Raw genomic sequence first — 57,472 nt, 5'->3', positions numbered from 1 at the left:
TCGAGGTCGTCGGAGGGTTCGGCGACCTCACCGCGCCGGATCTGCCGCGCGAGCTTGGTGCCGTCCTCGACGATGAGCGCATACGCGCTGACGTGGTCGGGGCGCTCGGCGAGCACGGCCTCGACGCTGCGTCGCCAGTCGGCGAGACTCTCGCCCGGGGTGCCGTAGATGAGGTCGAGGCTCACGTCGAGCCCGGCCTCGCGGGCCCAGCCGACGACGAGGGGCACGCGCTCGGGGTCGTGCGTCCGATCGAGCGTCGCGAGCACGTGCGGCACCGCCGACTGCATGCCGAACGAGACGCGCGTGAACCCGCCGGCGGCCAGCCGGGCGAGGTCGTCGCGGTCGACCGAGTCGGGGTTCGCCTCGGTCGTGACCTCGGCGCCCGCGACGAGTCCGAACTCGTCGCGGATCGCGCCGAGCATCGACACGAGGTCGCCGGTCGGCAGCAGGGTCGGCGTGCCGCCGCCGAAGAAGACGGTGGATGCCTCGCGCGAGCGCACACCCGACCCTTCGAGCACGCGGCGCGACATCCGGATCTCGTCGATCGCCTGACCGGCGTAGTCGGAACGTCGCGCGCCGCGCAGTTCATCGGCCGTATAGGTGTTGAAGTCGCAGTAGCCGCAGCGCACCCGGCAGAACGGCACGTGCACGTAGACGCCGAACGCGCGGTCGTCGGCGCCGATCGCGGCCGACGCGGGCAGCAGTCCGTCAGCGGGCGCCGGATCGCCGAGTGGAAGCGGGCCGGCCACGTCAGCTCGGGAACGCGGGATGCAGCGCGCGCAGCTGTCGCTTCACGAGCTCGCGCCGGCGGCGCCGCCGCATGGGCGCGGCGATCCGCCGGAGGCCGCCGGCCGGCTGGAGGATCGAGCGAACGGTCAGCCACACGCTGTCGTCGTCGCGTCGCTCGAGGATGAACGACTCCTCGCCGCTCTCGCGCGCCGGGCCGGCCGTGCCGTAGGCGAAGCCCACCCGGTCGGGCTCGTCGATGACGTACACCACGAGCACGGGCGTCGGCTTGCCCGCGAACCGTCGGGTCGGCTTGAGCGTCGCGGTCATGCCCGCGGCGATGAACGCCGTGCCGTCGGCGGTGAAACGCTGCTCGATCCGGGGTGCCGGCTGTTCGCTGAGCGGCGCGCCCTCGGCGTCGTAGGCGATGCCCGTGTACTGCGCCCCCGTGCCCTCGGCGACGTCGACGACCTCGAAGCCCGAGCCCCGCTGCACGCCCCAGGTCATGAGCGCCTCGGCGGCGCGCTCGAACCGCTCGGCGCCCGAGCCGAGCTTCACGGTGTCTTCGGCGGGCCGGAAGCCCGCCGGCGGATACCGGAGGAAGTCGGGATCGAGGGTCGCCCCGATCGCCCCGTACGTCACGGACTGGTCGGTGAAGGTGCTGCGGCGAGACATCCGGGACAGCCTACTTCTTGCCGTCCTTCTTACCCTCGGTCTCTCCTGAGAGCGCGGCGATGAAGGCCTCCTGGGGGACCTCGACGCGGCCGACCATCTTCATGCGCTTCTTGCCCTCCTTCTGCTTCTCGAGGAGCTTGCGCTTGCGCGTGATGTCGCCGCCGTAGCACTTGGCCAGGACGTCTTTGCGCATCGCGCGGATCGACTCGCGCGCGATGATGCGAGCGCCGATCGCGGCCTGGATGGGCACCTCGAACTGCTGGCGCGGGATGAGCTCTCGGAGCCGGCCGGTCATGAGCACGCCGTAGGCGTACGCCTTGTCGCGGTGCACGATCGCGCTGAACGCGTCGACCTGCTCGCCCTGGAGCAGGATGTCGACCTTGACGAGGTCGGCGGCCTGGTCGCCCACGGGCTCGTAGTCGAGGCTCGCGTAGCCGGCCGTCTTCGACTTCAACTGGTCGAAGAAGTCGAACACGATCTCGCCGAGCGGGATGGTGTAGCGGATCTCGACGCGGTCCTCACCCAGGTAGTCCATGCCGAGCAGCGACCCGCGACGCGACTGGCAGAGCTCCATGATGGTGCCCACGTAGTCCTTCGGGGCGAGGATCGCGGCCTTCACCATCGGCTCGCGCACCTCGGCGATCTTGCCGCCGGTCGGGAACTCGCTCGGGTTGGTGACCGTGACCGTCTTCTTGTCTTCGGTCGTCACCTCGTAGACCACGCTCGGCGCGGTCGCGATGATGTCGAGGCCGAACTCGCGGCGAAGGCGCTCGGTGACGATCTCGAGGTGCAGGAGGCCGAGGAACCCGGCCCGGAAGCCGAAGCCCAGCGCGACCGAGGTCTCGGGCTCGTAGACGAGCGCCGCGTCGGAGAGCTTCAGCTTGTCGAGCGCCTCGCGCAGCTCGGGATAGTCGCTGCCGTCGATCGGATACAGGCCGGAGAAGACCATGGGCAGCGGCTCGGTGTAGCCCGCGAGCGCCTCGCTCGCCGGTTTGACCGCGGTGGTCACGGTGTCGCCGACCTTCGACTGGCGCACGTCCTTCACGCCGGTGATGAGGTAGCCGACCTCGCCGACGCCGAGTCCCTTCGTGGGCGTGGGCTCGGGCGAGCTGACGCCGATCTCGAGGATCTCGTGCGTCGCCCGGGTCGACATCATCTGGATGCGCTCACGCGGGTTCAACTTGCCGTCGACCATGCGCACGTACGTGACGACGCCGCGGTAGCTGTCGTACACCGAGTCGAAGATCATCGCGCGGGCCGGGGCATCCGCGTCCCCCACCGGAGCGGGGATGCGCTCGACGACGCGATCGAGAAGCGCCTCGACGCCCTCGCCGGTCTTGCCCGAGACCTTCAGCACGTCGTCGGGCGAGCCGCCGATGAGCTCGGCGAGCTCGCGCGCGTACTTCTCGGGCTCGGCCGCGGGCAGGTCGATCTTGTTCAGCACGGGGATGATCTCGAGGTCGTTCTCGAGGGCCAGGTAGAGGTTCGCGAGCGTCTGCGCCTCGATGCCCTGCGCGGCGTCGACCAGCAGGATCGCGCCCTCGCACGCGGCGAGCGAACGCGACACCTCGTAGCTGAAGTCGACGTGGCCCGGCGTGTCGATCATGTTGAGCGCGTACGCACGACCGGCGCCCGACGAGTCGGCCACGGCCCAGGGCATGCGCACGGCCTGGCTCTTGATCGTGATGCCGCGCTCGCGCTCGATGTCCATGCGGTCGAGGTACTGCGCGCGCATGTCGCGGTCGCTGACGATGCCCGTGATCTGCAGCATGCGGTCGGCGAGCGTCGACTTGCCGTGGTCGATGTGCGCGATGATGCAGAAGTTGCGGATCATCGCGGGATCGGTGGCGGCGGGCACCAGCGGGGCTACGGCTCTCGGAGACATCCCGACGATTCTCCCATGTTCCGGCCGGTCGCCCGCGCGCGCCGGGTGACGGATGCCGCATCCGCACCCGATCGCTACGCTGGTCGCACGCGACGGCGCTGCGGACCGCACGCGGACCGAGCCCGTCGACCGAGCGAACCTCGATGGGAGGCGACGGATGACTCGGGCCAGGGTGGTGCTGGTGCACGGCATCCGCACCTCGGCGACGATGTGGCGCAACCAGTTGCGGCCCCTCGCCGAGCACGACCTCGACGTGCACGCCGTCGACCTGCCCGCGCACGGCACGCGGCGCGGCGAACCGTTCTCGGTGCACGCCGCGATCGACACGATCGACGAGGCCGTGTCGGGCGGCGACGCAGCAGGCTCGCGCGGCGACGGCGCGCCCGCACCGCGCCTGCTCGTGGGCCTCAGCCTCGGCGGCTACCTCTCGATCGAGTACGCCGCGCGCCATCCCGGTCGGATCGACGGACTCGTCGCCGCCTCGTGCGGCACGCGCCCGCGCGGCGTCGCGCTCGCCGGGTACCAGCGGCTCGCCGCGGCGATCGGGAGGCTGCCCGACCAGGGGCGTGCGGTCAACGACGGCATGGCCCGCCTCTTCCTCGGGCGCGAGGCGGCCGACGACGTCGTCGCGGGCGGCGTCGCGCTCGACGTGATGGCGCCGGCGCTCGCGGCCGTCGGCACCCTCGACCCCGAGGCCGCGCTCGCGCGCGTCGACTGCCCGGTGTGGCTCGTCAACGGCCGGTACGACCACTTCCGGTTCGAGGAGCGACGGATGCTCCGCGCCGCGCGCGATGCGAGACTCGTCGTGATCCCCGGCGCCACGCACCTGGTCAGCCTCGTGCGCCCACGCGAGTTCACCGCCGTCGTGCTGGGTGCGGTCGCCGAACTCGAGCACCGGCGTGCGAAGGCCACCCGGCGATCCGCCGCTGCGACCTGACGCGCACCGTCATTGGTGCGCGGGGCGCGAAGCTGGTATCGTTGCCTGTTGGCTTGCGTGTGGGTCCCACCCCGCACGAAACGCCGGATGCGAGCCCCTCTACCTCGCGACGGCACTTCCGCACCCACACGAGAACGAAAGACACACCACGTGGCAAACATCAAGTCGCAGATCAAGCGCAACCGCACCAACCTGAAGGCGCAGGAGCGCAACAAGGCCGTCAAGAGCGAGCTGAAGACCGTCGTGCGCGCTGCGCGCGAGGCGATCTCGGCCGGCGACAAGGAGCAGGCGACCGCCGCCGTCCAGGTCGCGAACCGCAAGCTCGACAAGGCCGCCTCCAAGGGCGTCATCCACAAGAACCAGGCCGCGAACCGCAAGTCGGCCATCGCGAAGCAGGCCGCCGCGCTGTAACCGGCGCCTCGGCCGAACGGGCCCCGCACCTCACGGTGCGGGGCCCGTTCTCGTTGGGGAGTTGCAGCTCAGTCGCGGCCGCGGTCGGCGATGAGGCCGACGAGGCGTTCGAGCGCGAAGACGGGGTCGCGCTCGGCGCCTTTGACGGCCGCGTCGGTCGCCGCGAGCGCCTCGATGACGCGGGCGAGGCCGGCGTCCTCCCACCCGACGAGGTCGCGCCGCGCGCGGTCGACCTGCCACGGCGCCAAGCCCAGGCTCGACGCGAGCTGCCCCGAGGCCCCGCGGACGCCGTGCACCTTGGCCATGGTGCGGATCTTGACCGCGAACGCGCCGACGATGGGCACCGGATCGGCGCCGGAGTCGATCGCCTGGCGCAGGGCGACGAGCGCCTCGCCGTGACGGCCCGCGATCGCCGCATCGGCCACGGTGAACGCGGTCGTCTCGACGCGACCGCCGTAGTACTTGGCGACGGTCCGCTCATCGATGTCGCCCGGTGCGTCGGCGAGCAGCTGGCGGCAGGCCGCGGAGAGTTCGCCGAGGTCGTCGCTGAACGCCGCGACGAGGGCGCGCAGGGCCGCGGGTGCGATGCGCCGGCCCGCGGCGCGGAACTCGGCGGCGGCGAAGTCCTGCTTCTCCGCGTCCTTCTTCAGCTCGGCGCAGACGACCTCGATCGCGTCGCCCGCGCCAGCGCGGACGGCATCGAGCAGCTTCTTGCCGCGCATGCCCCCGCGGTGGCGGAGGATCACCGTCGTCGACTCGGCGGTCGCCTCGACGTACTCGAGCGCGTCGAGCAGGAAGTCGTCACTCGCCTTCTCGACCGCGCTCACGCGGATGAGCCTCGGTTCGCCGAACAGCGAGGGGCTCGCGAGCGTCATGAGCTCGCCACGGCGATAGCCGTCGGCCTCGAGGTCGCTCACCTCGAGCGAGGGGTCTTCGGAGCGGAGGAGGTCGCGCAGCATCGAGATCGCCCGCTCGGCGAGCACGTCTTCGGAACCCGATACGAGCACGATCGGCGCCGGACGAACCTGATTCCAGCCGAGTTGCGGGATCGCGACCCTGCTCTTGGCCGAGGCCGTGCGCTGCGCCACCATGTCTCCCATCACCGTCGTCGGTCAAGTCTACGGTCGGCCCCCGACGGCGCCCGCGCGGTGCCGCCTCCCGCGGTGCCGGTGCCGCCGGTGCCGGGGGCCCGCGGTGCCGGGGCCCGCGCGCGGCGTTCCGACCACAGCTCGAACTCCCCGTCGACGACCGTGATGAGCGACGTGCCGGCAAGGTCGGTGCGCACGACGGCGGTGCCGGCCGACGCCAGCAGGTCGAGGAGGTGCCCGGTGGGATGCCCGTACCCGTTGTCGGCGCCCACGCCGACGATGCCGACCGTCGCGGCCGCCGCCGAGTACACCTGGGCCGACTGGTCGGCCGACCCGTGGTGGGCGACCTTGACCAGGTCGTAGCGCGCCAGCGCCGTGCGCGCCAGCATCCGCTGCTGCGCACCTTCGCCGAGGTCGCCGAGGAACAGGCCACGCCACCCAGGCATCTCGAGGTCGAGCACGAGGCTCGCATCGTTGCCGGGCGGCTCGCCCGGTGGCGGCCAGAGCAGCTCCCACGAGGCGTCCCCGAGACGCCCGCGCCGTCCCGCCGTCGCCTCGACGAACTCGGCGCCCGCGGCGGCCATGGGCTCGATGACGCGGTCCGAGCGCTCACCGTCGAGCGGGCCGTGCAGTACCGTTCCGACGCGTCCGGCGACCGCGTCGCTGCCGCCGACGTGATCGGCATCCCAGTGCGTGAGCACGAGCAGGTCGATCCGGTCGACGCCCGTGAGCTGCAGGCAGCGCTCGAGCGCCTGGGCGTCGGGACCGGTGTCGATGAGCGCCGTGCTCCCGGCCGAGCGGATGAGCACCGCATCGCCCTGGCCGACGTCGCACGCGGCGATGGTCCAGTTCCCCGGCGCCCCGGACCGGATCACCGCCGGGCCTCCGACGAGTATGCCGACGGGAATGGCGAGAGCGAGGACGAGGCATCCGGCCACCGCGCGCACGAGCCGGACGGGGCGGCGGCGGGCCAGCACGAGCCACAGCGCGCCGGCGGTGACGGCGGCGAGCAGTGCTGCGCCGGGCGCGTCGGCGAGCCACGGCAGCTGCGCGCCCGGCAGCGCGGCGATGCCGTGCGCCACGATCGCGATCCAGGTGGCGGGCAACCAGGCGACCTGCAGCGCCGCGAAGCCGACCGACGGGAGCACGGGCAGCAGGAGGCATCCGAGGAGTCCGACCATCGTGCCGACGGGCGCCGCCGGCCCCGCGAGCAGGTTGGCGACGACGCCGTAGGACGCGATCGACGGCGCGAGCAGCACGAGCACCGGCTGGCACGCGAGCTGGGCGGCGATCGGCACCGCCAGCACCACCGCGAGCGGGCCCGGCACGAACCGGGCGAGTCGCTCGCCGATCGGCCCGGCGAGCAGCAGCAGCCCGGCCGTCGCGCACACCGAGAGCGCGAACCCGTAGTCGCGCGCGTACCAGGGGTCGACGGCCAGCAACGCGATGACCGCGACCGACAGCGCGGCCACGCCGCCGCCGGGCCGCCCCGACGCCGTCGCCACGAGGACGACGATCGCCATCGCCCCGGCGCGCACGACGCTCGCCTCGGGAGTGACGAGCACGATGAAGCCCGCGAGCGCTGCGATGGCGACGACCACGCGGACCGCGCGCGGCGCACCGCACGCGGCGGCGAGGGCGAACGCGAGGGCGGTCACGATCGCGCAGTTCGCGCCCGAAACGGCGGTGAGATGGCTGAGCGACGACGCCTTCATGGATGCATCGAGCTCGGCGCCCACGGCGGCGGTGTCGCCGATCGCGAGCCCCGGTACGAGGGCTCCCCCGTCGCCGCCGAGGCGGTCGGCGGCCTCGGCGAAGCCGGCGCGAAGCGCCGCCGACCACGCGAGCAGGGGCCCGGGTGCCCGCACGTCGAGGTCGCCGACCGGGCGGAGCACGAACCCCTCGGCCTCAGCCGCCGGTGCACGCATCACGCGGGCCCGGAACCCGGCGATGGCCCCGAAGCCGAGTCCACGGGCCTCAGCGCCGCTGACGCGCACCGACACGGGCGACGCGGCCCGTCCGTCGACCGCGACGAGCCTCGCGTCGAAGCGGACCATTCCGTCGTCGGCGAGCCACGGCATGGTCGGCGAGGCCATGACCGCGCGGGGCGTTCCCGTGAGCTCGACGGCGACATCGACCGTCGCATGGTCGGCCGCGGCGGCTGCGAGCGGGGAAGCATCGCGCACGAGCGCGGTCGCGTGCGCCGAGTGCACGACGACGGCCGCGGCCGCGCTCGCGACGAGCACCGCCGCGGCCACCGCGCGCACGCCCGGCGCACGCCCCGTGCGATGCACGATGACGACGCCGATGAACGCGCCGAGTGCGAGCGCCCAGGCGAGCGCCATCGGCACCCAGGAGGCGATGGCGACGTCAGGCGCGGCGACCGCGAGCCACGCCGAGGCCCAGGCGACCGCGGCCGGCGCGAGCAGGCGGAGGTCGCGCCCACGCGCGGTCGAGCTCACAGCGCGACGAGGTCGACGAGTCCGGCGAACGTCGCATCGCCGATGCCGGCCACCTCGCGCAACTGGTCGACGCTGGTGAAGCCGCCGTTCGACTCCCGCCAGTCGAGGATGCGCTGCGCGAGGGCGGGACCGATGCGCGGCAGCGTGTCGAGCTCCGCCAGGCCCGCCGTGTTCAGGTGCACGAGCCCGTCACCGGGTGCCGCGGAACCTGCGCCGGCACCGCCGCCGACGCCGGCACCCGGTCCGCCGCCCGCCCCGGGCGGCGGGACCTCGCCGACCGCGGGTACCACGAGCTGCTCGCCGTCGGCGACCGGGCGGGCGAGGTTCACGCCCGCCGGGTCCGCGTCGTCGCGGAATCCGCCGGACGCGGCCACCGCGTCGACGACGCGCGAGCCGGCCGCGAGCTCGACCAGTCCGGGTTCGGCGACCGCGCCGAGCACGTGCACCAGCACGGTCGGCTCATCGCCCGCGGCATCCGTCGACCCGTCGGATGCGACCGCGGCGCCTTCGCCCGCTGCGGCGGCCGGCGCGTCGACCACGCCCTGCGCTCCCCCGCCGGCCGCGCTCGCCGACACGAGCGCGGCCACCGCGACCGCGGCGACGAAGCAGACGACGGCGGCGCCCACCGCGATGCGGGCGCGACGCGGCGCACGCCTCGCCGCGGGATCGAGCGCGTCGAGCGGGTCGCCCGCAGCGAGCGGGTCGCCCGCAGCGAGCGGGCCGGGACGCGGGTCGGGCATGCCTCGGACGCTACGGTCTCGCGAAACCCCCGGAGCCGGCCCCGGCCGGAGATGGGGACGGATCAGCCCATCGATCGCCTGTCACGGACCGGACCGGACCGAGCCTGACCGGACACCGGCCGAGGCCACGGACCGGCCCGCGACCTGGTCCGCGCTCAGCCGCGCGTGGCGATGTTCACGAGCTTCGGCGCGCGCACGATCACGTTCACGATCTCGCGCTCGCCGACCGCCCGCGCGACGGCGGCCGATGCTCGGGCGAGCTGCTCGAGTTCTTCGACCGTCACCTTCGCCGAAACCTCGAGGCGGTCGCGCACCTTGCCGTCGACCTGCACGATCGCCGTGACCTGCTCCTCGACGAGGAGCGCACGGTCGGGCTTGCGCCACGGCACGAGCGCGACGGACGGCTCGTAGCCGAGCCGCTCCCACATGTCTTCAGCGGTGAACGGCGCGAACAGGTCGAGGATCATCGCCGTGACCTCTGCGGCCTCGCGCACGGCGGCGTCGCCGGCACCCGGGCCCTGGTCGATCGCCTTGCGGGTCGCGTTCACGAGCTCCATGAGCCGCGCCACGATCACGTTGAACTTGAACGACTCCGCGAGGTGCGGGGCATCCGCCAGCAACCGGTGGGTGATCCGGCGCAGCGCCGGGTCGCCCGTCTTCCACTCGACGTCGGGGCTCGACGCGACTTCGCCGGAGATCCGCCACGCGCGGGCGAGGAACTTCGCGGAACCGACCGGCGAGACATCCGCCCAGTCGATGTCGTCTTCGGGCGGGCCGGCGAACGCGAGCGTCACGCGCAACGCGTCGGTGCCGTGCGCGTCGAGCTCCGACGCGAACTCGACCAGGTTGCCCTTCGACTTCGACATCTTCGAGCCGTCCATGAGGACCATGCCCTGGTTCAGCAGCGACGTGAACGGCTCGGTGAAGCTCAGGTACCCGAGGTCGAACAGCACCTTCGTGAAGAACCGCGAGTAGAGCAGGTGCAGGATCGCGTGCTCGACGCCGCCGACGTACTGGTCGACGGGGGCCCACTTCTCGGCCTCCTTCGGGTCGAAGGCGCGCGTCTCGTCGTTCGCGTTGAGGTACCGCAGGTAGTACCAGGAGCTGTCGACGAACGTGTCCATCGTGTCGGTGTCGCGCGTCGCGGGCGCGCCGCACGACGGGCAGGTCACGTTCACCCAGTCGTCGGCCGCGCCCAGCGGGCTCTTGCCCTTGGGCGAGAGGTCGAGGCCCGCGGCGTCGGGCAACCGCACCGGCAGGTCGGACTCGGGCACCGGCACCTCGCCGCAGTGCTCGCAGTGGATGATCGGGATGGGAGTGCCCCAGTAGCGCTGCCGGGAGATCAGCCAGTCGCGCAGGCGGTAGTTCTTCGCCGGGCGCCCGAGGCCGCGCTCCTCGAGCATCTCGATCGAGCGACGGATCGCGTTGGACTTCGACAGGCCGTCGAGCGGGCCCGAGTTGATCAGGCGGCCCTCGCCCGTGAGGGCGATGCCGGTGCTGACGGGGTCGAGCGCCGGGAGGTCCTCGGGCAGCATCGGCACGCCGTGCTCGTCGAGCGGGATCACCGGGATGACGCCCGTGACGGGCTGGTTCGTGTCGACGACGACGCGCACGGGCAGGTCGAACGCGCGCGCGAAGTCGAGGTCGCGCTGGTCGTGCGCGGGCACGGCCATGATCGCGCCGTGGCCGTAGTCGGCCAGCACGTAGTCGGCGGCCCAGATGGGCAGGCGCTCGCCGTTGATCGGGTTGATCGCGTAGCGCTCGAGGAAGACGCCCGTCTTGGGTCGGTCGGTCGAGAGCCGGTCGATGTCGCTCTCGGCGCGCACCGAGTCGAGGTAGTCGCCGAACCGGGTCTTCACCTCGTCGGATGCCCCGGCGACGAGTTCGGCCGCGAGCTCGGAGTCGGGCGCCACGACCATGAAGGTCGCGCCGTACAACGTGTCGGGCCGGGTCGTGAACACGGGGATCGGCGCATCGCGACCTTCGATCGCGAACTCGACGTCGGCGCCGGTGGATCGGCCGATCCAGTTGCGCTGCATCGAGACGACCTTCGACGGCCAGGCCCCCTCGAGCTGGTTGAGGTCGTCGAGCAGCCGGTCGGCGTAGTCGGTGACGCGGAAGTACCACTGGGTCAGGGCCTTCTTGGTCACGACGGCCCCGCAGCGCTCGCAATGGCCGTCGACGACCTGCTCGTTCGCGAGCACCGTCTGGTCGACCGGGCACCAGTTGACGAGCCCGGCCTTGCGGTACGCGATGCCCTGCTCGTACATCTTCAGGAACAGCCACTGGTTCCATCGGTAATACTCGGGGTCGCTCGTGTGCAGCTCGCGCGACCAGTCGAACGACGGCGCGTAGCGGCGGAACGAGCGCTTCTGCTGGTCGATGTTGGCATAGGTCCACGCGCTCGGGTCGGCGCCGCGCTTGATCGCGGCGTTCTCGGCGGGCAGGCCGAACGAGTCCCAGCCGATGGGGTGCAGCACGTCGAAGCCCTGGTGGCGCCAGTAGCGCGCGGCGATGTCGCCGAACCCGAACGCCTCGGCGTGACCCATGTGCAGGTCGCCCGACGGGTACGGGAACATCGACAGCACGTACTTGCGAGGGCGGGTGTCGCCCGGGCGACCGGCGCGGAACAGGTCGAGCTCCTCCCACTTCGGGAGCCATTTGTCTTGAATGGCGGCGAAGTCGTACGCGCCGGCGTCGGCGTGCTGGGCGGATTCCTGCTCGGTGGCCACGTGTCTCGCAATCGTGTTCGGTGCTCGGCCGGATGCCGGCCCTGCTGACGGGCGCGCGGGAGGGGGGCGCGCGCACCCGAGGACCCAGCCTATTCGATCGGCGGCGCGTCGCGCCCGGTGAGCGCGTCGAGCAGCGCGCGCGCCTTCACGCGCGTCTCCTCGATCTCGGCCTCGGGATCGGAGAGCGCCGTGATGCCTCCGCCCGTGCCGATCGAGGCGCCGTCGGGGGTGAGCACGATGGATCGGATCACCATCGCGAGGTCGGCGCTGCCGTCGACCGCGAGCGTGCCGAACGCGCCCGAGTACACGCCGCGCGGGCCGTGTTCCAGACCGTGCAGCAGGCGCATCGCGCTCTCCTTCGGCGCGCCGGTCATCGAACCGGCCGGGAACGCCGCCGCGACCGCGTCGACGGCGGTCAGCGGATGCCGCAGCCGCGCCCGAACGGTCGACACGAGCTGGTGCACGTGCGGGTACTCCTCGGTCTCGAGGAGCACGGGCACGTGCACGGTGCCCAGTTCGGCGATGCGCGCGAGGTCGTTGCGCATCAGGTCGACGATCATCAGGTTCTCGGCGCGCTCCTTCTCGCTGTCGGCGAGCTCGGCGCGGAGCATCCGGTCGCTGTCGGCGTCGGTGCCGCGCGGGCGCGTGCCCTTCATCGGCCGCGTCGAGACCGTGCTGTCGCGTTCGACGAAGAGGAACTGCTCGGGCGACGCCGAGAGCAGGGCGATGTCGCCGAAGCGCAGGTAGCCGCCATGGTGGCTCGGACTCGATCGCCGCAGGCGCAGGTAGGTCCCGACCGGGTCGGGGCGCACGTCGACGTCGACCCGGTTCGTGAGGCACAGCTGGTACGCGTCGCCGCGGCGGATCGCGGCCTGGCACTCGACGATCATGCGCGCGTAGGCGGTGGCATCGTGGCGCCAGCGAACGGATGGACGGTCGAGCGGCGCAGCATCCGCGGTGAACTCGCCGCCGCCCGGCCCTGCGGGTGGACCGGTCGGCGTCGCCGCCGCTGCGACCGCAGTCTCGCCGAGCGCGTTCGCGGTGTCGTCCGCCCAGGCCCGGCCGCTCCCCGCATCGTCGCCGTCCGCGTCGTCGAGCCACTCGAATCGCACCGAGCGGCGCTCGTGGTCGAACACGATCGCCCGGTCGGCGAAGAAGAACGCCGCGTCGGGCGTCGCCGCGCGCGCGAACGGCAGGCCCAGCCGGCGCGCCCCGAACTCGTACCCGAACCACCCGATCCAGCCGAGCGCCGTGCGCTCGCCGCCGGAATCGTCACCGTCGATCGCGGCGTCCGACGCGGCGATCCGGGCGCGCAGCCGTTCGAGCACGCCATCGGGATCGGCGGCGTCGGCGACCAGGAGCCGTTCGGTGCGGTCGTGCGCGACCGCGATGACGCTGCGCCCCGACGAGGCGCCCGCGCCGCCGTCGAGCCAGGCGACGACCGGCGCCGCCGCGGCGACGGCGAGGAAGGCCGCCTCGGGATCGACCCAGCCGGCGAGTTCGCGGACGCGGATGGAGCGGGGCACCTGACCAGCGTAGGGGCCGGTCAGGCGGGCCGGTGCTCCAGCTCGACGACGCGGTCGATGCCCGCCGGAGCACGCCGGACGTGCATGATGAGCAGCACGGTCCGGTCGGACGCGGCGGCCAGGAGGTCGGCCAGCAGCCGCTCGGCGGTCGCCGGGTCGACGTTGGCGGTCGGCTCGTCGAGCACCACGACCGGGAAGTCGGCGAGCATCGCCCTGGCGAGAGCGATCCGCTGCGCCTGCCCGCCCGACACGAGGGCCCCGCGCTCGCCGACGCGCGCATCGAGGCCGCCGCGTTCGCGCGTCCACTCGCCGAGGCCGACGCGGTCGAGCACGGCGAGGAGGTCGTCGTCGGTCGCCGTCTCGCGGGCGAAGAGCAGGTTCTGGCGGAGGCTCTCGTCGAACAGCCACGGCCGCTGCTCGACGAGCCCGACGCGTCGGCGTACCGCCACCGGATCGAGTTCGCGCGCCTCGACGCCGTCGATCAGGTAGGAGCCCTCGTAGTCGAGGAAGCGCACGAGCACGTGCGCGAGCGTGGTCTTGCCCGACCCCGACGGCCCGCGCAGCAGCACGCGCTCCCCCGGTGCGAGGTCGAGATCCAGGCCGTTCAGCGCGGCCGGTCGATCGACGGATGCCGCGGCGTCGAGGCCGGGTGCGATGTCCGGCCACGACGCCACGACACCCCTGAGCGCCAGCGTCGGAGCGCCGCCGTTTCCGGGCATCGGCACCGGCTCGGCCACCGCCTGCGCGACGCCGGCCGGCGGTTCGGCGGGCACGGCGGATGCCACGCGCGAGGCGCTGACCCGCGCGGTGCGCCACGCGCCGACCGCGAGCGGTACGGCTGCGGCGACCTCGGCGATCGCGAGCGGCACGAGGCACAGCACCGCGAACGCGGGTCCGTCGAGTCGGCCACCGTCGAGCGCCGAGAGACCGCCCGCGATGCTCGCGAGCGCCGCGAGTCCGCCGAGGGCGCTCATCACGGCGGCGGATGCCCCGGCCGCCGCGGCCCGCGTGCGCGTGGCCCGGGCGAGCCGTTCGCCGAGCCGCTCGATGCGCGCGCGGCCGGCGCCGGCCGCGTCGAACGCGACGAGCACGTCGAGCGCGCGCACGTGCTCGACGACGGCCGCCTGCAGTTCGCCCCGGAGGGGGGCGATCCGCCGGGCGCCGCGCTCGGCGGCGACGCGTTCGGCGAGGATGGCGACGGCGATGCCGCTGACGAGGCAGGTGAGGATGCCGAGCGCCGAGGCGGGAGCGAGCAGGGCCACACCGGCGACCGCGGCGAGCAGGACCACGACCGCGCTGGCGAGTGGTTGCACCGCGCGCAGCATCACGAACTGGAGGTCGTCGACATCGCCTGTGAACCGCGCGAGCAGCTCGCCGCGGCGCAGCATCCCCAGCCCGTCGGGGGCCGACGGCAGCATCCGCTCGTAGAGGCCCGACCGGATCGCGGCGAGCCGGCGGAACGCCGCATCGTGCCCGGCGAGCCGCTCGAGGTAGCGGAAGCTCGCGCGGCTCAGCGCGAACGCGCGCACGCCGACGACGCCGAGCGACAGGTACAGGATCGGCGGCTGCTCGGCCGCGCGCGTGATCAGCCACGCCGACGCCGCGAGCAGCGCGACGCTCGAGCCCGCCGAGACGATGCCGAGCAGGATCACCGGCACGAGCGCGCGGGCGGGCGGCACGGCGTCGCGGAGCACGGCGCGCGTACGGGCACGCGACTCGGCGGCGCGCGGACCGCGGTCAGGCACGACTGGGCACCCCCATCGGCACGATGCGGTCGGCGGCCTCGGCGAGCGGCATCCGGTGCGTCGCGACGAGGATCGCGCGACCGTCGGCGGCGAGTTCGCGCAGGCCCCGCGCGAGCGAGGCCTCGCGGGCCTCGTCGAGCGCCGACGACGGCTCGTCGAGGAGGAGCACCCCGAGGTCGCGAGCGAGCAGGCGGTGGATCGCCCGGGCGACCGCGACCCGCTGCGCCTGCCCGCCCGACAGTCCGCCGTTCTCGGGGCCGACCGCGGTCTCCGGGGCGAGGTCGTCGACCGCGGCGAGCCGCAGGGCGGTCGCGACCAGCTCGGGCGGGGCATCCGGATCGCCGAGCCGGACGTTGTCGGCGACCGTGCCGGCGATGAGCGTCGCCGACTGCGACGACCAGGCGACCGCGGCGTGACCCGCCCCGTCGAGACCGTCGACGATGAGGTCGCCATCCGCGTCGGCGAAGCCGAGGATCGCCGCGATCACACTCGACTTGCCCGAGCCGCTCGGCCCGGTGAGCGCGACCACCTCTCCGCGCGCGACGTCGAGGTCGACGCCGCGTGCCACGGTCGCGTCGCCGCGGCGCACGTCGACGCCCCTCAACGCGAGCCCGCTGTGCGGCTCGACGGCGACCCGCGGCTCGAGTCCGCCGCGCGGCGCGACGGGGCTTCCGCCGGCCGACGCCGCGCCCGTCGCCGGCCCGCCTGCCGCGGCCATGAGGTCGAGCGCGTCGCCCGACGCGGTGACACCGGCCGCCGCCGAGTGGAACGCGGCGCCGACGTTCCGCAGCGGCAGGAGCACCTCCGGCGCGAGCACGAGCACGAACAGCCCGATCGCGAGCGTGAGCCCGCCGTCGACGAGGCGCAGGCCGATCGAGACGGCCACGAGCGCGACCGAGAGGCTCGCCGCGAGCTCGAGCGTGAAGCCCGACAGGAAGGTCACCCGCAGCACGCGTATGGTGCGCACCCGGTAGTCGTCGGTGGTCGCCCGGATGCGGGCCACCTGGCGCCGCTCGCGACCGAACACCATGAGCGTCGAGAGGCCGCCGAGCACCTCGAGGAACGCCCGCGACAACGCCTCGAGGCTCTGCCACTGGCGACGCTGCACGGCCTGGGTCGCCAGGCCGATCAGCGCCATGAACAGCGGGATGAGCGGCAGCACGATCACGAGCGTCAGCCCCGAGAGCCAGTCGGCGGTCCATGCGGCGACGATCAGCACCGGGGTCGCGAGCACCGCGAGCAGCAGTTGCGGGAGGTACCGGCCGAAGTACTCGTCGAGCGCGTCGAGCCCGGGCCCGAGCAGCGTCGCGATCCGGGCGCTGGGGAACTCCGGCACGCCCTCGGGTCGTCGCTCGAGCGCCGCGAGCAGGTCCGCCCGGAACTCGCGCTTGACCGCCTGCGCTCCCGCGGACCCCACGACGTCCCAGCCCCACGCGGCGAGGGCTCGCATCACGACGGATGCCGCGACCACGGCCGCATCCCTCGCCGCGGTGGTGGCATCCCCGGCGACCAGTCCGGCGACGAGCGCCGCGAGCGACCACGCGAACGCCACCACGGCGGCGGTCTGCACGACGGCGAGGACCGCGCCCGTCGCCAGGAACCGCCGCGCCGCGCGGGAGCGTCGGATGAGCCTCGGATCGAGCGGCTTCACGTCAGTGCGCCGCGGCCTCGACCGCGCTCCGGGTCACGCGCTTCCGGAAGATCCAGTACGTCCAGCCCTGGTAGAGCAGGATGAGCGGCAGGAAGATCACCGCGACCCAGGTCATCACCGTGAGGGTGTACTCCGAGCTCGACGCGTTCGCGATCGTCAGGCTGTTCGCCGGGTCGTTCGAGGCCGGCATGACGTCGGGGAACAGCGCCGAGAACAGGCCGAGCACGGTGGCCGCGATCGTGATCGCGAGCAGCGTGAACGAGGCCCCCTCGCGGCCGCGCACGTTCGCGAGCCAGGCGCCCACGAGCGCCAGCGCCGCGAGCGCCGCGAAGCCCCAGAACCAGGCCGTGCCGTACGCGAGCCCCGTCCACACGAGGAACGCGGCGGCCACTACGATCGTGAGGAGTCCGGCGCGGGTCGCGAGCCGGCGCGCCCGTTCGCGAAGGTCGCCGTCGGTCTTCAGCGACGCGAACACCACGCCGTGCGTGAAGAAGACGAGCAGGGTCGTGAGCCCGCCGAGCAGGGCGTACGGGTTCAGCAGGTCGAACAGGGTGCCCGTGTAGTTGTGGCCGGCATCGAGGGGCACCCCCTGGACGATGTTCGCGAAGGCCACGCCCCAGAGCAGCGCCGGCACGGCCGAGCCGACGACGATCATCCAGTCGAAGCGGCGCTTCCACGCGGCCTCGGGCCGCTGGTGGCGGTACTCGAACGAGACGCCGCGCGCGATGAGTGCGAGCAGGATCAGGAGCAACGCCAGGTAGAACCCCGAGAACAGGGTGGCGTACCACTCCGGGAACGCCGCGAACAGCGAGGCGCCGGCGACGATCACCCACGTCTCGTTCAGGTCCCAGACCGGGCCGATGGTGTTGATGAGCACCCGGCGGTCGGTGTCGTCCTTGCCGAGGAACGGCAGCGACATGCCGACCCCGAAGTCGAACCCGTCGAGCACGAAGTAGCCGACGAAGAGCGCGGCGACGATCCAGAACCAGACGACGGCGAGATCCATGGCCTTCTCCTCCTAGTAGACGGTCGACGCGGGCTCGACCCGGCCGGTCTCGGGGTCGGGTTCGCCGACGTCGGGCGGGCCCTTCCGGATGGCGCGGATGACGAGCTTGAACTCGACGACCGCGAGGATGCCGTAGACGACGGTGAACGCCACCAGCGAGATGAGCACCTCGAGGCCGGTCACGTTCGGAGAGACGGCGGACTCCGTCGGCAGCAGGCTGAAGACGATCCAGGGCTGACGGCCCATCTCGGTGAAGACCCAGCCGACGATCATCGCCATGAGCGACAGCGGGAAGCTCCAGATCGCGACCGCCCAAACCCAGCGCTGCTTCGGCAGGCGACCCTTGCGGGTGAGCCACAGGCCGGCGACCGCGACGGCCACGTGCGCGAGGCCGAGGCCGATCATCCAGCGGAACGACCAGTACGTGATCCAGATGATCGGCGCGTAGTCGCCCGGCCCGTAGAGCGCCTGGTACTGGGCCTGCAGGTCGTTGATGCCCTCGACGCAGCCGTCGAACGTATGCGTCGACAGGAATGAGAGCAGGTACGGGACGCGGATGGAGAACAGCTCGGTCGTGCCGTCCGGCGTGCCGAGGGTGAAGATCGAGAACGAGGCATCCGCGCCGCAGACGGTGTTGTAGGTCGCTTCGGCGGCCGCCATCTTCATCGGCTGGGTGGCGACCATCGCGAGGCTCAGCTGGTCGCCGAAGAGCACGGTGAGCCCTCCGGCGACGACCATCGTCCAGAGGCCGAACTTCAGTGCGGGCCGCATGGTGTCGACGTGCTGGCGCCGGGCGAGGTGCCAGGCCGCGGCCGAGATGATGAGGCCCGCGGTGACCATGAAGGCGGCGGCGATCGTGTGCGGGAACGCCGCGAGGGCGACGGGATTGGCCAGCAGTTCGCCGATGTCGACGAGTTCGGCACGACCGGCCTGCTCGTTCATCTGGTATCCGACGGGATTCTGCATGAACGCGTTCGCGGCGATGATGAAGTACGCCGAGAGCACTGAGCCGACGGCCGTGGCCCAGATCGTCGCGAGGTGCACGCCGCGGGGCAGCTTGTCCCAGCCGAAGATCCAGAGGCCGATGAACGTCGCCTCGAAGAAGAAGGCGAGCAGTCCCTCGAGCGCGAGCGGGGCACCGAACACGTCGCCGACGAACCGCGAGTACTCCGACCAGTTCATGCCGAACTGGAACTCCTGGACGATGCCCGTGACGACGCCCATCGCGAAGTTGATCAGGAAGATCGACCCGAAGAAGCGCGTGACGCGCAGGTACTCGAGCTTGCCCGTGCGGTACCACGCCGTCTGGAAGATCGCAGCCGTCGTGGCGAGCCCGATCGTCAGCGGGACGAACAGGAAGTGGTAGATCGTCGTGAGCCCGAATTGCCACCTGGCCAGCAGCAGCGGATCCAGCAGATCGTTCACGGATGCCCCTTTCCCGGGAGCGGGATGCGTTTCTACTCATCGTAGAACCATGTTTCTACCTTCCGTAGAAACTCTCTCGACGACGAGGTATCGTGGAGGGCATGGCGAACCTCGGAGAACTCGAGCGCTCCGTGATGGAGCGACTCTGGGCGAGCGACGCCGCACTCACCGCCAACGAGCTGCGCGACCGACTCACGCTCGTCGGAGAGGCCGGCGAGGCGGGCGATCGCTCCCCCGCGACGACGACGGTGCTCACGGTCCTCGCCCGACTCGAGCGCAAGGGCTTCGTGTCGCGCTCGCGCGACGTCCGCCCGCACCGCTACCGCGCCCTGCTCTCGCGCGCCGAGCACACCGCCGAGATGATGCACGAAGTGCTCGATCGCGCCAGCGACCGCGATGCGGCACTCGCGCGGTTCATCGGCACCGCGACCCCCGGCGAGACCGACACCCTGCGGCGGCTGCTCGACGAGCTCGCGCGCCGCTGACGATGCTCGCGATCGCCGCCCTCCTCGGCGTGCTGGCGGTCGCCCTCGCGTGGCCCGTTCCCGTCGCGCTCTCCCGTGCGGAGTGGCCCGCGCGCGCCCCCGGACTCGCGCTCGCGCTGTGGCAGGCCATCGCGCTCGGCGGCGCGCTCTCGATGATCGGATGCCTCGTCGTCGTCGGCACCGCGCCCGACGGCTCGATCGTGGGCTCGGCCGAAGCCCTGCTGCCCGCCTTCGCGAGCGGGCCGATCCCGGCCGAGTTCGGGGTGGTGCACCTCGTCGCGCTCACCCTCGCGGCCGGGCTCGCCGTGCACCTCGCCCTGAACCTCGCCGCGACGGCCGCTCGGGCGGAACGCGAGCGCCGTCGCCAGCATCAGCTCATCGCGATCCTCAGCGACCCCATGCCCGGGGAGCCGCGAACGCGGGTGCTCGCGCATCCGGTTCCGCTCGCCTACTGCGTGCCCGGCCTGCGCACCGCGACCGTGCTCACCGAGGGCCTCGTGGCGGTGCTCTCGCCCGACGAGCTGCGAGCTGTCGTGGCGCACGAGCGCACGCACCTCGAGCAGTTCCACCACCTCGTGCTGCTGGCCTTCCGCGCCTGGCACCAGGCGCTGCCGTGGTTCCCGATCGCCAACCGGGCCGAGCGCGCGGTCACCGTGCTCACCGAGATGCTGGCCGACGACGGAGCCCGGCGCGCGACCGGCGCGGCGCCGCTCGCCGGCGCGCTCGAACGGCTGGGTGTCGCCGGCGAGCCGGGCGCGTACGCCGACTCGGGCGGCGTGGAGCCCGACCGCGAGACGGTCGAGGCGAGACTCGCCCGGCTGCGATCGCCTGGGCCCCCGCTCGGCGGGCTCGCCCGCATCGCCACCGCGGTGGTCGCCGTGGTCATCGTCGCGACGCCGCTCGTCGCGATGCTGATGATCATCCGCTAGTCCGACGCCGCGGGCGGGCAGGGCTCGTAGGCTCGTGCCTGTGAACGACCTGCTCGACTGGATCCTCGACACCGTGCAGTCGGTCGACCCCGTGCTGCGGACCCTGCTCGCCGGAATCGGGATCCTGCTCGAGACCTCGGTGCTGATCGGGCTCGTCGTTCCCGGAGACACCATCGTGCTCGTGGCCTCGACGGCCGTCGAGGGCCCGGTCGAGTACCTCGCGCTCGCCCTGACGGTCATCATCGGGGCGCTCATCGGCGAGTCGATCGGGTTCGCGCTCGGGCGGTGGTTCGGCCCGCACATCGTGCACTCCCGTCTCGGGCGACGCATCGGCGAGGACCACTGGCGGCGCGCCCAGCTCTACCTCGACCGCCGCGGCGGTCCGGCGATCTTCATCTCGCGGTTCCTGCCCGTGCTCCACTCGCTGGTGCCGCTGATCGTGGGCATGAGCACCATGAGCTACCGCCGCTTCCTCGCGTGGACGGCTCCCGCGTGCGTCATCTGGAGCTTCGCGTACACGACGGTCGGATGGCTCGCCGCCGACGGGTACCGCGAGCTCAGCCGCGACCTGCACTGGGCCGGATACCTCTTCGTCGCCGTCATCGCCCTGTTCCTCGTCGGCGTCTGGGGCGTCAAGAAACTGCTCGAGCGCTCAGAGGCCAAGCACCTCTCGCTCGACGAGCCGAGGCCGGGCACGACCGAAGGGCCGGACGCCGCGGCATCCGACCCCTCGATCGACGACGTCACCCGCTGAACGCGGCGCCGCTCACCGACCCGTTCAGAACAGGTCCTGCTCGGCGAGCCAGTCGGCGGCGATGTCGTCGGCGGACTCCTGTCCGTTGACGCTCCGGTCGTTCATCGCCACCAGGTCGGCCGGGGTCATCGCCGCGCTGACGGCATTGATGATCTCGGCGATCTCGTCGGTGACCTTCTCGCTTGCGAGCGGTACGACGTTCGACGCGAGGAACAGGCCCTTCGGGTCTTCGAGCGTGACGAGGTCGTTGGCCGCGATGTTCGGATCGGCGCTGTAGATGTTCACCATCTGCACCTGGTCGTCGACCAGCGCCTTCACGGTGAGCGCTCCGCCGCTGTCCTCGATCGCGGTGAACCCGACCTTCACGCCGTAGGTCTCCTCGAGGCCCGCGGGGCCGTAAGGCCGGGTCTCGAGCTCCGCGTTGCCGCCGAGCGTGATCGGCTCGGTCACACCCGCCAGGTCGTCGAGGCTCGTCACGCCGAACTCGTCGGAGAACGCCTTCGTGACGTTGTACGAGTCCTGGTCGGTCGCCTCCGACTGATCGAGCACGCGGAGCCCCTCGGGCACGGCGGCCTCGAGCGCCGCGTACACGTCGTCGCTCGTGCGGGCCTCGGTCTCGGGCTCCCAGAACTGGAGGAGGTTGCCCGTGTACTCGGGGAACAGGTCGATCTCGCCCGCCTCGAGCTCGGGCAGGTACACCTCCCGCTGCCCGATGCGGAACTCGCGCTCCACCTCGTAGTCGTTCGCCTCGAGGGCCTGCGCGTAGATCTCGGCGATGATCTCGTTCGAGTAGTAGTCCTGCGAGCCGATCACGATCGCCTCGCCTCCGGCGGACTCGCCGCCCGATCCCTCGTCCAGAGGATCACCCGATGCGCACCCTGCCAGGGCCACTGTCGCCCCGACCGCGACCGCCGCCAAGGCGACGAGCCGGCCTTTTCCTGCTGTGGACATTCAATTTCCCTTCGTCGTGGGTCACCCCATCGCCGCTCGCGGCCGGGATGGCCGTGAACGGAGCCGTGCGGTCCCGCGTCGGACGCGGACGCCCTCGGGGACCACGAGTCGTTGGGTCAGCGCGAAGGCGCCGTCGAGCACGAGAGCCAGCGCGATGATGAGCATGGAGACGCCGAGGACCATCGGGTAGTTGCCGGTCTTCAGCCCCGAGAACAGATAGGTGCCCAGACCGCCGCCCCCGATGTAAGCGGCGAGGGTCGCCGTGGCGACGACCTGCAGCACCGCCGACCGGATGCCGCCGATGACGGTCGGCAGGCCGAGCGGCGCCTCGACCCGGAGCACGATCTGCCCCTCGGTCATGCCCATCGCCCGCGCGGCGTCGACCGTCGTACGAGAGACGCCGCCGACCCCGGCGTACGCCCCCGCGAGCACGGACGGGATGGCGAGCACTACGAGCGCGAGGTACGGCGCGAGCACCGAGAGGCCCATGGCGAGGGCCAGGATCGTGAGCAGCCCGAGCGTGGGCAGCGCGCGCAGCGCGCCCGAGACGACGACCGCGGGCTCGCGGCCCCGCCCGGTGTGGCCGATGAGCACGCCGATCGGCAGCGCGACGATGGTCGCGCCCGCGACGACGGCGAGGCTGAAGACGACGTGGAACGCGAGCCTCGCGCCGATGCCGTCGGGGCCCTCCCAGTTGGCGGGGTCGAAGAGCCAGGCGAAGGCCTCGGCGAAGACGTTCATGCGCCGACCTCCGCGAGTTCCTGCTCGACGATGCCGCGCCTCCGGCGCCGTGGCGCGCGGGCCCAGGGCATCAGCAGCCTGCCGCCGAGCACCGCGAGCGCGTCGAGGGCGACGGCGATCAGCATCGTCGCGATGACGCCCGACCAGATCTCGGCCGGGATGTTGCGCTGGAAGCCGTCGGTGAACAGGCTGCCGAGACTCTGCACGCCGATGACTGCGCTGATCGTGGCGAGGCTGACCGTGCTGACGATCACGACGCGCAGGCCCGCCAGCAGGCCGGGACCGGCGAGCGGGAGTTCGACGCCCGTGAACCGTCGCCAGGCCGAGAAGCCCATCGCGGTCGAGGCGAGCCGCACGTCGCCGTCGACGTCGCCGAACGCGTCGGCGGCGGTGCGCACCATGAGTGCGACGCCGTACAGCGCGAGCGCGAGGATCATGTTGGCGGGTGAGCGCAGCGGCACCCCGACCAGCCCGGGCAGCGTCAGCAGCAGCGGCAGCGACGGGATCGCGTAGAGGATGCCGCACACCGAGAGCAGCAGCCCCCGCGACCAGCGGAAGCGCCACGCGGCCCACCCGATCGGCACGGAGATCACGAACGCCAGTATGACCGGGGGTACCGACAAGGCGAGGTGGACCACGACGAGCTCGCCGATACGGTCGAGGTTCGACCAGACCCAGTTCACGACTCGAGCACTCCGGCGGGGCGGCCGTCGGCGTCGACGACGATCTCCCGGCCCCCGACGTTCGCGCGCCGCAGCACGCGCCTGCCGCGGTCGGCGCCGATGAAGTCGCCGACGAACTCATCCGCGGGCGCGGCGAGGATCTCGGCCGGGGTTCCGTCCTGGACGACCACGCCCCCCGCGCGGAGGATCACGACCCGGTCGCCGAGCCGGAACGCCTCGTCGACGTCGTGGGTGACGAACACCACGGTCTTCGCGAGGTCGCGCTGCAGGCGCAGGAGTTCGTCCTGCAGTTCGGTGCGCACGATCGGGTCGACCGCCCCGAACGGCTCGTCCATGAGGAGGATGTTCGGGTCGACCGCGAGGCCGCGCGCGACGCCGACCCGCTGCTGCTGGCCGCCGGACAGCTGCGACGGGTACTTGTCGGCCAGCGAGCGGTCGAGCCCGACCGTGTCCATCAGCTCGAGGGCGCGGGCTCGCGCCGCTCGCTTGGGCTCGCCGCGCAGCACGGGAACGGTGGCGATGTTGTCGACGACCCTCCGATGCGGCAAAAGGCCGCCGTTCTGCATCACGTACCCGATCGATCGGCGCAGCTTCACCGGGTCGACGGATGCCACGTCGACGTCGTCGATCCGCACCTGGCCCTCGGAGGGGTCGACCATCCGGTTGACCATGCGCAGCAGCGTCGTCTTGCCCGAGCCCGATGAGCCGACCAGTACGGTGATCGACCGTGGCGCGAGGGTGAGGTCGACCCGCTCGACCGCCACGGTGCCGTCGGGGAACTGCTTGCGCACGCCGCGGAACTCGATCATGCCGTCAACCCCCACCCGGGGCGATCGGCGCCCCGCACCGTTCAGCCAAACACGTCGGGCACCCCGCGGGCAAACCCCGGCAGGGCTCAGGCGGCGGCGGAGGTCCGGCGAACGCCGTCGAGGTGCTCGGCGAGGTAGCTGCGGACGACCACCTTCGCCTCGGCGAGGTAGCGTTCGTCGCCCGCGGCATCCCGCGTGTAGGCGCGGTGGATCAGCGCGTCGGCGATCTCGATGGCCACGCCCAGCCGGAACCGCAGCTCGTCGGTGTCGTCGCGGCCGCCGAACTCGTCGATGATGAACCGCGCCATGCGGCTCGCGAACTCGGGCTCGGTGCCGTCTTCGGCGATCTCGCGATCGCCGGCATGGACGACGCCGAAGCCGGGCTCCTCGCGGTACAGCTCGGCGAACGCGTCCATCGCGGTCTCGATGAGGTCCCACCACGACTGGAGGCTCGTCTGCGTGAGCCGCTCGGCCACTCGGGCGCGGAACCGGTCGACGCATCGGTCGCGCAGGCCATGCAGCACCGCGACGCGGTCGGGGAAGTACCGGTACACGGTTCCGATCGACGCGCCCGCGCGCTCGGCGACCATCTGCGTCGTGAGGCGTTCGAAGCCGACCTCGTCGACGATCTCCGCAGCGGCGTCCAGCAGCGCGTCCAGCCGCTGCGTGCTCCGTCGCTGCGTCGGCTCGGTCCGGACCGCGCGACGGCGCCCGGATTCCGACCCAAGGATCAGGTCGATGTTCGGCACGAATCCTCCTCAACTTGCCGGACCACTCTACCTGCCGCGAGGAGGGGCTCCCGACCACCGCGGGCCGCGGTTCGCGGGCGGTCGACGCGACATGACAGACTGAGGGGATGCCGGAGACCTCCCCCTCGCCGGTCGGTTCCCGCCAGCGAACGGCCCGGCACGGCGCCGCGCGCTTCGAGGACGCGCTGCACGACATCCGCGAGCGCTTCGCGCGGTGGCGGGGGCACGTGCCGACCGTCATCCCGTACACCGGCTACGGATCGACCGAGTGGGTGCGGGTGCTCTGCCGGGTCCTGCTCTCCAAGCCGGCCAAACCGGTGAAGGCGACGAAGGCGGGTGCGCGCGCGAAGCGCCGGGCTTCCCGCGAACAGGGCATACGCGGCTGGCGCAGCTTCACGAGCGTTCCGGTCGGCGAAGTCGCGGTCTCGATCGAGGTCGGCGGCCAGCGGCTGGAGGTGCTCGCCGATCGCGGCGGCGTCGTCGACACCAAGGTGCCGGTGCACCTCGAGCCCGGCTGGCACGTCGCGACCCTGCGGGTCGCGGGCTCGGCACCCGTCGAGGCGCCCGTGCACGTGATCGATCCCGACGCGCGCTTCGGCATCATCTCCGACGTCGACGACACGGTCATGGTGACCGCACTCCCCCGCCCGCTCGTGGCCGCCTGGAACACGTTCGTGCTCGACGAGCACGCCCGCATCCCCACTCCCGGCATGGCCGTGCTCTACGAGCGGCTCGTGCGCGCGTATCCCGGCGCCCCGGTCATCTACCTCTCGACCGGCGCCTGGAACGTGGCGCCGGCGCTCACCCGGTTCCTGTCGCGCAACCTCTACCCCGCGGGTCCGCTGCTGCTGACCGACTGGGGCCCGACGCACGATCGGTGGTTCCGCAGCGGCCGAGCGCACAAGGAGGAGAACCTGCGCCGGCTGGCCGAGGAGTTCCCCGACCTGCGGTGGCTGTTGATCGGCGACGACGGCCAGCACGACGAGGAGCTCTACGCGCGGTTCGCGGCGGAGCATCCCGAGCGGGTCCTGGCCGTCGCCATCCGTCGCCTCTCGCCCGGCGAGGCGGTGCTCGCCGGCGGACGCACGAAGACCGAGGAGCACGCCGCCGGCCTGCCGTGGGTGAGCGCGGGCGACGGCTCGAACCTCGCCGACCAACTCGCCGCGGCGGGCATCCTCAACGCGAGCCGATCCGACGGAGCCGACGGCACCGGCGACGAGCGCTGATCGGCAAGCGGCCCTGCGAACCTGCCGTCAGGCCGCGTGCGCTCGCGTTCGCGCTCGCGCTCGCGCGAAGCGGGCGAGACCGCGGTTGATGTCGCGTGCCCAGAGCGGCCCGCGGTAGATGAACGCCGAGTAGCCCTGCACGAGCGTGGCGCCGGCATCGAGCCGGTCCTGGACGTCGGCCGCGGTCTCGACGCCGCCGACCGAGATGACGCAGAGCTCGGCGGGAACGTGCTGCCGCACGAGCCTGAGCACGTCCATCGCACGGGTCGCGAGCGGCGCTCCCGAGAGGCCGCCCGCGCCGATGCGCTCGATCTCGGCGCGCGAGCTGCGCAGGCCCTCGCGCGAGATGGTGGTGTTCGTGGCGATGATGCCGTCGAGCCCGAGCCGCACGACGAGCTCGCAGATGCGGCGCACCTCGTCATCGGCGAGGTCGGGTGCGATCTTCACGAGCAGCGGCGTACCGCGTGAGGCGCGCTGCACCGTCTCGAGCAGCGGTGCGAGCGCGTCGAGTTCCTGCAACCCGCGCAGGCCCGGCGTGTTCGGCGAGCTCACGTTGACGACGAGGTAATCGGCGAACGGCGCCAGCACGCGCGCGCTGCGCTCGTAGTCGCCGACGGCCTCCTCGACGGGCGTGACGCGGCTCTTCCCGATGTTGACGCCGAGCACCGGGCGCCGTCGACGGCGCGAGAGTCGGGACAACCGGCCCGCCGCGGCATCCGCCCCGCCGTTGTTGAACCCCATTCGGTTGACGAGCGCGCGGTCGGCGACCAGGCGGAACAGCCGCGGCCGGTCATTGCCGGGCTGCGCGATCGCGGTCAGCGTGCCGACCTCGACGTGGCCGAAGCCGAGCTGGCCGAGGCCGCGTACCGCGAATCCGTCCTTGTCGAAGCCCGCGGCGACGCCGAACGGCGAGTCGAAACGCAGCCCGAGCGCCTCGACCGCGAGCTCGGGCGCCGGACGCGTGAACCGGCGGACGAGCCGGCCGAAGCCGAGCGTCGGGAGCAGCCGGATGGCGCGGAACGCGAGGTGATGGGCCTGTTCCGGGTCCATGCGCGTGAAGACCAGGGAGAAGAGAAGTCGATACATGCCGGACTCAGGCTAGCCGACGGCTACTCGACCGGCCGCGCCGGCAGGCGCCCGTGCTCGGCCCGCAGCGCCTCGATCGCCGATTCGAAGTCCTCGAGGGACTCGAAGGCCTGGTACACGCTCGCGAACCGGAGGTAGGCGACCTCGTCGAGTTCGCGCAGCGGCGGCAGGATCGCGAGTCCGATGTCATTGGCCTCGATCTGCGACGCGCCCGTCGAACGGATCGTCTCCTCGACCTTCTGCGCGAGCACCGCGAGATCGGCGTCGGTGACCGGCCGGCCCTGGCACGCCTTTCGCACGCCGAGCACGACCTTCTCGCGGCTGAAGGGCTCGACGACGCCGCTGCGCTTGATCACCGAGAGGCTCGCGGTCTCGGTCGTCGAGAACCGGCCGCCGCACTCGGGGCACTGCCGGCGCCGCCGGATCGAGAGGCCGTCGTCGCTCGTGCGGGAATCGATGACCCGGGAATCGGGGTGGCGGCAGAAGGGGCAGTACATGGTGCTCCCAGCCTAGTGGCGCGGCGCGGGCTGCCGCCGGTCGGCCNCAGTACATGGTGCTCCCAGCCTAGTGGCGCGGCGCGGGCTGCCGCCGGTCGGCCCGGCGCGACGCCGGTCGGGTCGGCGCGACGCCGGTCGGGTCGGCGCGACGCCGGTCGGGTCGGCGCGCGGCGCCGCTACTGCTCGCGGGCGAACCGCGCCGTGACCGCCTCGCCGTGCGCCGGAAGCTGCTCCTCGGCCGACAGCGCCGCGATCACCGGAGCGACCTCGCGCAGCGCCCGCTCGTCGTAACGGACCACCTGCTGCGGCCGCAGGAACGTCGCGGCCGAGAGCCCCGACACGAACTTCGAGGTGCCGCCGGTCGGCAGCACGTGGTTCGAGCCGGCGGCGTAGTCGCCGAGGCTGACCGGCGAGTAGGGGCCGATGAAGATCGCCCCCGCGTTGTCGATTCGGGCGAGCGTCGCATCGACGTCGGCGACCTGGATCTCGAGGTGCTCGGGGGCGAACGCGTTCGAGAAGGCCGCCGCCTGTTCGAGATCGTCGACGAGCACCACGGCCGACTGCGGGCCTTCGATCGCACGCCGCACCCGTTCGGCATGCCGCGTCGCGGCGACCCGCACCGCGAGACGGTCGGCCACGTCGGCGGCGAGCTGCGGCGAGTCGGTCACGAGCACGGATGCCGCCAGCTCGTCGTGCTCGGCCTGGCTCACGAGGTCGGCCGCGACGAAATCGGCGTCGGCGTCGGCATCGGCGATGACGAGGATGTCGGTCGGGCCGGCTTCGGCGTCGATGCCCGTGACGCCCGCGACGAGGCGCTTGGCCGCCGCGACGAACACGTTTCCGGGCCCGGTCACGCGCTGCACCGGGGCGAGGCCCAGGTCGGCCACCCCGTAGGCGAAGGCGCCGATCGCACCGGCGCCGCCCATGGCGTACACCTCCTCGATGCCGAGCAGCGCCGCCACGGCGGCGATCGTCGGGTGCACGCGCCCGTCGTGGTCTGACTGCGGTGGCGACGCGAGCGCGATCGACCGCACGCCGGCGACCTGCGCCGGCACGACGTTCATCACGACGCTCGAAGGGTAGACGGCCTTGCCGCCCGGCACGTACAGGCCGACGCGCTCGACGGGCTGCCAGCGCTGCTCGATCACGGCGCCCGATGCGAGCGTGACGGTTTCGGGAGCGGGCACCTGCGCGGCGCTCGCGATGCGCACGCGCTCGATCGTCGACTCCACGGCGCGGCGCACCTCGGGGTCGAGCGCGTCGAGTGCTGCGCTCAGCTCTTCGGCCGGCACCCGGATCGCCGCCGGCCGCACGCCGTCGAATCGTTCCGCCTGCTCGAGCAGGGCAGCGGACCCCTGGGCGCGGACCTCGTCGATGATGCGGGCGGCCGGCTCGAGGGCCTTCGTGACGTCGGTCTCGGCGCGGGGTACGAGCGCGAGCATCTCGGTCGGTGACGGACGAGTACCGCGGAGGTCGAGGGTGCGCAACATGATCCTCCCAGCGTACCGAGCGGGACCCGACGTCGCCGGGGCGTCGGGGGCATCGGCCCGCTGGAGGCACGTCATCGGCATTCCACTAGTGTGGGCGGGACATTCATTTTGCCTTGCAAGAGAAAGCCGCCGGTGCATCGGGGTGCGCACTTCCTTCCAATCATCGAAAGCCGTTCGCGTCGGTGCACTGGTCGTCGCTCCCCTTGCCCTGCTCGTCGCGTTGCTGGGCTGGTCGCTTTCGACGCCACTCGCTTCGAGCCCTGACGAGGATTTCCACCTGGCCAGCATCTGGTGCGGCAGCGGCGAACGCGATGGGTTGTGCGAACCTGCCTCGGACCCTCGCCTCCGGATGGTTCCAGTCGAACTCCTGAATGCCCAGCGGTGCTTCGACCATCTACCCGATCAGGCTGCAACCTGCCCGAGACAGCCGCCTTCCCTGCTGGTCGAAACCGATCGGGGCAATTTCGACGCCGTTTATCCACCGGTGTTCTATGCGGTGATGAGCATGTTCGCGACGTCCGACTTCTCTGTGTCCCTCCTCTTGATGCGGGCATTCAACGCGGTGCTCTATGTGGGCATGATGTCTGCACTGTTCGTGCTATTGCCTCGAGCGCGGCGCGGAACTCTGCTGTGGGGCAGTCTCGCGACTATTGCACCTTTCGGGATGTTCCTGATCCCGAGCGTGAACCCGAGCAGTTGGGGTGTGATCTCCGCCTCCACGATGTGGCTGGCAGTGCTCGGGTATTACGAGGCGCGCGGCACTCGACGGAGAGTCGCCTTCGCGGCGCTGGCCGTATTGTCGTTGATCCTCGGTGCCGGATCTCGGAGCGATGCAGCGGCGTTCGTAGCGATTGCGATCGTGATCGCGACTGTGCTGTCGGCCAATCCGACCATCTCCTACTTGCGGCGAGCGACGTTCCCGGCTGCCCTGTTCCTCGTCGCAGTCGCGGTATTCCTGAGCTTCGGCCAGTCCAATGCTGTGAATCCTGGCGTCGGTCTCAGCGTCCCCCTCGATCCGACGAGCGCGACGCTCACTCCGCTTCAGCTGTTCTGGATCAACCTCACCCGCCTGCCAGAGCTGTGGGCTGGGGCGTTCGGGGCTCCGATCGGCACTCAGTCACTGTGGCTCGGGACCGTGACTCCCGGCGTCGTCTGGTTCCCGGCGATCCTGGCATTCGGGGGGGTCGTATTCCTGGGCCTGCGTGCACTGGACTGGCGAAAGGCGATCTGCCTCGGGATTCTCGGATCGCTGCTGGTGTCCCTCCCGATGATCTGGCTCATGCGCGACCAGATCATGGTCGGGCAAGGAGTGCAGTCCAGATACCTCTACCCCATCCTCATCATGCTCGCGATGATGAGCCTCTTCGGTCTCGCCGGCGCCAATGCGCGGATGAATGTGGTTCAACTCGTGTGCATCGCGGGTGTCGCATGGGCGGCCAACCTCGTGGTGCAATGGATGACGCTCCGTCGGTACGTGACTGGCTTGGATGCCCGTTGGATCAACCTTGACAACGGTATCGAGTGGTGGTGGGCGGCGCTGCCTATAGGTCCGATGGCGCTCTGGGTGGCGACATCCGTCGCCTTCGCTGTGTTGTTGTCGGTTTGCGTTTGCTATGGAGCGGTGGCCCGTCACGCGAGGCAGTTCGGGCCGAGCAGGCTCTTGATCTCGCCGTAGAAGTCGGCGCTGACCTGCACGGGGTACGGCAGTTCGAAGACGCGCGCGGTGCGGCCCTTCGTGAGCTTGAGCCGCACCTCGGTCTCGCCGCGGTGGCGGACGAGCACGTCGCCGAGGGCCGTGATCGTGTCGGTCGTCGCCCGGTTGTCGGGGATCGAGATCATGACCGGGCTCGAGTCGTCGCCCTCGCCGAGCTCGGGCTGGAAGACGCTGTACGCGTGCAGGTTCATGCCGTCGTCGCGGAGGCTGACCCGGCCGCGCACCACCACGATCGAGTCGCTCTGCAGGCCCGGCGCGAACTCCTGGTACGCCTTGCCCATGAACATCACGGTGATCTCGCCCGTGAAGTCCTCGACCTGGATCATGCCGTACTGGTTGCCGCTCTGGCGGGCGACCCGGTGCTGCACGCTCGTGACGAGACCGGCGACGGTGACCGTGTCGCCGTCTTGGGTCGAGTCCGACGAGGTGAGGTCGAGGATCGTCGTCGACGCGTGCTTCGCGAGCGGCGTCTCGAGGCCGTCGAGCGGGTGCTCGGAGACGTAGAGCCCCAGCATCTCGCGCTCGAAGGCGAGCTTCTGCTTCTTCGCCCACTCGGGCCGGTCGGGCACGGGTGAGGGCGCGGCCTGCTTCTCGTGCTCCTCGAAGAGGCTGTCGAAGTCGAAGCCGACGTCGCCGTTCTCTTCGGCGCGCTTCTCCTTGACCGCCGACTCGACGGCGCCCTCGTGGATCTCCACGAGCGCGCGGCGCGTGTGGCCGAGCGAGTCGAAGGCGCCCGCCTTCACGAGCGACTCCACGGTGCGCTTGTTGGCCACCTGGATGGGCGACTTCTTCAGGAAGTCGTGGAAGGTCTCGAATCGCCCCGACTTCTCGCGCGCCGCCCGGATCGCGTCGACGACGTTGAAGCCGACGTTGCGGACGGCGCCGAGGCCGAACCGGATGTCGTCGCCGACGGCCGCGAAGAACCCGATCGACTCGTTCACATCGGGCGGGAGCACCTTGATGCCCATGCGCCGGCACTCGTTGAGGTAGAGGGCGAGCTTGTCGCGGGCATCGCCGACGCTCGTGAGCAGCGCCGCCATGTACTCGGCGGGATAGTGGGCCTTGAGGTACGCGGTCCAGTAGGAGAGCACGCCGTAGGCGGCCGAATGCGCTTTGTTGAAGGCGTAGTCGGAGAACGGCAGCAGGATGTCCCAGAGGGTCTTGATCGCGGCATCCGAGAAGCCGTTGGCCTTCATGCCCGCCGAGAAGCCCTCGTACTGCTTGTCGAGCTCCGACTTCTTCTTCTTGCCCATCGCGCGCCGCAGAATGTCGGCCTGGCCGAGGGAGAACCCGGCGACGCGCTGGGCGATCGCCATGACCTGCTCCTGGTAGATGATCAGGCCATAGCTCGTGTCGAGGATGTCCTTCAGCGGCTCCTCGAGTTCGGGATGGATCGGCGTGATCTCTTGCAGGCCGTTCTTGCGCAGCGCGTAGTTCGTGTGCGAGTTCGCACCCATCGGGCCCGGCCGGTACAGCGCGATGACGGCCGAGATGTCCTCGAAGTTGTCGGGCTTCATGAGGCGCAGGAGCGATCGCATCGGCCCGCCGTCGAGCTGGAACACGCCGAGCGTGTCGCCCGAGCCCAGCAGGTCGTACGCCGCCTGGTCGTCGAGGGCCAGATCTTCGAGCACGGGTCGGAACCCGCGGTTGGCCTCGATGTTGTCGAGCGCGTCGTCGATGATCGTGAGGTTGCGCAGCCCCAGGAAGTCCATCTTGATCAGGCCCAGCGACTCGCACGCCGGGTAGTCGAACTGCGTGACGATCTGGCCGTCCTGTTCGCGCTTCATGATCGGGATGATGTCGATCAACGGATCGCTCGACATGATCACGCCCGCTGCGTGGACGCCCCACTGGCGCTTCAGGTTCTCGAGCCCGAGCGCCGTGTCGAAGACCGTGCGCGCCTCGGCGTCGGTCTCGATGATGGCCCGGATGTCCCCGGCCTCCTTGTAGCGCGGGTGGTCCTTGTCGAGGATGCCCGAGAGCGGGATGTCCTTTCCCATGATGGCCGGCGGCATCGCCTTCGTGAGCTTCTCGCCCATCGAGAACGGGAAGCCGAGCACCCGTCCGGAGTCCTTCAGCGCCTGCTTCGCCTTGATCGTGCCGTAGGTGACGATCTGCGCGACGCGCTCCTCGCCGTACTTGTCGGTCACGTACCGGATGACCTCGCCGCGACGACGCTCGTCGAAGTCGACGTCGAAGTCGGGCATGGAGACGCGGTCGGGGTTCAGGAAGCGCTCGAAGATCAGGCCGTGCTGCAGCGGGTCGAGGTCGGTGATCTTCATCGCGTACGCGGCCATGGAGCCCGCGCCCGACCCGCGGCCCGGGCCGACGCGGATGCCGTTGCGCTTGGACCAGTTGATGAAGTCGGCGACGACGAGGAAGTAGCCGGGGAAGCCCATCTGGCTGATGACGCCCACCTCGTAGTCGGCCTGCCGGCGGACGTCGTCGGGAATGCCGTTCGGGTAGCGCTCGTGGAGGCCGAGCTCGACCTCCTTCACGAACCAGCTCTCCTCGCTCTCGCCCTCGGGCACGGGGAAGCGCGGCATGTAGTTGGCCGACGTGTTGAACTGCACGTCGCAGCGCTCGGCGATGAGCAGCGTGTTGTCGCACGCCTCGGGGTGGTCGCGGAAGACGTGCCGCATCTCGGCCGCGGTCTTCAGGTAGAACTCGTCGGCGTCGAACTTGAACCGGTTCGGGTCGTCGAGGGTCGACCCCGACTGCACGCACAGCAGCGCCGCGTGGCTCTTCGCGTCGTGCGCGTGGGTGTAGTGCAGGTCGTTCGTGGCGACCAGCGGCAGGCCCAGATCCTTCGCGAGGCGCAGCAGGTCGTCCATGATGCGCTTCTCGATGCCGAGCCCGTGGTCCATGATCTCGGCGAAGAAGTTCTCGCGCCCGAAGATGTCGCGGAAGTCGGCCGCGGCCTTCACCGCCTCGTCGTACTGGCCGAGGCGCAGCCTCGTCTGGACCTCGCCCGAGGGGCATCCGGTCGTCGCGATCAGGCCCTTCGAGTAGGTCTGCAGCAGCTCGCGGTCCATGCGGGGCTTGAAGTAGTAGCCCTCGATGCTCGCCTTCGACGACAGCCGGAACAGGTTGTGCATGCCCTCGGTGGTCTCGGAGAGCAGCGTCATGTGCGTGTACGCGCCCGAACCCGACACGTCGTCGCCGCCGCCGGAGCCCCAGCGCACGCGGGTCTTGTCGCCGCGGGCGGTGCCCGGCGTGAGGTACGCCTCGGTGCCGATGATCGGCTTGATGCCAGCGTCGGTCGCCTGCTTCCAGAAGTCGTACGCGCCGAACACGTTGCCGTGGTCGGTGATCGCCACGGCCGGCATCTGCTCGCCCTGCGCCGCCTTGATCAGCTCGCCCACCCGGGCTGCGCCGTCGAGCATCGAGTACTCGGAGTGCACGTGCAGGTGGACGAAGGAATCGGCGGCCACGGGGCTCCTCGCAAGCGTTTCGGGGTCTTCAGTCTATGGTCGCCCACCGACGCTCAGTCGCCGCGGAGCAGCTCCAGCGCGTGCGCGAGATCGGCCGGATACTCCGACTCGAACACCGCCCACTCCCCCGTCGCCGGGTGCGTGAATCCGAGCTGCTTCGCGTGCAGCCACTGCCTCGTGAGGCCGAGCCTCGCTGACAGCGTCGGGTCGGCTCCGTACATCGCGTCGCCGGCGCACGGATGCCGCTGCGCCGCCATGTGCACGCGGATCTGGTGCGTCCGACCGGTCTCGAGGTGCACCTCGAGCAGCGATGCGTACGGGAACGCCTCGATGGTCTCGTAGTGGGTCACCGCGTGCTTGCCGTCGGCGGTCACCGCGAACTTCCAGTCGGAGCGCGGATGCCGCCCGACCGGGGCGTCGATGGTACCCGCGAGCGGGTCGGGGTGCCCCTGGACCACGGTGTGGTAGATCTTCTCGACCTCGCGGTCGTGGAACGCGCGCTTGAGCGCCGTGTACGCGCGCTCGGACTTCGCGACGACCATGAGCCCGCTGGTGCCGGCGTCGAGCCGGTGCACGACCCCCTGCCGCTCGGGGGCACCGGAGGTGGAGATCCGGAAGCCGGCGGCCGCGAGCGCACCGACCACGGTCGGGCCCTCCCAGCCGACGGACGGATGCGCCGCGACCCCGGCCGGCTTGTCGACGACCACGAGGTCGTCGTCGTCGTGGACGATGCCGAGGTCGGGCACCGGGATCGCCTCGACCTCGAGCGCGCGCGGAGGCTGCCAGCTCACCTCCAGCCAGGCGCCGGCGCGCAGCCGGTCGGACTTGTCGAGCGGCCGGCCGTCGACCACCACGCCACCGGCGGTCGCGATGTCGGCGACCTGGGTGCGCGAGAAACCGAGCAGCTTCGCGAGGCCGGCGTCGACGCGCGTGCCGTCGAGGCCGTCGGGAACGGGGAGGGCTCGGTACTCCATCGCGCTCAGGACTCGGTGGCGAGACGGGCCGGGGTCGTCTGCGCTGCGGCGTCGCCCGATGCGGCGGAGCGCTCGGCGGGCGCGACGTCGTCGGATGCGGCCGGCGGGACGCGTTTGGCCTCGCGCGAGCCGTCGAGTCCGATGCCACGGATCGTGAGGATCATGAACAGCACCATGCTCGAGACGATCGCGATATCGGCGACGTTGTAGATCGCCGGCAGCATCCACGGGGTGGAGATGAAGTCGATCACGTGGCCGAGCCCGAAACTCGGCTCGCGCAGGAGCCGGTCGGTCAGGTTGCCGAGCACGCCGCCCAGCAGGAGGCCGAAGACGACGGCCCACGCCACCGAGCGGATGCGCCCGGCGAACCAGATGATGAAGGTGATCACGCCGGCGGCGAGGATCGTGAAGATCCACGTCATGCCGCTCGCGATCGAGAACGCTGCTCCGGGATTGCGCACGAACTGCCACTGCAGGATCGTGCCGAGGACCGGGACGACCTCGCCCTCGGTCAGGTTGTGGACGACGAGCGCCTTGCTCAGCTGATCGAGCCCGTAGGCGACGACGGCCGCCCCGACGAGGACGAGGAGCGCGGTTGCGGTGCCGGCTGCCTTGCCGCCCCGCTCAGCCGCCAAAGCCCTGGAACGTCGGCGCCGGCGCGGCGTCGCCCTGGCGTGCCGGAGCACCCATCGGCGACGAGTAGCCCTGGCCGCCCGAGACCTGCACCGGCGCGGCGGTGTCGAGCTCGCGCAGCTGGCCCTCGATGTAGCCCTTCAGCTTCTGCCGGTAGTCGCGCTCGAAGACGCGCAGCTCGTCGACCCGCTTCTCGAGCGCCACGCGCTCCTGGTCGAGCACCGTCATCTGCTGGCGCGACTTGGCCTCGGCCTCGGCGACGACGCGTGCCGCGGTCGCGTGACCCTCGGCGATGAGCGCGTCGCGCTTCTCGACGCCCTCGCGCACGTGCTCCTCGTGGAGCCGGCGGGCGAGCTGGAGCAGGTTGGTGGTCGAGGCCTGCTCGTCGAGCTCGGACTGCGGCGTCGGCGCCTGCGTGGGCACGGCCACGGTGGGCGGCGGTGCGGCCGGCTCGGCGTAGGCGGCGACGGGCGCGGCGGCCGGGGTCACGGACGCGGAACGCGCGGCTTCGGAGGCGCGGGCCTCAGCGGCTGCGAGACGCTGGCGGAGGTCGTCGTTCTCCTGGTTCAGTCGTCGCAGCTCCACGACGACCTCGTCGAGGAAGTCGTCGACTTCGTCCTGGTCGTAGCCCTCGCGGAACTTCGTCGCCTGGAAGCGCTTGTTGACCACATCTTCCGGAGTTAGCGCCATGGCTGCCCACCCTCAAATCTGTCGATAACGGTTCGGATCGGTTCTGCCAACGTTAGCAGGGTCGTCGGAGGCGAAGCAGTGCCGTTCGTCTCGACTCGACATGCTCGCAGGAGATCATCAGTCGTGCGTCCCACGGTGTCACGCGGTCGCCGCGGTGGCGACCGAGAGGCCGGAGACGACCGTCATCAGCACGATCACGAGCAGCATCGCGAGGCTCCAGCCGAGGTCGAGCGCGATCTGCCCGATGCGGATCGGCGGGACCAGTCGACGGAAGAACCGCACGGGCGGATCCGTGAGCGTGTACACGGTCTCGACGACCACGAGCCAGAAGCCACGCGGTCGCCAGTTGCGATTGAAGGTCCGGATGAGGTCGAGCACGAATCGCGCCCACATCACGAAGAAATAGATCACGAGGATCGTGGAGAGCGTGCTCCAGACGATCGACAGTACTCCCACGTCGGGAGAGTCTACGCGTGCGAGAAGAAGGTCGCGTCCGCGTCGCTCTCGCCGTCGCCCGTCTCCCCCGACACCACGACGTGCGCCGGCGAGAGCAGGAACACCTTGCTCGTCACGCGTTCGATCTTGCCGTGCAGGCCCTGCGAGAGCCCGCTGGCGAAGTCGATCAGGCGGCGCGCGTCGCCGTCGGACATCTGGGACAGGTTGATGATCACCGGAACGCCCTCGCGGAACGATTCGGCGATGACCTGGGCGTCGCGGTACTGACGCGGGTGGACCGTGAGGATCTCGTTCATCTCCGCCTGCGGGGTGCTCGGTTGGGGGGTCGGCTTGCGCAGCGGCGTGACCGCTGCTCCGCCCTTCGGCGCGGGGGCCGCCTGGACGATCGGCGCGGGCGCCGCCGCGGGCGCCTGCGGAACGGGATCGGCCTCGAGTTCCTCGTCGGCCAGTCCCAGGTAGACCATGGTCTTCTTCAGCGGGTTCGACATCGCTGCCCTCCGTCGTTCTTCCGTCTGCTCCGAGGCTAACCTCAGGCCGGGCGATTCCCGGTGATTGCGGTCCCGATGCGAAGGTGTGTCGCACCCTCCAAGATCGCGTCCGCATAGTCGTGGCTCATGCCCATGGACAATGCCGTGGCATCCGGTGCGAGTGCACGCACGCGCTCCGACATCGCGCGTACGCGGGCGAACGCGGGCCGCGGCGGCTCGTCGAGCGGAGCGACCGCCATGAGCCCGCGCAGGCGCAGGCCCGGCGTCGCGAGGACGCGCTCCACGAGCGCCTCCAGCGCGTCGGATGCCACGCCGCCGCGGCCCGGGTCATCCGTCAGGTTCACCTGCACGAACGCGTCGACGGATGCCTCGTCGGAGCGGAGCGCATCGACGAGCGATTCGCGATCGATCGAGTGGATCGCCGAGGCGTAGGCGCGCACCTGGCGCGCCTTCTTGCCCTGCAGTTGCCCGATGAAGTGCCAGCGCAGGTCGAGCCCGGCGAGCTCGGCGGCCTTCTCGCGCGCCTCCTGGTGGCGGTTCTCGCCGATGTCGCGCACCCCGAGGCGCGCGAGCTCGGCCACCAGCGACGCCGGATGGAACTTCGTGACCACGATCGTCGTGATCTCGTCGGCACCGCGGCCGGCCGCCTCGGCGGCCGCCGCCACGCCCTCGCGGACCCGCTCGAGGCGGTCCGCGAGGGCACCCGACGCGTCGGGGTGGTGCTCGGAGGTCACTTCAGGAAGTCGGGGATGTCGAGGTCGTCGCCGTTGTCGTCGAACGCGGGATCGCTCACGATCTGGTCGCCGGTCGAGGTGTCGATCTCGCCCCAGTTCGCCGACTCGACGAGCTCTTCGATGTCGATCTCGGCGATCGGCTCCTCGACGTCGGACGAGGCCGACGACGCGCCCAGCGATGAGCCCAGTGCCGACGAGCCCACGGCGGCGCCGACCGCGGCCGGCACGAAGTTCGTGCGGCGCGCCTCGACGACCGGCTCCTTCGCGTTCGGCTCGCCGCCGTCGAAGCCCGCCGCGATGACGGTCACTCGGACCTCGTCGCCGAGGGTGTCGTCGATGACCGCGCCGAAGATGATGTTCGCCTCGGGGTGCACGGCCTCCTGGACGAGGCGCGCGGCGTCGTTGATCTCGAAGATGCCGAGGTTCGACCCGCCCTGGATCGACAGCAGCACGCCGTGCGCACCGTCGATCGAGGCCTCGAGCAGCGGACTCGCGACGGCGAGTTCCGCCGCTTTGATCGCGCGGTCGGCCCCTCTCGACGAGCCGATGCCCATGAGCGCGGAGCCCGCGCCCTGCATCACCGACTTGACGTCGGCGAAGTCGAGGTTGATGAGGCCCGGCGTCGTGATGAGGTCGGTGATGCCCTGGACACCGGCGAGGAGCACCTGGTCGGCGGTCGCGAACGCCTCGAGCATCGAGATGCCGCGATCGCTGATCTCGAGCAGCCGGTCGTTCGGCACGACGATGAGGGTGTCGACCTCTTCCTTCAGGCGCGCGACGCCCTGTTCGGCCTGCGTCTGGCGACGCTTGCCCTCGAAGCTGAACGGCTTCGTGACGACGCCGATGGTGAGCGCGCCGATGGACTTCGCGATGCGGGCCACGACGGGCGCGCCGCCCGTGCCGGTTCCACCGCCCTCGCCCGCGGTGACGAAGACCATGTCGGCGCCCGCGAGCGCCTCCTCGATCTCCTCGGCGTGGTCCTCGGCCGCGCGGCGACCGACCTCGGGATCCGCGCCGGCGCCGAGGCCCCGGGTCAGGTCCCGGCCGACGTCGAGCTTCACGTCGGCGTCGGACATGAGCAGTGCCTGGGCGTCGGTGTTGATCGCGATGAACTCGACGCCGCGAAGCCCGAGTTCGATCATGCGGTTGACGGCGTTGACGCCGCCACCGCCGATGCCGACGACCTTGATGACGGCGAGGTAGTTCTGGTTAGTCGACATGTCCGGCCCTCCGTGCGAACTCTGAACTCTGAACCTCAAGTGGAAGGTTAAAGTTTTGCCGAGTATGCAATTCCTGTCACTGACGGTAGGCGGTGCCCCGCCGGGTGGACGCCAGCGCGCCCCGCGTGTCGCGATCCCTCGACGGGATCCGGATGGATCGAGTCCGGGTCAGCCGATGACGGCGCTCATCGGCGCCGACACGTCGTAGTAGTTCGGGACCGTGTCGGGCGGCGCGGCGGCCATGAGCCCGGCCAGGACCGTCGCCTTCAGCCTCGACTGCTCGCCGCTGCCCCAGATGACGGATGCCCCGCTCGCGAGCTCGAGCCGGACGTCGTCGGCGGTCTCGGCGGTGGCGCGTACGACCTGCGGGCGCACGTCGGGCGGCAGGCTGCGCATCACGGCGGCCGCGGCCCTGAATCCCTCGGACGCGACGCCGCCAGCATCGATCAGGGGCTCCCCCTCCGGCCGCTCGGCCGGCCGGTCGATGACGACGCCCGCGGCATCCACCAGCTCGAGGCCCCGGTCGGTCTCGACGACGCCCACCGGTGTGCGCTCGACGATGCGCACCACGAGCGTGCCCGGCGGGAGGGTCTCGGTCGAGTACGTCTCGACGAGGGCGAAGTCGCTGAGCGCCTCGCGCACATCCGCCGAGGTGATCAGCGGCAGCGGCGTGCCGAGGTCGGGGGCGAAGGCCGCCTGGAGCTCGGCTGCCGGGATCCGCTGCGCACCTTCGATGCGCACCTCGCGCAGGGCCATGAGCGGCGAGTACGCCGCGCCGACCAGTGCCGCCGACACGACCACGACGCTGCCGGCGCCGACCAGCCATGCGAGCCGGCGCCGCCGGGAGCGGGCCGTGAACCGGCGCACCTCCTGCCGCTCGTAGCGGCGGCGCTCGCGCGCCGCCCGAGCCAGCGCCTTCCGCGCGCGCTTCGGATCCGCGGATGCCGGATCGATCGGCGCCTCAGTGCCGGGCGACCTGCCGGGGGCATCGGTTCCGACGGTCGGGATCGGCAGCGACCCCGCCAGCGACCCCACGCCGGCATCCGCGCCTCCGCTCGCGGCGGAGGACGCGGCCGGGGCCTGGACGGGGATCGGCTCGGTCGCCGTGCGGTCGCGGTCGAGCGCCGCCGCCCCGGTGCCGGCGGCGGTGGGGCCGGGGACCGACACGGAGGCCGACCGTGTCGAAGCCGACGACGGCGCCTTCGCTGGCGCAGCCGATGCCGAAGCGGTCTCCGAGCCGGATGCCGCGGCGGGGGCCGGGCGCTTCGCCGGCCCCTCGAATCCCTGCGGGCGCTTCACGCCCAGGCCTCGCTCACCCGCGCTCCCGCTCCAGCGAGGCGAGCAGCTGCGGCACGATCCGGTACACGTCGCCGCATCCGAGGGTGATCACGAAATCGCCCTCGCGCGCGATGCGCGCGGTGTGATCGGCGGCCGCCTGCCAGTCGGCGATGAAGGCGACGTGCGCCGGGTCGGCGAACCGCTCGCTCACGAGGGCGCCGGTCACGCCCGGCACGGGGTCCTCGCGCGCGCCGTAGACGTCGAGCACGACCGTCTCGTCGGCGTAGCGCTCGAGCACCTCGGCGAACTCCGTCGCGAACGCCTGCGTGCGGCTGTAGGTGTGCGGCTGGTGCACGGCGATGATGCGGCCCGAGCCGACGACCGTGCGGGCGGCGGAGAGCGCCGCGGCGACCTCCGTCGGATGGTGCGCGTAGTCGTCGTAGACGCTGACACCGCCGACCGTGCCGTGCAGCTCGAACCGGCGGCCGGTTCCGGCGAAGCGTTCGATGCCCGCGAGCGCGGCTTCGGGGTCGTGGCCGAGGCCCACCAGCACCGCGAAGGCTCCGGCGGCGTTGATCGCGTTGTGCCGGCCGGGGATGCGAAGGCGCGCCGTGAACGTGCGGCCGTCGTGGTCGATCGCGAACCCCACGGGCCCGTCGGTCTCGATCGAGTGCACGCGGACCGTGGCATCCTCGGCCTCGCCGAAGGTCACGACGTTGCCGTGCGACAGGCGGGCCGCGACGCGCTGGGCGCCGGGGTCGTCGCTCGAGATCACGACGGTCTCGCGGGCCCGGTCGGCGAATTCGACGAACGCCTGCTCGAACGCCTCGCGAGAGCCGTAGTGGTCGAGGTGGTCGGGATCGACGTTCGTGATGAGCGCGACCGAGGTGTCGTAGAGGAGGAACGAGCCGTCGGACTCGTCGGCCTCGACCACGAACAGCTCGCCGTCGCCCGCGGCCGAGCTGACGCCCAGTTCCTCGATCACGCCGCCGTTGACGAAGCTCGGGTCGGCGCCCACGGCCAGCAGGCCCGTGATGATCATGCCCGTCGAAGTGGTCTTGCCGTGCGCGCCCGCCACCGAGACGAGCCGGCGCCCGCCGATCAGCGCCGCGAGCGCCTGCGACCGGTGCAGCACCGGCAGGCCGCGCTCCAGGGCGAGCACGTACTCGGGATTGTCCTGCCAGAGCGCGCCCGTCACGACCACGGTATCGACGTCGTCGCGCAGGTTCTCGGCCGCGTGGCCGATCGCGATCTCGGCACCCAGGTCGCGCAGCGCGCGGATGTTGTCGGAGTCGCGCACGTCGGATCCCGTGACCCGGTGACCGTCGCCGATCATCAGCCGGGCGATGCCGCTCATGCCCGAACCGCCGATGCCGACGAAGTGCACGGCGCCGAGCTCGGCGGGGATGTGGACGGACGGGTCGGGCTTGATCGTCACGGTGCGGCGGGCCTTCCAGCGGGGTCTCGGTCGTGCGGGCGGTGGAGCGGTCGGGCCGCCCCGGGCGGAGGCCGGAGCGGCATCCGCGCAGTCAACGTTACGCGGGTTCGCGGCGGTCGCGGGCTCCCCCGCCGAGCGCCCGATCGATCAGCGCGATCATCCGATCGGTGCCGTCGCGGAAGCCCGCGGACGCCGCGGCGCGCGCCATCTCGTCGACGCGGGAGGGGTCGCCCAGCACGGGGAGCAGTTCGCGCTCGACCCACTCGGGCGTGAACGCGGCGTCGTCGACCAGGACTCCCCCGCCGGCGTCGACGACGGGCGCCGCGTTGAAGCGCTGCTCGCCGTTGCCGACGGGGTAGGGCACGTACACGGCCGGGATGCCGAGCGCCGCGAGCTCGCTCACGGTGCTCGCGCCCGCGCGCGAGATCGCGAAGTCCGTGAGCGCGAGCGCCAGGTCCATGCGGTCGACGTACTCGAGCATGCGGTAGTCGGGCAGTCCGGGATCGGCGACCTCGCTCTTCGCGCCCGTGATGTGGAGCACCTGCCGGCCGTCGGCCGCGAGCCGCGCAGCGGACGCGGCGACGGTCGCGTTGATGCGACGGGCGCCGAGCGACCCGCCCGTGGCCAGCACTACGGGCCGTTCCGGGTCGAGTCCGAAGAACGCGGCGGCCTCCGCGCGACGGCCCCGGCGGTCGAGCTGCTCGATCTCGCGTCGCAACGGCATGCCGACCACCTCGGCGCCGCGCAACGGCGTGCCGGCGAACGCGACGCCCGTCGCGGCGGCGAAGCGGGCGCCGAGCCGGTTCGCGAGGCCGGGTCGCGCGTTCGCCTCGTGCACGGCGACCGGGATGCCGGCGCGACGCGCGGCCAGGTAGGCGGGCGTCGAGACGTAGCCGCCGAAGCCGACGACGACCTCCACGCCCCGCTCGGCGATGATCGTCGCCACGTCGTCGATCGAACGGCGGAACCGCGAGGGGAACCGGACGGCGTTCGCGTTCGGCCGACGCGGGAACGGCACCTTGGCGATCGTGAGCAGTTCGTAGCCCCGTTCGGGCACGAGTCGCGACTCGAGCCCCTCGGCGGTGCCGAGCACGAGCACCACCGACTCGGCGTCGCGCTCGCGCAACCGGTCGGCGACGGCGAGCAGGGGGTTCACGTGGCCGGCGGTCCCACCGCCGGCGAGCAGGTAGGTCGTCATCGGGCGGCCTGCCCCGATCGCGGCCGCGCCGCCTTCGCGCGCGCCGCCCGGCGCGCGGCCACACGGGCCGCGTGGCGCGCGGCGGCCTCGGGGTCGCGCGCGACCGAGAGCACGACGCCGATGGCGAACAGGGTGGTCATGAGCGCCGTGCCGCCCGCGGAGACGAGCGGGAGGGGGACGCCGAGGACGGGGAAGACCTTCAGCACGACACCGATGTTGACACACGCCTGGCCGATGACCCACACCATGACCGACGCGGTCACGGCCTTCGCGAACGGCGTGCGTGCGCTGCGCAGCACGCGCGCGAAGGCGATGGCGAGGAGCACGAACAGCCCGAGCACGACCACGGCCCCGATGAGGCCGAGTTCCTCGCCGATGATGGCGAAGATGAAGTCGTTGTCGGCAGCGGGCAGCCACGACCACTTCGCGGCCGAGTTGCCGAGGCCGACGCCGAAGATGCCGCCGTTCGCGAGTGCGAACATGCCGTGCTGCACCTGCCAGCAGTCTTCGAGGTCGATCGACGTGCAGCTCTCCTGGAGGAACGAGGTGATGCGCCGCACGCGGCTGGCGCTCGAGGCCGCGACGATCGCGAACACCGCGGCGCCGAAGACGATCGGCACGAGCAGCAGCCGCAGCCGCACGCCGATGAGGAACAGCGCCCCGAGCAGCATCGCGGCCATGATCATGACCGTTCCGAGATCCTGGCCGAGCAGCACGAGCCCGATCGCGCCGCTGCCCACGAGCAGGATCGGCAGGATGCCGTGCACGAAATCGCCCAGGCGGTCCTGCTTCTTCGTCACCATGGTGCCCAGCCACAGGACGAGGGCGACCTTGATCGCCTCCGATGGCTGGAACTGGAATCCGCCGATCGAGATCCAGTTCGTGTTGCCGCCGATCGAGACGCCGAGGTCGGTGGCGACCACGAGCAGCTGGAGGAGGCACGAGAGTGCGAGCGCCGGCCAGGCGATACGCATCCAGACGCGCTCGGGCACGCGGCTCGCGAGCAGCATGATCGGTACGCCGAACAGCGCCCAGAGGCCCTGCCGGCCCGCCTGCGCCAGGAAGTCGTTCTCCTCGATCTTCGACTGGACGAGCGAGGACGAGAAGACCATGACGAGTCCGAGCACGACGAGGAAGATCGTCGTGCCGAGCAGGAGGAAGTAGTCGGCGGACTCGGCGCGGAACACCCGGCCGAGCCGGATCCTCGCGGCGGAGACGCCGCCCTGTTCAGCCGTCGTCGCGGGGCGCGCGGTCTTGGGCGGAGTCGCCATCCGCCTCACCTCCCAGCATCGCCTGGACCGCCTCGTGGAACCGTCGCCCGCGATCCGCATAGTCGGCGAACTGGTCCATGGACGCGGCCGCCGGTGCGAGGAGCACGGTGTCGCCCTCCTCGGCGACGGCCGCCGCGAGGGCCACGGCCTCGGGCATCACCAGTCCAGTGTCATCCGCGGTGACCTCGAAGACGGGCAGTTCGGGCGCGTGTCGGGCGAACGCGGCGGTCAGCGCCGAGCGATCGCGGCCGATCACGATGGCGGCGCGCAGGCGCGCGACGTGGGCGGCGACGAGCGCATCGGCGTCGACGCCCTTGAGCAGCCCGCCGACGATCCACACCACCGTGCCGAACGCCCGCAGGGATGCCTCGGCGGCGTGCGGATTCGTCGCCTTCGAGTCGTCGATCCAGCGGACGCCGCCCGCCAGGGCGACCGTCTGGATGCGGTGCGCGTCGAGCCGGAAGTCGAGCAGGGCGTCGTGCACGACCGGCACGGGCACGTCGTAGGAGCGGACGAGCGCGGACGCCGCGAGGATGTTCGCGACCACGTGCGGGGCGCTCAGCCCCAGCGGCTCGAGCTCGTCGAGCGTGGCGAGTTCGAACGCCGCCGTGCGGCGCTCGTCGAGGAACGCGCGGTCGCAGAGGATGCCCTCGACGACCCCGAAGTCGCTCGGCCCCGGGGTGTCGAGCCCGAAGCCGATCGCGCGCGCGCCCTCGGCGACGTCGGCCTCCTCGACCATGCGCCGGGTGGCCTCGTCGGCCCGGTTGTACACGCAGGCGACCCGAGTGTTCTCGTACACCTTCGCCTTGGCGGCCGCGTAGGCCTCGGCCGAGCCGTGCCAGTCGAGGTGGTCTTCGGAGAGGTTCAGGCACACGCTGGCCCACGGATGCAGCGCGCCCGGCCCGGTCGTCGGCACGTGGTGCAGCTGGTAGCTCGACAGCTCGACGACGAGCACGTCGAAGCCGCCTGGATCGCGGACCGCGTCGAGCACCGGTACGCCGATGTTGCCGCAGGGCGCCGCGCGCAGGCCGTTCGCGGCGAGCAGCGTCGCCGCGAGCTGCACGGTCGTCGTCTTGCCGTTCGTGCCGGTGACGAGGATCCAGTCGGCCGCGCGCACCTTGTCGCGGACCCGCCAGGCCAGTTCGATGTCGCCCCAGACCGGCACGCCGGCGCCGGCGGCCCACTCGAGCACCGGGTGGTCGGGGTGGAACCCCGGCGACGCGACGAGCACCTCGGCGCCGAACGCCATGAGCGCATCGGGCACCGCGTCGAGCGGATGGGTGAGCAGCTTCGCCCCGATCACCTCGAGGATTCGCGCACGGTCGTCGTCGCGTTCGGGGGCGAGCACGAGCACGTCGGCGCCGAGCTCGGTGAGCGTGTCGGCCACCGCGAAGCCCGTGACGCCGAGGCCGAGCACGGCGACCCTGAGGCCCTTCCAGTCGGCATGCCAGCTCGTGAGGGCGTCGAGCCGCGACGAGGAGCCGCCCGACGAGGCATCCGGCTGCGTCATCGTTGCAGCCACTCGAAGTAGAAGCTGCCGACGCCCGCCGCGGCGAGGAGTCCGGCGATGATCCAGAAGCGCACCACGATCGTGACCTCGGCCCAGCCCTTCAGCTCGAAGTGGTGGTGGATCGGGCTCATCAGGAAGATGCGCTTGCCCCGGGTCAGCTTGAAGTACGCCCGCTGCACGATGACCGATCCGGTCTCGATCACGAACAGGCCGCCGATCAGCAGGAGCAGCAGTTCGGTGCGGCTGAGGATCGCGAGCGCGGCCAGCGCGCCGCCGAGCGCGAGCGAACCCGTGTCGCCCATGTAGATGTGCGCGGGGTTCGTGTTCCACCAGAGGAATCCGACGAGGCCGCCGACGATCGCGGTCGCGACGATCGCGAGATCGAGGGGGTCGCGAACGTCGTAGCAGCGGTAGGTGTCGGCGGGATCCAGCCCGTCGCCGAAGCAGGACTGGTTGAACTGCCAGAAGCCGATGATGATGAACGACCCGATGGCGAGGATCGAGGCGCCTCCGGCGAGCCCGTCGAGACCGTCGGTGACGTTCACGGCGTTCGACGCGCCGACGGAGAGCAGGCAGATCCAGAGCGCGTAGACGATGATCCCGATGACCGAGCCGAACACCATGAAGTCCAACGGCAGGTCGCGAATGAACGAGATCTTCGTCGACGCGGGCGTCTCCTGCTGCGCGTTGGGGAACTGCAGCGCGAGCAGCGCGAACGCCGCGGCGACGACGAGTTGGCCGCCGACCTTCGCCCAGCCGCCGAGCCCCAGGCTCTGCTTCTTGCGCGTCTTCAGGAAGTCGTCGACGAAGCCGACGATGCCGAGGCCCACCATCATGAACAGCACGAGCAGGCCCGACGCCGTCGGGGGCTCGTTGCTCACGAGCAGTGTCGCGGTGAAGTACCCGAACAACGTGCCCAGGATGAAGATGATGCCGCCCATCGTGGGCGTGCCGCGCTTGACGTGGTGGCTCTGCGGGCCGTCGTCGCGGATGAACTGGCCCCATCCGAGCCTCGTGAAGAGGCGGATGAACAGCGGGGTCAGGAACAGCGTGAAGGCGAGCGACAACGCCCCGGCGGTCAGCAATGCCCTCATGCGAACCATTCTCCCAGTCGGTCGCCCAGCAGGCGCAGACCCGCCGCGTTCGACGATTTCACCAGCACGGTGTCGCCGGGGCGCACCATGGAAACGACGAGGTCGTACGCCTCGTCGGCGGTCTCGACGTAGGCGGACTCGCCGTCCCACGAACCCTCGTTGACGGTGGAGATGTGCAGGCGTCTCGCTCCCGGCCCGACGACGACGAGCTGCGAGATGCCGAGGCGCACGGCGAGCAGGCCGATGCGGTCGTGCTCCTCGCCCGAGAACTCGCCCAGCTCGCTCATCTCGCCGAGCACCGCGATGGTGCGCGTGCCGGGCTGCTGCACCTGCGCGAGGGTCTTCAGCGCCGCGGCCATCGAGTCGGGGCTCGCGTTGTAGGCGTCGTTGATGACGGTGATGCCGTCGCGTCCGCCCATGACCTGCATGCGCCAGCGTTCGGCGAGCGTGACCTCGCCGAGCGCCTCGGCGATCGCGGCGAGCGGCACGCCGAGTTCGAGCGCGGCGGCCGTGGCCGCCAGCGCGTTCATCACGTGGTGCTCGCCGAGCACCCCGAAGCGCACGCGAACGGATGCCTCGCCGGGTGCGTTCACGGTGAACTCGGTGCCGCGGGCGTGCACGACGAGGTCGGTCGCACGGACGTCGGCCTGTTCGCCGAGGCCGAACCAGACGACGCGAGCGGGCGTGACCCGGGCCATCGGCACGACGCGCGGGTCGTCGGCGTTGAGCACGGCGACGTCGGTCGGCAGCAGGTCGGTGACCATCTCGGACTTGGCGCGGACGGTCTGCTCGATGCCGCCGAACTCGCCGGCGTGGGCGAGGCCGACCTTCAGGACGATGCCGACGTCGGGGCGCGCCATCCGCACGAGCCGGGCAATCTCGCCGACGCCGGAGGCCCCCATCTCGGCGACGAGGAACTCGGTCTCGTCGGTGACCTCCAGCATGGTGACGGGGCCGCCGACCTCGTTGTTGAACGACTTGCGGCTCGCGACGGTGACGCCGGCGCGTTCGAGGATGCCGCGCAGCAGGTTCTTCGTCGTCGTCTTGCCGTTCGAGCCTGTGACGCCGACGACCTTGAGGCGCCCCTTGGCGCGCACGCGCGCGACGACCTCGGTCGCGAGCGCACCGAGCGCCTGCACCGAGTCGGCGACGACGACCTGCGGCACGGGCAGGTCGAGCGGGTGCTCGACGACCAGCAGCGCAGCGCCCCGCTCGACCGCCGAGGGCGCGAACCGGTGCCCGTCGTCGAATTCGCCGGGCTTCGCGACGAACACGCCGCCCGGTTCGACCTCACGGGAGTCGGTCGTGACGGGGCCCGAGACGACCGTGTCGCCCGTGGCATCCGTCGCGGCCAGGTGCAGCGCGCCGTCGACGGCGGCGGCGATCTCGGTCAGGGTGAGCGCGATCATGCGAGCCACCCCGCTTCGCGCAGCGCCTCGCGGGCGTCGTCTCTGGCCGAGTAGGGGATCTTCACTCCGTTGACCTCGTGGTAGTCCTCATGGCCGGGGCCGGCGTACAGGATGGCGTCGCCCTCGCGGGCCAGCGCGAGCGCCGCCCGGAACGCGGCGCGCGGATCGGGCACCTCGTGGATCTCGCGGTCGGGCACCGCCTGCCGCGCGCCGGCGATCAGGGCCGCGCGGATGGCGGCTGGATCCTCGGTTCGCGGGTGGAAGTCGGTGATGACGACGATGTCGGCGCCCCGCGCCGCGATGGCGCCCATGTCGGCGCGCTTCGTGGTGTCGCGGTCGCCGTCGGCGCCGAAGAGCATGATGATGCGGCCCTCGACGAAGCGGCGCATCGACGCGAGCGTCTGCAGGAAGGCGTCGGGCGTGTGGCCGTAGTCGATGTAGACGAGCGGGCCCCGCTCGCCCGACACGCGTTCGGCGCGGCCGGGGATGTACGCCCGGAGGCCGCCGTCGCGCTCGAGTACCCGCGCGATGCGGTCGGGGTCGATGCCCGACTCGACGAGCATGACGATCGCGAGCGCCGCGTTCGCCGCCATGTACCAGCCGAGCAGCGGCACGCTGGTCTCGATGCGACGGCCACCGGGGCCCTCGAGCACGAACTCGGTGTGCGTGGCCGTCTGCTCGCCGACGGCGACGTGCCAGTCGGCGGCGACGCCGGCGATCGTCGTGAGGGTCGTCACCGGGATGGGGCTCTCGTCAGCGAGCCGGCGCCCCCACTCGGAGTCGACCGTGACGACGGCACGGCGCGCGCGGCTCGGTGCGAACAGTTCGCGCTTGGCCTCGTAGTACTCCCCCATCGAGGCGTAGTCGTCGAGGTGGTCGTGCGTGAGGTTGGTGAACCCCGCGACGTCGAAGACGAGCCCGTCGACCCGGTGGCGGCTCACGGCCTGTGCGGAGACCTCGACGCCGACCGCGCTCACGCCGACCTCCCGCATGCGCGCGAGCAGGGCGTGCAGTTCGCTCGCCTCTGGTGTGGTGAGCGAGCTGGTGACCGCCTCGTCGCCGATGCGGCGCTCGGCGGTCGAGGTGAGCCCGGCGACGACGCCGAGCTGCTGGAGGATGCCGTACAGCAGGTAGACCACGCTCGTCTTGCCGTTCGTGCCCGTGACCGCGAAGAGCGTCGCGGGGTTCTCGGCCGTGCGATGGATCCACGCGGCGACGTCGCCGAGCGCGGCACGGACGTCGCCGGCGACGAGCACCGGCATGCCGGGGGCCGCCTCGGCGGCGCGGACGGCGCCGTCGGCGTCGGTGAGCACGGCCACCGCGCCGCGGTCGCGCGCGGTGCCCGCGAACTGCGCGCCGTGCACGTTCCGCCCGGGTACGCCGACGTACAGGTCGCCGGGCTCGACGGCCGCCGACGAGAGGCTCGCGCCGGTCACCTCGAGCGCGTCGAGGTCGCCGCGCACCTCGAAGCCGAACGCGTCCGCGAGGCCGCGAAGCGATCGGGCGCTCGGATGCTTCGGCCGGAGGGCCGTCGAAGGCGATCCGGTCACGAATCCAACTTTCTCACCAGGTGGCTGGCAGCTCGGGCGCCGGGGCGCCGGACGGAGCGGTCCGGTATTTCTTCAGCACCTGGCTCATCACGTCTCGGAAGACGGGCGCGGATGCGGCGGACGAGTTCATCTTAACGGCATTGAAGATGCTCACCGAAACGACGAACTGGGGGTCGTCTGCGGGCGCGAAACCGGAGACCGAGACCAGGTATTCCTTGCGATATCCGCCCTGCCCGTCGGCGAACTGCGCCGTGCCGGTCTTGGCCGCGACGCGGTAGCCGGGGATCTCCCAGTCGTCGTGCAGCCACCCGTCGGTGTAGACCATCTCGAGCATCTGCGACACCTGGTCGGCGGCCTGCTCGGAAACCACGCGGCGCCCCTCGGCCGCCGGCTGCTCGGTGAGCTCGCCGTCCTCGCCGACGCACCCGGCGACGAGCGAGACGGGCATGCGGACCCCGCCGTTGGCGATCGCCTGGTAGAAGCTCGCGACCTGGATCGCGGTCGTGGTCAGGCCCTGGCCGAACATCGTCGCGTACCGGGTCTGCGTGTCGGCCGCCCAGCCCTCGGGTCCGCCGTGCAGGTCGCCGGCGGCCTCGGCCGGGAACCCGACCTCGGTCTCGGTGCCGAGGCCGAAGTCGAGCATGTCCTGGTACCGCTGCTCGTCGGGCACCCGCTCGCCGAAGAGCGACATGCCGGTGTTCGAGGACTCGATCATGACGCCCGTCATCGTCAGCGGCAGGTCGCCGTGCGAGTACGAGTCGTTGATGTCGGCGCCGCCCGGCTTGATGCGATAGGGCGCGGTGATCCGGCTGGTCGCGTCGCCCTGGCCGGCGTCGACGACGGATGCCGCGGTGAGGGCCTTGAACGTCGAGCCGGGCTCGAACGGCGCGGTGAAGGCCCGCGAGCCACGGTTCTCCGCGTCGACGCCATCGGGCTCGTTCGGGTCGACGGTCGGCACGTCGGCCACGGCGAGCAGTTCTCCGGTCTTCGCGTTCATCACCGTCGCGGTGCCCCACTCGCCCTGCACCTCCTGGACGCGAGCGGCGAGGATCCGCTGCACCGCGTACTGGAGGTCGGAATCGATCGTCAGCTGCAGGGTGCCGCCGTCGCGGGCCTGCTTCAGCACCCGCTCGCTGCCGGGAATGGTCACCCAGTCCTGGAGGCTCCGCAACTGCGAGGTCTCGCCGTCTTCTCCCGCGAGGCACTCGTCCTCGGAGAGCTCGAGGCCCGCCTGCGGCGCGCCATCGGGGTCGGTGAAGCCGATCAGGTTGCCGGCGACGGCACCGTTCGGGTACCGACGGCTCGGGTGCTCCCGCGGGTAGGCCCACGCGATGTCGAGATCGACCACCTTCTCGTAGGTGGCCGTGTCGACCTGCTTGGCGAGGTACGCGAAATCGGAATCGGCGTTCTCCGCGAGCGCGCCGTCGATCACGCCGAGCACCTGCTCGGCGGTCATGCCGAGCACGGCCGCGATCTCGGCGGCGGCCTGCTCGACCGGCACCTTCACCGTCTGCGTCTTCGAGGGGTCGTCGGGGTCGGCCTCGCGGTCGAACGGTGCCGATCGCGCCTGCTTCGGCGAGATCGTGATGTCGTACCGCATCACCGTGTCGGCGAGCACCGCGCCGTTCGCATCGACGATGTCGCCGCGCGATCCGAACACGGTGACCGAGCGCGAGCGCACGTCGTCGGCGGCCGCGTTGTACTCGGCTGCCCTCACCACCTGGATGTCGACGAGCCTCGTCACGAAGACGCCGACCACCGCCACGAGCACGGCCCCCGCCGCGATGACGCGCCGGATCGGGTGCCTGCTCGTTCGTCGCATTCCTCGTTCGTCCTCACTCGGGGTCGGCTCGTCAGTGGGTCGCCGGCGTCGGCAGGCCCTCTGCGGGCGGCACCGGCGCCACCGGCGACGCGTCGGGCGCGGTGGCCCCTGCCTCCGGCTGCTGCGTCGCAGCGCCAGTCTGCCCCGCCGCCGCGCCCGCCACCGCCCGGTCGTCCGGCACGTCGTCGATGAGCGCGTTCGGCACGAGCGTCGACGAACCCGCGACCGCGCCGTCGGCGGCCGTGGGCTGGCCGAACACCGCGCCGTTGGAGAGCTGCAGGAAGACCGGTGCCGAGTTGGGCACCATGCCGAGCGCCTCCGCCTTCTGCGCGATGGACTGCGGCGACTCGAGGGCGTCGATCTGCTCACGCAGCTTCTGCTCCTCGCGCGCGAGCTCGATCTGCTTGAGCTCGTACGCGTCGATCTCGTACGCGCCCTCGGTCATCGCCACGGAGAACAGCAGCTGCGCCACCACGATCAGGCCGATGCTCCCGAGCGCGATGACCGCGTAGACGAGCCGCGGGCGGGTGCGGGCGCCGGTCTCGGGGACCGGACGAAGCCGCCGATGGGGCCGCTCGTCGCCGCGCCGGCGGGGTGCGGGCAGGGACTGGGCCGGCAGTGCGCTCATGACGGCCTCCTCACTCGTTCCGCGGCGCGCAGTCGCACCGGTTTGGCTCGCGGGTTCTTCGCCTGCTCGGCCTCGCTCGCGAGCTCGGCCCCTCGCACGAGGAGCCGGAACTGGGGGCGGTGCTCTGGGAGCTCCATCGGCAGTCCGGCCGGCGCGGTCGAGCTCGACGCCGACTGCAGCTGGCGCTTGACGATGCGGTCCTCGAGCGACTGGTACGACAGCACGACCATCCGCCCCTCGACGGCGAGCACGTCGAGGGCGGCGGGCACGGCCCGCTCGAGCACCGACAGCTCCTCGTTCACCTCGATGCGCAGCGCCTGGAACACGCGCTTGGCCGGGTGGCCGGCCCGCTGCAGCGCCGCCGGCGTCGCCCGGTCGATGATCGCGACGAGTTCGGCCGAGCGGGTGATCGGATGCTCCGCCCGGGCCCGCACGATCGCGCGGGCGTACCGGGCGGCGAGCTTCTCCTCGCCGTAGTCGAGGAAGATGCGCCGCAGCTCGTCCTCGCTCGACTCGGCGATGACGTCGGCCGCGGTCCGCCCGCGGGTCGCGTCCATGCGCATGTCGAGCGGGGCGTCCTTCGAATACGCGAACCCGCGCTCGGCCCGGTCGAGCTGGAGCGACGAGACGCCGAGGTCGAAGAGCACGCCCTGCACCTCCGTGAGGCCCTGCGACCGCACGGCGCGGGCGATGCCGTCGTACACGGTGTGCACGAAGCGGGCCCGGTCGCCGAAGCGACTCAGCCGCTCCCTGGCGATGGCGAGGGCGTCGGTGTCGCGGTCGAGGCCGATGACGGTGAGCTGCGGGAACCGCTCGAGCAGCGCCGCCGTGTGGCCGCCCATGCCGAGCGTCGCATCGACCAGCACCGCGCCGTCGGCGGAGATGGCCGGGGCGAGGAGCTCGACGGTGCGGTCGAGCATGACGGGAGTGTGAATTCGTTCGATGTCCATAGTGCGTTCGGGAACTCGTCCCGGATTCCGATCCCCATCCGTTCGTCCTGTCGCGGGGAAGTGCGTCAGGCGCGCACGGCTGGGAGTCGCAACCCGGGCTAGAAGAGCCCGGGAATCACCTCCTCCGCCGTATCCGCGAAGGCCGCCTCCTGCTCGGCGAGGTATGTCTGCCATGCCTCGGCATCCCAGATCTCCACCCGGCTCCCCGCGCCGATGACCGCGAGGTCTCGGTCGAGCCCCGCGTACGCGCGGAGCGGAGCCGGGATGGTGACCCGATGCTGCTTGTCGGGGGTCTCCGCGGATGCCCCCGACAGGAAGACGCGCATGTAGTCGCGCGCTTGCTTACTCGTCACCGGGGCTTGGCGGATCTTCTCGTTCATGCTCTCGAACTCCCTCGCGCTGAACACGTAGATGCAGCGTTCCTGCCCACGTGTGAGGACGAGGCCGTTCGACAGCTCCTCCCTGAACTTCGCCGGAAGAATGATGCGGCCCTTCTCATCGAGTCTGGGCTCGTACGTTCCAAGGAACACTGCATCACCCCCTTTTCCTCCGGCCGGGATCCAGGTATCACCACTTTACTCCACTTTCATCCACGACACCAACGATTCTGGTCCGTTTCCTCGTGCGGAACCTCAGTATGAGCCCTGAGTTCCCCGAGAAACCGGGGTTGACAGGAAGTGGAGCGAGGTGGAGGGCCGGTGCTCGAAACGGGGCAGGGCGGCGCGTCGCGGCGGAATTCCAGCCGTTGGGGGCGGTTCGTCACGTCGTGGGCGCACGAAAAACGGGCCGATCGCAATCGATCGGCCCGTCGGGTGGTGGGAAGTGGAGGGGGCTAGCCGTCGCCGTCCTGGCGGCGGTCCCAGCGCTCGTTCAACCGGTCCATGAAACCGGCGCGCGTGGTCTTGGGCGACGCATTGCGAAGCGGCGACTCGGCCGGTGCGACCGCCCCGCGCTTGGAGGGCGTGATGGCCAGCAGCACGCCGACGAACATCACGGCGAAGCCGAGGATGCCCACGACCAGCAACTGCAGCGCCACACCGGCGATGAGCCCGCCGATGCCCGCGACGGCCAGCAGCACGCCGAGCACGATCGACCGGTAGTTCGGGCGGCCGCGGCCGCTCACCGCAGCGACGAAATCGGCGTCGTTGCGATAGAGGTTGCGCTCCATCTCGTCGAGAAGACGTTGCTCCTGCTCTGAAAGCGGCATCTCTTTCCCCTCAGGTCCGGGATCGACGCGTGGTCTAGTCATTCTAGCGCTGTGCGGCGTCGGTAGGCTAGGCGCGTGGCTCACGGTTCCCGGCTGGTCGACCTCGTACAACATCGCATCGAGGACTTCCTCACCGACCGCACTGCAATTCTCCGCTCCATCAGCCCCGACCTGGCCCCCCTCGACGCATTCTCGAAGCGATTTCTCAGCGGGGGCAAGCGCTTCCGGGCCCGGTTCTGCTACTGGGGCTGGGAGGCCGTCTCGGGCCGCGGCGGTTCCGCCGACGCCGACCTCTTCCCCGTCGTCTCGGCCGCGGCCGCGCTCGAGCTCTTCCACGCCGCGGCGCTCGTGCACGACGACATCATCGACAACTCCGACACGCGCCGGTCGGCGCCGAGCGCCCATCGGCTCTTCGAGCGCCTGCACGCCGACTCAGACTGGTCGGGGGACGCCCCCGAGTACGGGCGAGCGGCGGCCATCCTGCTCGGCGACCTGCTGCTGGGCTGGAGCGACGAGCTGCTCGACGAGGGGCTCGAGGCCCTCCCGGATCGACGCGCCGCGCGAGCGGCCCGCATCGAGTTCATGCGCATGCGCACCGAGGTGACGGCCGGCCAGTACCTCGACATCCTCGAGGAACGCGCCTGGCGCACCCGGCCCGACTCCGAGCACCGCGAGCGCGCCGAGCGGGTCATCACGTACAAGGCCGCCAAGTACTCGGTCGAGGCGCCCCTGGCGATCGGCGCCGCCATCGCGGGCGCGTCGCCCACCCAGCTGCACGCGCTGCGCGCCTTCGGCCTGCCGCTCGGCATCGCCTACCAGCTGCGCGACGACGTGCTCGGAGTGTTCGGCGATCCCGAGGTCACCGGCAAGCCGGCCGGCGACGACCTCCGCGAGGGCAAGCGCACCATGCTCATCGCCATCGCCCGCGAGCGGCTGCCGGCGGGCCAGCGGAGCATCCTCGACGAGGTGCTCGGCGACCCCGACCTGGGTCGCGACCAGGTGCGGATGCTGCAGCAGACGATCGAGCGCTGCGGCGCCGTCGACGAGGTGGAGGCGCTGATCGCCGCGCACCTCGAGAAGGCCACGGCAGCCCTCGCGGATGCCCCGATCAGCGCGGGCGCCCGTGCGGAGCTCGAGGACCTCGCGAACGCGGTCGCCCGCCGGGCGAGCTGACGGTCATCGGGCGGCGGTCGCGCGGGCCGCCTCACCGGCGATCAGGCGAGCGCCTGCGCGACCCGGCGCACCTCGGACTTGCGGCCGGCCCGAAGGGCGGCGATCGGCGTGGTGCCGAGGCTGTCGTCCTCGGAGATCAGCCAGGCGACGGCCTCCTCGTCGCTGAATCCGGCGTCGGCGAGCACCATCGCCGTGCCGTGGAGTTCGGGAAGCGGCAGGTCGTCGCGCAGGAAGTCGGCGGGCACCTTCAGGACCCCGTCGATCCGGGTCGCGAGCAGGTGCCGCTCGTCGATCAGCTTTCGGATGCGGCTCGGGGTCTGCCCCGTGCGCTCGACGAGGTCGGGAACGGTCAGCCAGGCGGGCTCTGCGGCATCGGTCACCCCTCAAGACTGCCACGGCGCACGCCGCGACCGGTACCCGCGAGCGCGCGACCGCGCGGGCGTCGGCTGCGCCGGCCTCACGACGGCGCATCGGATGACTCGCGGTCGCGGTCGTTGACTCGGTCCCGGGCCTCTGGGACGGTAGCCACGATCCGGGGGGATCGTCAGGGGGAACGGCATGCACGAGGACCACGTCGAGGAAGCGGGCCCGCCGAATCGGGCGAGGACCGGACGCATCCTGCGTCGAGTCCTCGCCGTGCCGGTCGCGCTCGTCGGCACGATCGCGCTCGCGCTCGGCTCGGCGCAGCCCGCCGAAGCAGGCGGCTCGCAGCCGCCCAAGCGGCAGCCCAAGCCCAAGGCGACGCCGCGTCCGGCGGTCGCCGTCGCGACCTCATCCCCCGCTGCGACGCCCGCCCCGGCGGAGTACGTGGTCGCCGAGGGTGACACCGTCAGCGGCATCGCCGAGCGGTTCGGCCTGCCGACCGCCGAAGTGCTGGCCCTCAACGGGCTCGGCTGGTCGACGCTCATCTTCCCCGGCCAGCGGCTCGTCCTCGGCGGCGCGGCGCCCGCACCCGCCGTCGCGCCCGCGGCACCGCCCGCATCCGCCCAGCCCGAGATCACCCGGCACGTCGTCGTCGCGGGCGACACGCTGATCGGCATCGCCGGCAGGTACGGCATCGGCCTCGACGACCTGCTGAGCGCCAACGGCCTCAGCAGGTCGAGTCTCATCTTCCCGGGCCAGTCCGTGGTGCTCCCCGGCGCGCCGCCGGCGCCCGCACCCGCGCCGCCGCCGCCGCCGGCGCCCGCGCCCG

General features: G+C 71.6%; 51 protein-coding genes (1 of these 51 cut by a window edge). 9 read left to right on the top strand and 42 right to left on the bottom strand.

Annotation, left to right across the window (positions count from 1 at the left end):
• The 3 genes in view from hemW to lepA are tightly spaced (at most 10 nt apart) and all read right to left on the bottom strand, a layout consistent with a single transcriptional unit that may run on beyond the window.
• Positions 1-749: the 5' portion of a radical SAM family heme chaperone HemW gene (gene hemW / locus GE115_RS17000; RefSeq protein WP_312855315.1), read on the bottom strand. 490 nt of this gene lie to the left of the window's left edge; only the first 749 of its 1,239 coding nucleotides appear in the window; the start codon lies at positions 747-749; the stop codon falls past the left edge of the window.
• Between the two features lies 1 nt (position 750).
• A complete protein-coding gene (locus GE115_RS16995; protein WP_153685949.1) occupies positions 751-1,401 on the bottom strand; it encodes a DUF1990 domain-containing protein in 651 nt (216 codons plus the stop codon).
• A 10-nt stretch (positions 1,402-1,411) separates the two neighbouring features.
• Positions 1,412-3,286 carry a translation elongation factor 4 gene (lepA, locus tag GE115_RS16990; protein WP_153685948.1) on the bottom strand — a complete coding sequence of 625 codons (1,875 nt, stop codon included), beginning with the start codon at positions 3,284-3,286 and terminating at the stop codon, positions 1,412-1,414.
• 157 nt (positions 3,287-3,443) lie between these two features.
• Here lepA and GE115_RS16985 point away from each other — a divergent pair, with 157 nt between their 5' ends.
• Both GE115_RS16985 and rpsT read left to right on the top strand, forming a co-directional pair.
• On the top strand, positions 3,444-4,223 hold the full coding sequence (locus tag GE115_RS16985; RefSeq protein WP_153685947.1) for an alpha/beta fold hydrolase: 780 nt from the start codon (positions 3,444-3,446) through the stop codon (positions 4,221-4,223).
• A 150-nt stretch (positions 4,224-4,373) separates the two neighbouring features.
• A complete protein-coding gene (gene rpsT, locus GE115_RS16980; RefSeq protein ID WP_312855314.1) occupies positions 4,374-4,634 on the top strand; it encodes a 30S ribosomal protein S20 in 261 nt (86 codons plus the stop codon).
• Between the two features lie 68 nt (positions 4,635-4,702).
• Here the strand turns inward: rpsT and holA are convergent, their stop codons facing one another.
• The 9 genes from holA to GE115_RS16935 form a co-directional block, all read right to left on the bottom strand.
• On the bottom strand, positions 4,703-5,725 hold the full coding sequence (holA, locus tag GE115_RS16975) for a DNA polymerase III subunit delta (RefSeq protein WP_153685979.1): 1,023 nt from the start codon (positions 5,723-5,725) through the stop codon (positions 4,703-4,705).
• Between the two features lie 8 nt (positions 5,726-5,733).
• On the bottom strand, positions 5,734-8,184 hold the full coding sequence (locus GE115_RS16970; protein WP_153685945.1) for a ComEC/Rec2 family competence protein: 2,451 nt from the start codon (positions 8,182-8,184) through the stop codon (positions 5,734-5,736).
• Positions 8,181-8,924 (bottom strand): ComEA family DNA-binding protein, encoded by a 744-nt coding sequence (locus GE115_RS16965; RefSeq protein WP_153685944.1) that lies wholly within the window; start codon positions 8,922-8,924, stop codon positions 8,181-8,183. The genes GE115_RS16970 and GE115_RS16965 overlap by 4 nt, the downstream gene beginning before the upstream one ends.
• A 155-nt stretch (positions 8,925-9,079) precedes the next feature.
• Positions 9,080-11,656, bottom strand: a complete 2,577-nt coding sequence (leuS, locus tag GE115_RS16960) for a leucine--tRNA ligase (RefSeq protein WP_312855313.1) — start codon at positions 11,654-11,656, stop codon at positions 9,080-9,082.
• 89 nt (positions 11,657-11,745) lie between these two features.
• Positions 11,746-13,182, bottom strand: a complete 1,437-nt coding sequence (gene pabB, locus GE115_RS16955; RefSeq protein ID WP_312855312.1) for an aminodeoxychorismate synthase component I — start codon at positions 13,180-13,182, stop codon at positions 11,746-11,748.
• Between the two features lie 20 nt (positions 13,183-13,202).
• On the bottom strand, positions 13,203-14,927 hold the full coding sequence (gene cydC / locus GE115_RS16950; RefSeq protein ID WP_312855311.1) for a thiol reductant ABC exporter subunit CydC: 1,725 nt from the start codon (positions 14,925-14,927) through the stop codon (positions 13,203-13,205).
• A complete protein-coding gene (cydD, locus tag GE115_RS16945) occupies positions 14,920-16,578 on the bottom strand; it encodes a thiol reductant ABC exporter subunit CydD (protein ID WP_312855310.1) in 1,659 nt (552 codons plus the stop codon). Before cydD ends, cydC begins: the two co-directional genes overlap by 8 nt.
• Before the next feature lies 1 nt (position 16,579).
• On the bottom strand, positions 16,580-17,584 hold the full coding sequence (cydB, locus tag GE115_RS16940) for a cytochrome d ubiquinol oxidase subunit II (RefSeq protein ID WP_153685943.1): 1,005 nt from the start codon (positions 17,582-17,584) through the stop codon (positions 16,580-16,582).
• Between the two features lie 12 nt (positions 17,585-17,596).
• On the bottom strand, positions 17,597-19,009 hold the full coding sequence (locus tag GE115_RS16935) for a cytochrome ubiquinol oxidase subunit I (protein WP_312855309.1): 1,413 nt from the start codon (positions 19,007-19,009) through the stop codon (positions 17,597-17,599).
• Positions 19,010-19,110: 101 nt separating this feature from the next.
• Here GE115_RS16935 and GE115_RS16930 point away from each other — a divergent pair, with 101 nt between their 5' ends.
• From GE115_RS16930 to GE115_RS16920, 3 genes are read left to right on the top strand one after another with little or no spacing between them, the layout of a single operon-like run.
• Positions 19,111-19,494, top strand: a complete 384-nt coding sequence (locus tag GE115_RS16930) for a BlaI/MecI/CopY family transcriptional regulator (RefSeq protein ID WP_153685942.1) — start codon at positions 19,111-19,113, stop codon at positions 19,492-19,494.
• A 2-nt stretch (positions 19,495-19,496) separates the two neighbouring features.
• Positions 19,497-20,423 (top strand): M56 family metallopeptidase, encoded by a 927-nt coding sequence (locus GE115_RS16925; RefSeq protein WP_153685941.1) that lies wholly within the window; start codon positions 19,497-19,499, stop codon positions 20,421-20,423.
• A gap of 40 nt (positions 20,424-20,463) precedes the next feature.
• Positions 20,464-21,177: a DedA family protein gene (locus tag GE115_RS16920; RefSeq protein WP_312855308.1), complete on the top strand. Its 714-nt coding sequence runs from the start codon at positions 20,464-20,466 to the stop codon at positions 21,175-21,177.
• 24 nt (positions 21,178-21,201) lie between these two features.
• Here the strand turns inward: GE115_RS16920 and GE115_RS16915 are convergent, their stop codons facing one another.
• The 5 genes from GE115_RS16915 to GE115_RS16895 all read right to left on the bottom strand — a co-directional run bounded on the left by GE115_RS16915 (position 21,202) and on the right by GE115_RS16895 (position 25,110).
• Positions 21,202-22,128 (bottom strand): ABC transporter substrate-binding protein, encoded by a 927-nt coding sequence (locus GE115_RS16915; protein ID WP_153685940.1) that lies wholly within the window; start codon positions 22,126-22,128, stop codon positions 21,202-21,204.
• A gap of 21 nt (positions 22,129-22,149) precedes the next feature.
• Entirely contained in the window at positions 22,150-22,869 is a 720-nt protein-coding gene (locus GE115_RS16910) for an ABC transporter permease (RefSeq protein ID WP_153685939.1), read from the bottom strand.
• The gene (locus tag GE115_RS16905; RefSeq protein WP_312855307.1) at positions 22,866-23,552 is read right to left on the bottom strand and encodes an ABC transporter permease; all 687 of its coding nucleotides are present in this window, start codon (positions 23,550-23,552) and stop codon (positions 22,866-22,868) included. The genes GE115_RS16910 and GE115_RS16905 overlap by 4 nt, the downstream gene beginning before the upstream one ends.
• Positions 23,549-24,361, bottom strand: a complete 813-nt coding sequence (locus GE115_RS16900) for an ABC transporter ATP-binding protein (RefSeq protein WP_153685938.1) — start codon at positions 24,359-24,361, stop codon at positions 23,549-23,551. The genes GE115_RS16905 and GE115_RS16900 overlap by 4 nt, the downstream gene beginning before the upstream one ends.
• An 86-nt stretch (positions 24,362-24,447) precedes the next feature.
• On the bottom strand, positions 24,448-25,110 hold the full coding sequence (locus GE115_RS16895; protein WP_312855306.1) for a TetR/AcrR family transcriptional regulator: 663 nt from the start codon (positions 25,108-25,110) through the stop codon (positions 24,448-24,450).
• Between the two features lie 107 nt (positions 25,111-25,217).
• Here GE115_RS16895 and GE115_RS16890 point away from each other — a divergent pair, with 107 nt between their 5' ends.
• Positions 25,218-26,336: an App1 family protein phosphatidate phosphatase gene (locus tag GE115_RS16890; RefSeq protein ID WP_153685937.1), complete on the top strand. Its 1,119-nt coding sequence runs from the start codon at positions 25,218-25,220 to the stop codon at positions 26,334-26,336.
• A 27-nt stretch (positions 26,337-26,363) separates the two neighbouring features.
• On the opposite strand, the gene GE115_RS16885 is transcribed toward GE115_RS16890, so the two are convergent.
• From GE115_RS16885 to hisD, 3 genes are all read right to left on the bottom strand, one after another.
• On the bottom strand, positions 26,364-27,422 hold the full coding sequence (locus tag GE115_RS16885) for a quinone-dependent dihydroorotate dehydrogenase (protein ID WP_153685936.1): 1,059 nt from the start codon (positions 27,420-27,422) through the stop codon (positions 26,364-26,366).
• A 23-nt stretch (positions 27,423-27,445) separates the two neighbouring features.
• The gene (gene nrdR, locus GE115_RS16880; protein ID WP_153685935.1) at positions 27,446-27,919 is read right to left on the bottom strand and encodes a transcriptional regulator NrdR; all 474 of its coding nucleotides are present in this window, start codon (positions 27,917-27,919) and stop codon (positions 27,446-27,448) included.
• 176 nt (positions 27,920-28,095) lie between these two features.
• Positions 28,096-29,409 carry a histidinol dehydrogenase gene (gene hisD / locus GE115_RS16875; protein WP_153685934.1) on the bottom strand — a complete coding sequence of 438 codons (1,314 nt, stop codon included), beginning with the start codon at positions 29,407-29,409 and terminating at the stop codon, positions 28,096-28,098.
• A gap of 142 nt (positions 29,410-29,551) precedes the next feature.
• Between hisD and GE115_RS16870 the strand changes: the two genes are divergently transcribed.
• On the top strand, positions 29,552-31,084 hold the full coding sequence (locus GE115_RS16870) for a DUF2142 domain-containing protein (RefSeq protein WP_172979995.1): 1,533 nt from the start codon (positions 29,552-29,554) through the stop codon (positions 31,082-31,084).
• Here GE115_RS16870 and dnaE read toward each other — a convergent pair.
• From dnaE to GE115_RS16765, 21 genes are all read right to left on the bottom strand, one after another.
• Positions 31,039-34,509 (bottom strand): DNA polymerase III subunit alpha, encoded by a 3,471-nt coding sequence (dnaE, locus tag GE115_RS16865; protein ID WP_153685972.1) that lies wholly within the window; start codon positions 34,507-34,509, stop codon positions 31,039-31,041. The two genes, GE115_RS16870 and dnaE, sit on opposite strands and share 46 nt — an antisense overlap.
• A gap of 101 nt (positions 34,510-34,610) precedes the next feature.
• The gene (locus tag GE115_RS16860; RefSeq protein ID WP_153685932.1) at positions 34,611-35,531 is read right to left on the bottom strand and encodes an RluA family pseudouridine synthase; all 921 of its coding nucleotides are present in this window, start codon (positions 35,529-35,531) and stop codon (positions 34,611-34,613) included.
• 5 nt (positions 35,532-35,536) lie between these two features.
• Positions 35,537-36,166 (bottom strand): signal peptidase II, encoded by a 630-nt coding sequence (lspA, locus tag GE115_RS16855; RefSeq protein ID WP_153685931.1) that lies wholly within the window; start codon positions 36,164-36,166, stop codon positions 35,537-35,539.
• A complete protein-coding gene (locus GE115_RS16850; protein ID WP_153685930.1) occupies positions 36,156-36,854 on the bottom strand; it encodes a DivIVA domain-containing protein in 699 nt (232 codons plus the stop codon). Before GE115_RS16850 ends, lspA begins: the two co-directional genes overlap by 11 nt.
• 138 nt (positions 36,855-36,992) lie before the next feature.
• The gene (locus GE115_RS16845; RefSeq protein WP_312855304.1) at positions 36,993-37,310 is read right to left on the bottom strand and encodes a YggT family protein; all 318 of its coding nucleotides are present in this window, start codon (positions 37,308-37,310) and stop codon (positions 36,993-36,995) included.
• 11 nt (positions 37,311-37,321) lie between these two features.
• Complete coding sequence (locus tag GE115_RS16840) at positions 37,322-37,798, bottom strand: cell division protein SepF (RefSeq protein ID WP_153685929.1); 477 nt, start codon at positions 37,796-37,798, stop codon at positions 37,322-37,324.
• Positions 37,799-37,839: 41 nt separating this feature from the next.
• Positions 37,840-38,532 (bottom strand): YggS family pyridoxal phosphate-dependent enzyme, encoded by a 693-nt coding sequence (locus GE115_RS16835; protein ID WP_312855303.1) that lies wholly within the window; start codon positions 38,530-38,532, stop codon positions 37,840-37,842.
• Positions 38,529-39,752 carry a cell division protein FtsZ gene (gene ftsZ, locus GE115_RS16830; RefSeq protein WP_153685927.1) on the bottom strand — a complete coding sequence of 408 codons (1,224 nt, stop codon included), beginning with the start codon at positions 39,750-39,752 and terminating at the stop codon, positions 38,529-38,531. Before ftsZ ends, GE115_RS16835 begins: the two co-directional genes overlap by 4 nt.
• 168 nt (positions 39,753-39,920) lie before the next feature.
• Entirely contained in the window at positions 39,921-40,919 is a 999-nt protein-coding gene (locus GE115_RS19300) for a cell division protein FtsQ/DivIB (protein ID WP_153685926.1), read from the bottom strand.
• Positions 40,920-41,064: 145 nt separating this feature from the next.
• Complete coding sequence (gene murC, locus GE115_RS16820) at positions 41,065-42,468, bottom strand: UDP-N-acetylmuramate--L-alanine ligase (protein WP_312855302.1); 1,404 nt, start codon at positions 42,466-42,468, stop codon at positions 41,065-41,067.
• A gap of 97 nt (positions 42,469-42,565) precedes the next feature.
• Positions 42,566-43,666: an undecaprenyldiphospho-muramoylpentapeptide beta-N-acetylglucosaminyltransferase gene (gene murG / locus GE115_RS16815; RefSeq protein ID WP_153685925.1), complete on the bottom strand. Its 1,101-nt coding sequence runs from the start codon at positions 43,664-43,666 to the stop codon at positions 42,566-42,568.
• Entirely contained in the window at positions 43,663-44,937 is a 1,275-nt protein-coding gene (gene ftsW / locus GE115_RS16810; RefSeq protein WP_153685924.1) for a putative lipid II flippase FtsW, read from the bottom strand. Before ftsW ends, murG begins: the two co-directional genes overlap by 4 nt.
• Complete coding sequence (gene murD / locus GE115_RS16805; RefSeq protein ID WP_153685923.1) at positions 44,894-46,447, bottom strand: UDP-N-acetylmuramoyl-L-alanine--D-glutamate ligase; 1,554 nt, start codon at positions 46,445-46,447, stop codon at positions 44,894-44,896. The genes ftsW and murD overlap by 44 nt, the downstream gene beginning before the upstream one ends.
• Positions 46,444-47,541 (bottom strand): phospho-N-acetylmuramoyl-pentapeptide-transferase, encoded by a 1,098-nt coding sequence (gene mraY, locus GE115_RS16800; protein WP_153685922.1) that lies wholly within the window; start codon positions 47,539-47,541, stop codon positions 46,444-46,446. Before mraY ends, murD begins: the two co-directional genes overlap by 4 nt.
• Positions 47,538-48,950, bottom strand: a complete 1,413-nt coding sequence (locus GE115_RS16795; protein ID WP_153685921.1) for a UDP-N-acetylmuramoyl-tripeptide--D-alanyl-D-alanine ligase — start codon at positions 48,948-48,950, stop codon at positions 47,538-47,540. Before GE115_RS16795 ends, mraY begins: the two co-directional genes overlap by 4 nt.
• Positions 48,947-50,500, bottom strand: coding sequence for a Mur ligase family protein (locus GE115_RS16790; protein ID WP_312855301.1), 1,554 nt, complete (start codon positions 50,498-50,500; stop codon positions 48,947-48,949). Before GE115_RS16790 ends, GE115_RS16795 begins: the two co-directional genes overlap by 4 nt.
• A gap of 13 nt (positions 50,501-50,513) precedes the next feature.
• Entirely contained in the window at positions 50,514-52,322 is a 1,809-nt protein-coding gene (locus GE115_RS16785) for a peptidoglycan D,D-transpeptidase FtsI family protein (protein WP_153685920.1), read from the bottom strand.
• Between the two features lie 31 nt (positions 52,323-52,353).
• On the bottom strand, positions 52,354-52,950 hold the full coding sequence (gene ftsL / locus GE115_RS16780; protein ID WP_153685919.1) for a cell division protein FtsL: 597 nt from the start codon (positions 52,948-52,950) through the stop codon (positions 52,354-52,356).
• The gene (gene rsmH / locus GE115_RS16775) at positions 52,947-53,900 is read right to left on the bottom strand and encodes a 16S rRNA (cytosine(1402)-N(4))-methyltransferase RsmH (protein WP_153685918.1); all 954 of its coding nucleotides are present in this window, start codon (positions 53,898-53,900) and stop codon (positions 52,947-52,949) included. The genes ftsL and rsmH overlap by 4 nt, the downstream gene beginning before the upstream one ends.
• Positions 53,901-53,998: 98 nt before the next feature.
• Entirely contained in the window at positions 53,999-54,430 is a 432-nt protein-coding gene (gene mraZ / locus GE115_RS16770) for a division/cell wall cluster transcriptional repressor MraZ (RefSeq protein ID WP_312855300.1), read from the bottom strand.
• Positions 54,431-54,732: 302 nt separating this feature from the next.
• Positions 54,733-55,107 (bottom strand): SCO2097 family morphological protein, encoded by a 375-nt coding sequence (locus GE115_RS16765; protein ID WP_153685917.1) that lies wholly within the window; start codon positions 55,105-55,107, stop codon positions 54,733-54,735.
• 75 nt (positions 55,108-55,182) lie between these two features.
• On the opposite strand from GE115_RS16765, the gene GE115_RS16760 reads away from it, so the two are divergent.
• Entirely contained in the window at positions 55,183-56,280 is a 1,098-nt protein-coding gene (locus GE115_RS16760) for a polyprenyl synthetase family protein (RefSeq protein WP_312855299.1), read from the top strand.
• 41 nt (positions 56,281-56,321) lie between these two features.
• Here GE115_RS16760 and GE115_RS16755 read toward each other — a convergent pair whose 3' ends face one another.
• Positions 56,322-56,660, bottom strand: coding sequence for an Rv2175c family DNA-binding protein (locus GE115_RS16755; protein ID WP_312855298.1), 339 nt, complete (start codon positions 56,658-56,660; stop codon positions 56,322-56,324).
• A 178-nt stretch (positions 56,661-56,838) separates the two neighbouring features.
• On the opposite strand from GE115_RS16755, the gene GE115_RS16750 reads away from it, so the two are divergent.
• The coding region (locus GE115_RS16750; RefSeq protein ID WP_153685916.1) for a LysM peptidoglycan-binding domain-containing protein at positions 56,839-57,472 on the top strand (634 nt) is incomplete at its 3' end.

This window comes from Agromyces agglutinans, assembly GCF_009647605.1.
Classification (GTDB): Bacteria; Actinomycetota; Actinomycetes; order Actinomycetales; family Microbacteriaceae; genus Agromyces; species Agromyces agglutinans.
The sequence above is the reverse complement of the archived record's forward strand: the minus strand, read 5'-3'. Positions and strand labels throughout refer to the sequence as shown.

What these genes read in the sequence shown, in the direction of transcription:
- GE115_RS16995 (WP_153685949.1), bottom strand. Translation starts at nt 1,401, where the DNA reads ATGTCTCGCCGCAGCACCTTCACCGACCAGTCCGTGACGTACGGGGCG.
- lepA (WP_153685948.1), bottom strand. Translation starts at nt 3,286, where the DNA reads ATGTCTCCGAGAGCCGTAGCCCCGCTGGTGCCCGCCGCCACCGATCCC.
- GE115_RS16985 (WP_153685947.1), top strand. Translation starts at nt 3,444, where the DNA reads ATGACTCGGGCCAGGGTGGTGCTGGTGCACGGCATCCGCACCTCGGCG.
- holA (WP_153685979.1), bottom strand. Translation starts at nt 5,725, where the DNA reads ATGGTGGCGCAGCGCACGGCCTCGGCCAAGAGCAGGGTCGCGATCCCG.
- GE115_RS16965 (WP_153685944.1), bottom strand. Translation starts at nt 8,924, where the DNA reads ATGCCCGACCCGCGTCCCGGCCCGCTCGCTGCGGGCGACCCGCTCGCT.
- cydB (WP_153685943.1), bottom strand. Translation starts at nt 17,584, where the DNA reads ATGGATCTCGCCGTCGTCTGGTTCTGGATCGTCGCCGCGCTCTTCGTC.
- GE115_RS16930 (WP_153685942.1), top strand. Translation starts at nt 19,111, where the DNA reads ATGGCGAACCTCGGAGAACTCGAGCGCTCCGTGATGGAGCGACTCTGG.
- GE115_RS16925 (WP_153685941.1), top strand. Translation starts at nt 19,497, where the DNA reads ATGCTCGCGATCGCCGCCCTCCTCGGCGTGCTGGCGGTCGCCCTCGCG.
- GE115_RS16915 (WP_153685940.1), bottom strand. Translation starts at nt 22,128, where the DNA reads ATGTCCACAGCAGGAAAAGGCCGGCTCGTCGCCTTGGCGGCGGTCGCG.
- GE115_RS16910 (WP_153685939.1), bottom strand. Translation starts at nt 22,869, where the DNA reads ATGAACGTCTTCGCCGAGGCCTTCGCCTGGCTCTTCGACCCCGCCAAC.
- GE115_RS16900 (WP_153685938.1), bottom strand. Translation starts at nt 24,361, where the DNA reads ATGATCGAGTTCCGCGGCGTGCGCAAGCAGTTCCCCGACGGCACCGTG.
- GE115_RS16890 (WP_153685937.1), top strand. Translation starts at nt 25,218, where the DNA reads ATGCCGGAGACCTCCCCCTCGCCGGTCGGTTCCCGCCAGCGAACGGCC.
- GE115_RS16885 (WP_153685936.1), bottom strand. Translation starts at nt 27,422, where the DNA reads ATGTATCGACTTCTCTTCTCCCTGGTCTTCACGCGCATGGACCCGGAA.
- nrdR (WP_153685935.1), bottom strand. Translation starts at nt 27,919, where the DNA reads ATGTACTGCCCCTTCTGCCGCCACCCCGATTCCCGGGTCATCGATTCC.
- hisD (WP_153685934.1), bottom strand. Translation starts at nt 29,409, where the DNA reads ATGTTGCGCACCCTCGACCTCCGCGGTACTCGTCCGTCACCGACCGAG.
- dnaE (WP_153685972.1), bottom strand. Translation starts at nt 34,509, where the DNA reads ATGCTCGACGGCGCAGCCCGGGTGGGCGAGCTGATCAAGGCGGCGCAG.
- GE115_RS16860 (WP_153685932.1), bottom strand. Translation starts at nt 35,531, where the DNA reads ATGGAGTACCGAGCCCTCCCCGTTCCCGACGGCCTCGACGGCACGCGC.
- GE115_RS16850 (WP_153685930.1), bottom strand. Translation starts at nt 36,854, where the DNA reads ATGGCGCTAACTCCGGAAGATGTGGTCAACAAGCGCTTCCAGGCGACG.
- GE115_RS16840 (WP_153685929.1), bottom strand. Translation starts at nt 37,798, where the DNA reads ATGTCGAACCCGCTGAAGAAGACCATGGTCTACCTGGGACTGGCCGAC.
- ftsZ (WP_153685927.1), bottom strand. Translation starts at nt 39,752, where the DNA reads ATGTCGACTAACCAGAACTACCTCGCCGTCATCAAGGTCGTCGGCATC.
- murG (WP_153685925.1), bottom strand. Translation starts at nt 43,666, where the DNA reads ATGACGACCTACCTGCTCGCCGGCGGTGGGACCGCCGGCCACGTGAAC.
- ftsW (WP_153685924.1), bottom strand. Translation starts at nt 44,937, where the DNA reads ATGGCGACTCCGCCCAAGACCGCGCGCCCCGCGACGACGGCTGAACAG.
- murD (WP_153685923.1), bottom strand. Translation starts at nt 46,447, where the DNA reads ATGACGCAGCCGGATGCCTCGTCGGGCGGCTCCTCGTCGCGGCTCGAC.
- mraY (WP_153685922.1), bottom strand. Translation starts at nt 47,541, where the DNA reads ATGAGGGCATTGCTGACCGCCGGGGCGTTGTCGCTCGCCTTCACGCTG.
- GE115_RS16795 (WP_153685921.1), bottom strand. Translation starts at nt 48,950, where the DNA reads ATGATCGCGCTCACCCTGACCGAGATCGCCGCCGCCGTCGACGGCGCG.
- GE115_RS16785 (WP_153685920.1), bottom strand. Translation starts at nt 52,322, where the DNA reads ATGCGACGAACGAGCAGGCACCCGATCCGGCGCGTCATCGCGGCGGGG.
- ftsL (WP_153685919.1), bottom strand. Translation starts at nt 52,950, where the DNA reads ATGAGCGCACTGCCGGCCCAGTCCCTGCCCGCACCCCGCCGGCGCGGC.
- rsmH (WP_153685918.1), bottom strand. Translation starts at nt 53,900, where the DNA reads ATGGACATCGAACGAATTCACACTCCCGTCATGCTCGACCGCACCGTC.
- GE115_RS16765 (WP_153685917.1), bottom strand. Translation starts at nt 55,107, where the DNA reads ATGCCGCTTTCAGAGCAGGAGCAACGTCTTCTCGACGAGATGGAGCGC.